Origin of the sequence: Nonomuraea rhodomycinica (assembly GCF_013363995.1) — a bacterium.
Lineage (GTDB): Bacteria > Actinomycetota > Actinomycetes > Streptosporangiales > Streptosporangiaceae > Nonomuraea > Nonomuraea rhodomycinica.
This window is the reverse complement of record NZ_JABWGO010000001.1, coordinates 1,698,792-1,755,562: the sequence shown is the minus strand read 5'-3', so window position 1 is coordinate 1,755,562 and position 56,771 is coordinate 1,698,792. Positions and strand designations below refer to the sequence as shown.

51 protein-coding genes (2 of these 51 cut by a window edge) are annotated in these 56,771 nt (G+C 74.0%); 25 read left to right on the top strand and 26 right to left on the bottom strand.

The window, feature by feature from the left end; all coding sequences use genetic code 11:
- Together HT134_RS08085 and HT134_RS08080 are read right to left on the bottom strand one after the other, a co-directional pair.
- Window positions 1–1,004 carry the 5' portion of a terpene synthase family protein gene (locus HT134_RS08085; protein ID WP_312888035.1) on the bottom strand. The gene continues 4 nt to the left of window position 1, outside the view, so only the first 1,004 of its 1,008 coding nucleotides appear in the window; it begins with the start codon at window positions 1,002–1,004; its stop codon lies beyond the left edge, outside the window.
- 8 nt (window positions 1,005–1,012) lie between these two features.
- Complete coding sequence (locus HT134_RS08080) at window positions 1,013–1,585, bottom strand: EF-hand domain-containing protein (RefSeq protein ID WP_217707238.1); 573 nt, start codon at window positions 1,583–1,585, stop codon at window positions 1,013–1,015.
- A 148-nt stretch (window positions 1,586–1,733) separates the two neighbouring features.
- Here HT134_RS08080 and glnA2 point away from each other — a divergent pair, with 148 nt between their 5' ends.
- Entirely contained in the window at window positions 1,734–3,095 is a 1,362-nt protein-coding gene (glnA2, locus tag HT134_RS08075; protein ID WP_175588925.1) for a gamma-glutamylpolyamine synthetase GlnA2, read from the top strand.
- A gap of 406 nt (window positions 3,096–3,501) precedes the next feature.
- Here the strand turns inward: glnA2 and HT134_RS08070 are convergent, their stop codons facing one another.
- From HT134_RS08070 to HT134_RS08055, 4 genes are all read right to left on the bottom strand, one after another.
- Window positions 3,502–4,395, bottom strand: a complete 894-nt coding sequence (locus tag HT134_RS08070) for a GlxA family transcriptional regulator (protein ID WP_175599522.1) — start codon at window positions 4,393–4,395, stop codon at window positions 3,502–3,504.
- Window positions 4,396–4,406: 11 nt separating this feature from the next.
- A complete protein-coding gene (locus tag HT134_RS08065; RefSeq protein ID WP_175599521.1) occupies window positions 4,407–4,991 on the bottom strand; it encodes a cysteine hydrolase family protein in 585 nt (194 codons plus the stop codon).
- Window positions 4,992–5,095: 104 nt separating this feature from the next.
- The gene (locus HT134_RS08060; RefSeq protein WP_175599520.1) at window positions 5,096–5,413 is read right to left on the bottom strand and encodes a hypothetical protein; all 318 of its coding nucleotides are present in this window, start codon (window positions 5,411–5,413) and stop codon (window positions 5,096–5,098) included.
- A 431-nt stretch (window positions 5,414–5,844) separates the two neighbouring features.
- The gene (locus tag HT134_RS08055; protein WP_175599519.1) at window positions 5,845–8,127 is read right to left on the bottom strand and encodes a WD40 repeat domain-containing protein; all 2,283 of its coding nucleotides are present in this window, start codon (window positions 8,125–8,127) and stop codon (window positions 5,845–5,847) included.
- Between the two features lie 293 nt (window positions 8,128–8,420).
- On the opposite strand from HT134_RS08055, the gene HT134_RS08050 reads away from it, so the two are divergent.
- A complete protein-coding gene (locus tag HT134_RS08050; protein WP_175599518.1) occupies window positions 8,421–8,936 on the top strand; it encodes a GNAT family N-acetyltransferase in 516 nt (171 codons plus the stop codon).
- Between the two features lie 129 nt (window positions 8,937–9,065).
- A complete protein-coding gene (locus HT134_RS08045) occupies window positions 9,066–10,073 on the top strand; it encodes a YncE family protein (protein WP_175599517.1) in 1,008 nt (335 codons plus the stop codon).
- A 251-nt stretch (window positions 10,074–10,324) separates the two neighbouring features.
- Here HT134_RS08045 and HT134_RS08040 read toward each other — a convergent pair whose 3' ends face one another.
- Window positions 10,325–10,963, bottom strand: coding sequence for a hypothetical protein (locus HT134_RS08040; protein WP_175599516.1), 639 nt, complete (start codon window positions 10,961–10,963; stop codon window positions 10,325–10,327).
- A 564-nt stretch (window positions 10,964–11,527) separates the two neighbouring features.
- Between HT134_RS08040 and HT134_RS08035 the strand changes: the two genes are divergently transcribed.
- Window positions 11,528–12,241, top strand: a complete 714-nt coding sequence (locus tag HT134_RS08035) for a PaaI family thioesterase (protein WP_175599515.1) — start codon at window positions 11,528–11,530, stop codon at window positions 12,239–12,241.
- Between the two features lie 176 nt (window positions 12,242–12,417).
- Here HT134_RS08035 and HT134_RS08030 read toward each other — a convergent pair whose 3' ends face one another.
- The gene (locus HT134_RS08030; RefSeq protein ID WP_175599514.1) at window positions 12,418–13,272 is read right to left on the bottom strand and encodes an alpha/beta hydrolase; all 855 of its coding nucleotides are present in this window, start codon (window positions 13,270–13,272) and stop codon (window positions 12,418–12,420) included.
- Between the two features lie 121 nt (window positions 13,273–13,393).
- Between HT134_RS08030 and HT134_RS08025 the strand changes: the two genes are divergently transcribed.
- Window positions 13,394–14,068 (top strand): type 1 glutamine amidotransferase, encoded by a 675-nt coding sequence (locus tag HT134_RS08025; protein WP_175599513.1) that lies wholly within the window; start codon window positions 13,394–13,396, stop codon window positions 14,066–14,068.
- A gap of 127 nt (window positions 14,069–14,195) precedes the next feature.
- On the opposite strand, the gene HT134_RS08020 is transcribed toward HT134_RS08025, so the two are convergent.
- Window positions 14,196–14,804 carry an HXXEE domain-containing protein gene (locus tag HT134_RS08020; RefSeq protein WP_175599512.1) on the bottom strand — a complete coding sequence of 203 codons (609 nt, stop codon included), beginning with the start codon at window positions 14,802–14,804 and terminating at the stop codon, window positions 14,196–14,198.
- Window positions 14,805–14,868: 64 nt separating this feature from the next.
- Here HT134_RS08020 and HT134_RS08015 point away from each other — a divergent pair, with 64 nt between their 5' ends.
- From HT134_RS08015 to HT134_RS08000, 4 genes are all read left to right on the top strand, one after another.
- Window positions 14,869–17,943: a bifunctional [glutamine synthetase] adenylyltransferase/[glutamine synthetase]-adenylyl-L-tyrosine phosphorylase gene (locus tag HT134_RS08015; protein ID WP_312888034.1), complete on the top strand. Its 3,075-nt coding sequence runs from the start codon at window positions 14,869–14,871 to the stop codon at window positions 17,941–17,943.
- Between the two features lie 43 nt (window positions 17,944–17,986).
- Window positions 17,987–19,030, top strand: a complete 1,044-nt coding sequence (locus tag HT134_RS08010; protein WP_312888033.1) for a hypothetical protein — start codon at window positions 17,987–17,989, stop codon at window positions 19,028–19,030.
- A gap of 10 nt (window positions 19,031–19,040) precedes the next feature.
- A complete protein-coding gene (locus HT134_RS08005) occupies window positions 19,041–19,865 on the top strand; it encodes a phosphotransferase family protein (protein ID WP_175599510.1) in 825 nt (274 codons plus the stop codon).
- A gap of 99 nt (window positions 19,866–19,964) precedes the next feature.
- Window positions 19,965–20,837, top strand: coding sequence for an NmrA family NAD(P)-binding protein (locus HT134_RS08000; protein ID WP_175599509.1), 873 nt, complete (start codon window positions 19,965–19,967; stop codon window positions 20,835–20,837).
- Between the two features lie 19 nt (window positions 20,838–20,856).
- Here the strand turns inward: HT134_RS08000 and HT134_RS07995 are convergent, their stop codons facing one another.
- Window positions 20,857–21,750: a hypothetical protein gene (locus HT134_RS07995; protein ID WP_175599508.1), complete on the bottom strand. Its 894-nt coding sequence runs from the start codon at window positions 21,748–21,750 to the stop codon at window positions 20,857–20,859.
- Entirely contained in the window at window positions 21,747–22,112 is a 366-nt protein-coding gene (locus tag HT134_RS07990; RefSeq protein WP_175599507.1) for a hypothetical protein, read from the bottom strand. Before HT134_RS07990 ends, HT134_RS07995 begins: the two co-directional genes overlap by 4 nt.
- Before the next feature lie 136 nt (window positions 22,113–22,248).
- On the opposite strand from HT134_RS07990, the gene HT134_RS07985 reads away from it, so the two are divergent.
- Window positions 22,249–26,106 (top strand): CHAT domain-containing protein, encoded by a 3,858-nt coding sequence (locus HT134_RS07985; RefSeq protein ID WP_175599506.1) that lies wholly within the window; start codon window positions 22,249–22,251, stop codon window positions 26,104–26,106.
- Between the two features lie 14 nt (window positions 26,107–26,120).
- Entirely contained in the window at window positions 26,121–29,021 is a 2,901-nt protein-coding gene (locus tag HT134_RS07980) for an AAA family ATPase (protein ID WP_175599505.1), read from the top strand.
- A 69-nt stretch (window positions 29,022–29,090) separates the two neighbouring features.
- Here the strand turns inward: HT134_RS07980 and glnA are convergent, their stop codons facing one another.
- The gene (gene glnA / locus HT134_RS07975; protein ID WP_175599504.1) at window positions 29,091–30,515 is read right to left on the bottom strand and encodes a type I glutamate--ammonia ligase; all 1,425 of its coding nucleotides are present in this window, start codon (window positions 30,513–30,515) and stop codon (window positions 29,091–29,093) included.
- 162 nt (window positions 30,516–30,677) lie between these two features.
- Between glnA and HT134_RS07970 the strand changes: the two genes are divergently transcribed.
- The 3 genes from HT134_RS07970 to HT134_RS07960 are packed head-to-tail and all read left to right on the top strand — an operon-like array spanning window position 30,678 to window position 32,770.
- Window positions 30,678–31,139 (top strand): RDD family protein, encoded by a 462-nt coding sequence (locus tag HT134_RS07970; protein WP_175599503.1) that lies wholly within the window; start codon window positions 30,678–30,680, stop codon window positions 31,137–31,139.
- Window positions 31,140–31,199: 60 nt separating this feature from the next.
- Window positions 31,200–31,835 (top strand): TetR/AcrR family transcriptional regulator, encoded by a 636-nt coding sequence (locus HT134_RS07965; protein ID WP_175600217.1) that lies wholly within the window; start codon window positions 31,200–31,202, stop codon window positions 31,833–31,835.
- Window positions 31,832–32,770, top strand: a complete 939-nt coding sequence (locus tag HT134_RS07960) for a glycoside hydrolase family 113 protein (RefSeq protein WP_217707237.1) — start codon at window positions 31,832–31,834, stop codon at window positions 32,768–32,770. The genes HT134_RS07965 and HT134_RS07960 overlap by 4 nt, the downstream gene beginning before the upstream one ends.
- Here HT134_RS07960 and HT134_RS07955 read toward each other — a convergent pair.
- The 10 genes from HT134_RS07955 to HT134_RS07910 form a co-directional block, all read right to left on the bottom strand.
- Window positions 32,755–33,546: a class I SAM-dependent methyltransferase gene (locus HT134_RS07955; protein WP_175599502.1), complete on the bottom strand. Its 792-nt coding sequence runs from the start codon at window positions 33,544–33,546 to the stop codon at window positions 32,755–32,757. The genes HT134_RS07960 and HT134_RS07955 overlap by 16 nt on opposite strands.
- The gene (locus HT134_RS07950; protein ID WP_175599501.1) at window positions 33,547–34,227 is read right to left on the bottom strand and encodes a DUF4191 domain-containing protein; all 681 of its coding nucleotides are present in this window, start codon (window positions 34,225–34,227) and stop codon (window positions 33,547–33,549) included.
- Between the two features lie 152 nt (window positions 34,228–34,379).
- Window positions 34,380–35,309 (bottom strand): lipoyl synthase, encoded by a 930-nt coding sequence (gene lipA / locus HT134_RS07945; RefSeq protein ID WP_175599500.1) that lies wholly within the window; start codon window positions 35,307–35,309, stop codon window positions 34,380–34,382.
- A gap of 63 nt (window positions 35,310–35,372) precedes the next feature.
- A complete protein-coding gene (locus HT134_RS07940) occupies window positions 35,373–36,347 on the bottom strand; it encodes a M48 family metalloprotease (protein ID WP_175599499.1) in 975 nt (324 codons plus the stop codon).
- A gap of 59 nt (window positions 36,348–36,406) precedes the next feature.
- Window positions 36,407–37,102: a lipoyl(octanoyl) transferase LipB gene (gene lipB, locus HT134_RS07935; RefSeq protein ID WP_175599498.1), complete on the bottom strand. Its 696-nt coding sequence runs from the start codon at window positions 37,100–37,102 to the stop codon at window positions 36,407–36,409.
- A 38-nt stretch (window positions 37,103–37,140) separates the two neighbouring features.
- Window positions 37,141–37,878: a Type 1 glutamine amidotransferase-like domain-containing protein gene (locus HT134_RS07930; RefSeq protein ID WP_175599497.1), complete on the bottom strand. Its 738-nt coding sequence runs from the start codon at window positions 37,876–37,878 to the stop codon at window positions 37,141–37,143.
- Window positions 37,879–38,004: 126 nt separating this feature from the next.
- Complete coding sequence (locus HT134_RS07925; protein ID WP_175600215.1) at window positions 38,005–38,895, bottom strand: TIGR01777 family oxidoreductase; 891 nt, start codon at window positions 38,893–38,895, stop codon at window positions 38,005–38,007.
- Window positions 38,896–39,248: 353 nt separating this feature from the next.
- Window positions 39,249–40,727, bottom strand: a complete 1,479-nt coding sequence (gene sucB, locus HT134_RS07920) for a 2-oxoglutarate dehydrogenase, E2 component, dihydrolipoamide succinyltransferase (RefSeq protein ID WP_175599496.1) — start codon at window positions 40,725–40,727, stop codon at window positions 39,249–39,251.
- Between the two features lie 34 nt (window positions 40,728–40,761).
- Window positions 40,762–42,126, bottom strand: a complete 1,365-nt coding sequence (gene lpdA, locus HT134_RS07915) for a dihydrolipoyl dehydrogenase (RefSeq protein ID WP_175599495.1) — start codon at window positions 42,124–42,126, stop codon at window positions 40,762–40,764.
- A 51-nt stretch (window positions 42,127–42,177) separates the two neighbouring features.
- The gene (locus HT134_RS07910; protein WP_175599494.1) at window positions 42,178–43,659 is read right to left on the bottom strand and encodes a leucyl aminopeptidase; all 1,482 of its coding nucleotides are present in this window, start codon (window positions 43,657–43,659) and stop codon (window positions 42,178–42,180) included.
- A gap of 96 nt (window positions 43,660–43,755) precedes the next feature.
- Here HT134_RS07910 and HT134_RS07905 point away from each other — a divergent pair, with 96 nt between their 5' ends.
- The 3 genes from HT134_RS07905 to HT134_RS07895 are packed head-to-tail and all read left to right on the top strand — an operon-like array spanning window position 43,756 to window position 46,123.
- On the top strand, window positions 43,756–44,103 hold the full coding sequence (locus tag HT134_RS07905) for a GntR family transcriptional regulator (protein WP_175599493.1): 348 nt from the start codon (window positions 43,756–43,758) through the stop codon (window positions 44,101–44,103).
- Entirely contained in the window at window positions 44,100–45,098 is a 999-nt protein-coding gene (locus HT134_RS07900; protein ID WP_175599492.1) for an SdpI family protein, read from the top strand. Before HT134_RS07905 ends, HT134_RS07900 begins: the two co-directional genes overlap by 4 nt.
- Window positions 45,095–46,123, top strand: coding sequence for a CPBP family intramembrane glutamic endopeptidase (locus HT134_RS07895; RefSeq protein WP_175599491.1), 1,029 nt, complete (start codon window positions 45,095–45,097; stop codon window positions 46,121–46,123). The genes HT134_RS07900 and HT134_RS07895 overlap by 4 nt, the downstream gene beginning before the upstream one ends.
- A 78-nt stretch (window positions 46,124–46,201) precedes the next feature.
- On the opposite strand, the gene HT134_RS07890 is transcribed toward HT134_RS07895, so the two are convergent.
- Window positions 46,202–46,963: an adenosylcobinamide-GDP ribazoletransferase gene (locus tag HT134_RS07890; protein WP_175599490.1), complete on the bottom strand. Its 762-nt coding sequence runs from the start codon at window positions 46,961–46,963 to the stop codon at window positions 46,202–46,204.
- A gap of 33 nt (window positions 46,964–46,996) precedes the next feature.
- Here HT134_RS07890 and HT134_RS07885 point away from each other — a divergent pair, with 33 nt between their 5' ends.
- Window positions 46,997–47,797, top strand: a complete 801-nt coding sequence (locus tag HT134_RS07885; RefSeq protein WP_175599489.1) for an ABC transporter ATP-binding protein — start codon at window positions 46,997–46,999, stop codon at window positions 47,795–47,797.
- A gap of 157 nt (window positions 47,798–47,954) precedes the next feature.
- Here the strand turns inward: HT134_RS07885 and HT134_RS07880 are convergent, their stop codons facing one another.
- Window positions 47,955–48,974: a bifunctional adenosylcobinamide kinase/adenosylcobinamide-phosphate guanylyltransferase gene (locus HT134_RS07880; protein ID WP_312888031.1), complete on the bottom strand. Its 1,020-nt coding sequence runs from the start codon at window positions 48,972–48,974 to the stop codon at window positions 47,955–47,957.
- 301 nt (window positions 48,975–49,275) lie between these two features.
- On the opposite strand from HT134_RS07880, the gene HT134_RS07875 reads away from it, so the two are divergent.
- On the top strand, window positions 49,276–49,482 hold the full coding sequence (locus HT134_RS07875; protein WP_175588881.1) for a hypothetical protein: 207 nt from the start codon (window positions 49,276–49,278) through the stop codon (window positions 49,480–49,482).
- Between the two features lie 262 nt (window positions 49,483–49,744).
- On the opposite strand, the gene HT134_RS07870 is transcribed toward HT134_RS07875, so the two are convergent.
- Window positions 49,745–50,743 (bottom strand): aldo/keto reductase family protein, encoded by a 999-nt coding sequence (locus tag HT134_RS07870; protein WP_175599487.1) that lies wholly within the window; start codon window positions 50,741–50,743, stop codon window positions 49,745–49,747.
- A gap of 56 nt (window positions 50,744–50,799) precedes the next feature.
- Between HT134_RS07870 and HT134_RS07865 the strand changes: the two genes are divergently transcribed.
- Entirely contained in the window at window positions 50,800–51,789 is a 990-nt protein-coding gene (locus tag HT134_RS07865; protein WP_175599486.1) for an SMI1/KNR4 family protein, read from the top strand.
- A gap of 92 nt (window positions 51,790–51,881) precedes the next feature.
- Here the strand turns inward: HT134_RS07865 and HT134_RS07860 are convergent, their stop codons facing one another.
- Window positions 51,882–52,466, bottom strand: a complete 585-nt coding sequence (locus tag HT134_RS07860; protein ID WP_312888030.1) for a DUF3043 domain-containing protein — start codon at window positions 52,464–52,466, stop codon at window positions 51,882–51,884.
- Between the two features lie 153 nt (window positions 52,467–52,619).
- Between HT134_RS07860 and HT134_RS07855 the strand changes: the two genes are divergently transcribed.
- The 5 genes from HT134_RS07855 to HT134_RS07835 form a co-directional block, all read left to right on the top strand.
- Entirely contained in the window at window positions 52,620–53,444 is an 825-nt protein-coding gene (locus HT134_RS07855) for a PspA/IM30 family protein (protein WP_217707236.1), read from the top strand.
- On the top strand, window positions 53,441–53,719 hold the full coding sequence (pspAA, locus tag HT134_RS07850; RefSeq protein WP_175599485.1) for a PspA-associated protein PspAA: 279 nt from the start codon (window positions 53,441–53,443) through the stop codon (window positions 53,717–53,719). Before HT134_RS07855 ends, pspAA begins: the two co-directional genes overlap by 4 nt.
- A gap of 3 nt (window positions 53,720–53,722) precedes the next feature.
- The gene (htpX, locus tag HT134_RS07845; RefSeq protein WP_175599484.1) at window positions 53,723–54,622 is read left to right on the top strand and encodes a zinc metalloprotease HtpX; all 900 of its coding nucleotides are present in this window, start codon (window positions 53,723–53,725) and stop codon (window positions 54,620–54,622) included.
- A gap of 2 nt (window positions 54,623–54,624) precedes the next feature.
- Window positions 54,625–55,182: a PspA-associated protein PspAB gene (gene pspAB / locus HT134_RS07840; protein WP_175599483.1), complete on the top strand. Its 558-nt coding sequence runs from the start codon at window positions 54,625–54,627 to the stop codon at window positions 55,180–55,182.
- A 101-nt stretch (window positions 55,183–55,283) separates the two neighbouring features.
- Window positions 55,284–56,771: the 5' portion of a DUF998 domain-containing protein gene (locus HT134_RS07835; RefSeq protein WP_175599482.1), read on the top strand. It continues 351 nt past the right edge of the window; only the first 1,488 of its 1,839 coding nucleotides appear in the window; its start codon is at window positions 55,284–55,286; the stop codon falls past the right edge of the window.

Genomic DNA, 56,771 nt, shown 5'->3' with positions numbered 1-56,771 from the left:
GGACGCGCGTATCGGGTGGACTCCACCAGCCAGTCGATGTGCGCCCGCGGCGCCGCCAGGTACGCGCACGCGACCTTGCTCACGTCGCGGGCCGCGCGCGGCCCCAGCTCGTCCAGCGGCAGCCGCCGGGCCGCCCGCGTCATGTCCTGGCAGCGCTCGGCGATCCGGTCGAGCACCCAGGCCACCGCCTCCGGCTCCGCCAGCCCCAGCTCGGCCGCCGCCACCACCACCAGGTTGTGCCCGTCGCCGCGCTCCTTCGCCCGCGAGGCGACGTCGTTGCACCACGCCGTCACGTCGTTGCAGGCGTCCACCAGCTCCCGCCACGCCTCGCAGCCCTGCAGCCAGGCCGGCGCCTCCACCCGTAGGCACGGCTCGACCAGGTCGAAGACGTACGGGCCGACGGTCGCCCGGCGCAGCGCCGGATACTGGCGCAGCGTCGGCACACGGCCCGCCGCCCGGTTGGCCGCCTGCGCCCGGCACGCGTCGAGGTGGCGCCGCAGGTTCGCGGCGAACCTGGCCCGCCAGTGGTCGCTCATCCGCGCGCTCGTCACCCGCCACAGATCCGCGAACGCCGCCTCCAGCGGATGCGCCGCACGCCCCTCCAGCAGCCCCTGGAAGATCTCCAGCCGGGCCGGACCCTCGTCCATCTCGTCGTCCAGGTGGAACAGCCACGTCAGCCACTGCGCGAACAGCGCCGCCGCGGCGGCGTCGAACTCGGCCAGCGCCCGCCCGGCGATCCGGTGGAACCCGACGCCCGGGTCCGCCTCCAGGCCGGTGCGCCGCGCCCAGTCGATCACGGCCGCCTCGATCGCGTACACCGACGGGTGCATCCGGCACGGGGCGGCCAGCGCCGGCACCCGCTCCGTCAGCGCCATCAGCGCCGCCGCCCCGACCCGCGCGGGAACGTCCCCGGGACGCGGGTCCGCCTCGCCCGCCCGCGGGGCGGGCGCCAGCGGCTTCCACTGCAGCACGGACCGCAGCGCGGTCCTCACGGTCGCGATCACGGCGGTGCTCACAAGGGCCCGAAGAGCCAGTTGCCCGCCGCGTTCGGGTCCTCGCCCGTGTAGTACTGCCGGGCCGCCACGACCAGCCCGTCCACCGTCAGCCTGCCGCGTCCCGCCGGGTCGAGGCGGTCGAAGGCCGCGTCCACGTCGTCGTACGCGGTGCCGAACGCGCTCAGCATCGTCCGGAACTCCCGCGGCCCGATCAGCCCGTCGCCGTCCGGGTCGCACAGCGCGGCCACGGTGAGCGTCGCCGGCCGGAACACCGGCTCGTACCGGTCGCCCGACACGAACGCCGCCCGCATGCCGTCCCGGAAGTCCTCTCTCGACAGCCGCGCGTCGCGGTCACGGCCGAGCGCGTCGGCCAGGGCCGCCCAGATCCCGTCGAAACCGTCCACCAGCCCGCTGCCGGTGACCGACGTCGGCGACTCGCCGAAACCCACCAGTACGCGCGCCCCGAGCCCCAGCAGGTCCCCGCGCGTCACCGAACCGGCGCCGCCCGCGTCGATGTGGTCGAACGCCCGATCCAGCTTGTGATTGAGCAGGTCGATGGCCACCCATGCCTCCCCCGAGACCGACTGCATGATCACAGTAGGTCGGGCCGGGCGGTTTGTCAGCGAGGCTCGCACCCGCTTGTCGGCGAGGCCCGCCCCCACGGCCCCCCGTAACGTGTGTGAAACACGGACACGGCATGCTGGTAGGGACACGACGACTGTTTCATGAGGGGATGCCTTGGACCGCCAGCAGGAGTTCGTGCTCCGCACGCTCGAGGAACGCGACATCCGGTTCATCCGGCTCTGGTTCACGGACGTCCTCGGTTTCCTCAAGTCCGTGGCCATCGCGCCGGCCGAGCTGGAGGGCGCCTTCGCCGAGGGCATCGGCTTCGACGGCTCGGCCATCGAGGGCTTCGCCCGCGTGTACGAGGCCGACATGCTCGCCAAGCCCGACCCGGCGACGTTCCAGATCCTGCCGTGGCGCAGCGAGACGCCCGGCGCCGGCCGCATCTTCTGCGACATCCTCATGCCCGACGGCTCGCCGTCGCACGCCGACCCGCGCTGGGTGCTCAAGCGCACGCTCGCCAAGTGCGCCGACATGGGGTTCACCTTCTACACCCACCCCGAGATCGAGTTCTTCCTGCTCAAGAACCGCCCCGAGCCCGGCCGGCGGCCCGAGCCGATCGACTCCGGCGGCTACTTCGACCACACCCCGCACAGCTCCGGCCACGACTTCCGCCGCCAGGCGATCATGATGCTGGAGTCCATGGGCATCTCGGTCGAGTTCAGCCACCACGAGGGCGCGCCCGGCCAGCAGGAGATCGACCTGCGCTACGCCGACGCCCTCACCACGGCCGACAACATCATGACCTTCCGCCTGGTCATGAAGGAGGTGGCGCTGGAGCAGGGCATCTGGGCGTCGTTCATGCCCAAGCCGTTCACCGAGCACCCCGGCTCGGGCATGCACACCCACATGTCGCTGTTCGAGGGCGACCGCAACGCCTTCTACGAGGCGGGCGCCGACTACCAGCTGTCCAAGGTCGGCCGCTCGTTCATCGCCGGCCTGCTCAAGCACGCCGCCGAGATCACCGCCATCACCAACCAGTGGGTCAACTCGTACAAGCGGCTCTGGGGCGGCGCCGAGGCCATCGCCGGCCAGGGCGGCGAGGCCCCCTCCTACATCTGCTGGGGCCACAACAACCGCTCGGCCCTGGTCCGGGTGCCCATGTACAAGCCGCACAAGGGCGGCTCGACCCGCATCGAGTTCCGTTCGCTCGACTCCGCCTGCAACCCGTACCTCGCCTTCGCCCTCATCCTCGCCGCCGGGCTCAAGGGCATCGAGCAGGGCTACGAGCTGCCGCCGGCCGCCGAGGACAACGTCTGGACCCTCACCAGCGCCGAACGCCGCGCCCTCGGCATCCGGCCGCTGCCGCAGTCCCTCGACGAGGCCATCGCCGTCATGGAGCAGAGCGAGCTGGTGGCCGAGACGCTGGGCGAGCACGTCTTCGACTTCTTCCTGCGCAACAAGCGGGCGGAGTGGCGCGACTTCCGGCGGCAGGTGACGGAGTTCGAACTGGACCGGTACCTGCCGGTGCTCTGAGGGCCCAAGGGCGAAGGTCTTCACGAGGGGGGCGCGCTTCGCGCGTTCGGGACGTTCAGCCGTGCTCCCCAGGGGGCTCCGCCCCCTTCGACCCCCCCAAGGGCAAGGTCTTCACAAGGAGCCGCGCTTCGCGCGGAAGGGCGTTCAGGCGTGCTTCCCAGGGGGCTTCGCCCCCTTCGACCCCCCGGCGGGGGCCTGCCGGCCCCCGCACCCCCGCGACGCCGGCCGGTGAGGAACAACGGCGTCGTCAGACAGCGACCACCCACCCCCCACCCGATGCCGTTGGCCGGTGCCCGGCTCCTAGACGACTGCCCGCCGTCACCAGACCGTACTTTCCCCCGCACATGGGGAAGTCGCTCCTGCCGGGCCGCCATCGTTCGGGGAAGCCGGAACCCTACCGGACGGCCTACATGCGGGCGCGTAGACGACGGAGCATCCGCGGGTCGCCGAAGCCGGCCTCGCGGGCGGCTGTCTCGGTCGTCGCGCCCTGCCCGAGGAGGTGTTCGGCGCGTTCCAGCCGCAGAGCGGTCTGGTAGGCCAGGGGCGTGAGGCCGGTCGCCTGCCGGAAGAGCCGGGTGACGGTCCGTTCGCTGCACCCAACGGCGTCGGCCAGCGTCGAGAGCGTGAGCCGTTGGGTGAAACGGGCGTCGATCAGGTCCTGAATGCGGTGCACGGTCTCGTCGTGGTGACTGCGGTGCCGGAGCATCGCGCTGATCTGCGGCGAGGCTCCCTGACGGCGGGCGTGCACCACCATGGCGCGGGCCACCTGGCTGGCGGCGTACGGCCCGTGCCTGGTGCTCAGCAGGTGGAGCGCCACGTCGATGCCGCTGGCCACGCCTGCCGAGGTCACCACCCGCTTGTCCTCGACGTAGAGCACGTCGCGCACGACCTCGGCCGTCGGATAGAGGCGGGCGAGCTCGTCCTGGGTCGCATGGTGGGTGGTACAGCGGCGGCCGTCGAGCAAGCCGGCCCGGCCGAGTGCGTCGGCGCCCGCGCAGATGCCCGCCACGGTGCCGCCGGCCGCGTGGTGCTCGCGTAGCCGGCGCAAGGTGTCGGCGCCGGCCATGCGTGTCGGGCCGCGCCAGCCCGGCACGATGACGAGATCGTCCGGTTCCAGATGAGGCCATACGCGCTCGGCCTGCAGGGGCACTCCTTGCACGGTGGCGACGTGCGTGTCTTCGGACACGTACGACAGGGCGTGCTTGTAGCCGAGGTCGGCCGCCGTGGAGAAGACCTGCGCCGGCCCGGCCACGTCGAGCAGGTGCACTCGCGGAATGAGCAGGAAGACAACCCGGGGCATGGCCGTCGAGCCTATGCCCCGGCCAGTTCGTCGACCGTGCGGATGGCGGCGAATCGGCCGGCGAGCGCATATTCGGTGCGCGCGACGACATCGGCGACGCCCAGCGTCCGCGGGTCGCTCACCAGCTGCGAGAACGGCAGGTCCTTCGGCGCGTCGCGGTGCGGGATGGGGGTGGTCGCGGTGGCGTCGGTGGCGAAGACGACGTCGAAGCCGAGGTCGGAGGCGATCCGGGTGGTGGTCTCGCAGCACTGTTCGGTACGGATGCCGCACACGGTCAACCCTCGGACGCCGCGACTGGTGAGGATCTGGTGCAGGTTCGTGGTGGTGAAGGCATTGTGGGCGGTCTTGGTGATGAGCGGCTCGTCCATGTGCGGCTCGAGCCCGTCCATCAGGCGGACGTGCCCTCGCGCCGGGTCGAACACGGTGCCGGACCCCGGCCGGGAGCCAAGCACCCACACCACCAGGTCACCCTGGGCACGGGCTGCGGTGACCAGACGGTTGACCTGACCGACGATGTCCGGCCGCGATACGAACTCCCAGTCCGGCAACTGCCGGAAGGACTCCTGGACGTCGATGACGACGAGTGCGTTGTTCACCCCTCAAGGGTGGAGCGGTGAAGGACGAGGCTGAAGGCGTGAACCGGTCAGGCTGCGGAACGATCCGGTCACCGCCTGACGGCACTCACCGCCACGCCGTCTGATCAGCGTGGGCGGCTGAGCGCGGCCTCGGCCAGATCCGTCCACTTGTCGGCCGAGGAGTGGGGCACGACCACCCAGTCCTTCATCTCCCGGCCCAGCCCCGACGGGTCGAACAGGGACGCCCCGGCGAGCTGGAGCGCGGCTGCGTGCTCGGTGGTGTCCCTGACCAGCCGGAACACCATCGCACCGTCGCGCTCCAGGCTCGCGAACACCTTCCCCGCCTGATCCTTGAGCGCCGGATTCCCCATCATCGTGGAGATCCGTACACCCAGGTCGGCCAGTTCGGCGCCGACCTGCTGGAAATCCTCTTCCGCGCTCATCGTCAGTCGGTCCCCAAGTCCATGGCGGCGTGGTCGAGCAGCTCGTCGTGGTCGGGACTCCTCCCGCGTGACGCGTTCGCCTCGGCCCTGCCTTCCGGCAGATCGGCGATCAGGCTAGTCGTCCTGGCGGCGCCGATCAAGGTCGGATGCGGGTGCGGACCATGGCGGAACCCGCGTCCGGTCCTGCCTGCGCGGGGCCTGTCGGCCCGCAGCGCCCGACGACGCCGTCGCCGGGGCTCCGACGGGCCGGACGGCCGATGACGATCACGATGGGCGGGTCTTCCGTGTCTCGGCGACGACGTCGTCATGGCTCGACCCGCCACCCAGTGACCGAAGCGCCTCCAGCCGCTCTCTGATCGTGTCCGGGGTGGGAGCGGCGGCGGTCGTTGTCCGAGCGTGCTGCTTGTCCGGCAGGTGAGACCTGTGTACAGCTACTCGGCCACCACGGCGTCGTCCACCCGCCAGGCGAGCACGCGCCCGTACAGCGACTGCCCGTACACGTGCAGCCTCCCGCTGACGGCCGTCGCCGCCACCGAGCGGACCGGCCGGGCGAACGCGCCGAGCACGGCGAGCCGGCGCTGCGTGTCGGCGTCCCACAGCGCGACCGTGCCGTCCTCGGTTCCGCTCACCAGCAGCGCCCGGCCGCCGTGCTCGGCCAGGCTCAGGCAGGTGACGGTCGAGGTGTGCGGCACCCACTCCCGGCGCCCGCCGGTGGCGGCGTCCCACAGGAGCACGTGCCTGCCGCTGCCGGCGGCGAGCACGTCGCGGCCGGCGACGCGGCCCATGGCCAGGCCCGCGCCGGCGTGGTCCACGCCGAGCGTCCGGACGCGCCGGCCGGTCAGCGGGTCCCACAGGGCCACCTCGTCGTCGCGGCGCGTGGCCAGCACCGGCCGGTCCCCGGCCCGGCCGAAGGCGTTCTCGCTGATCAGGAAGCCTGACCGGTGCAGCTGGGCCACGCGTTCGTGCGTGACCGGGTCCCAGACCTCGGCGCCCGCCGCGAGCAGCACCCGGCCGCCGGCCTCGCCGAAGGCCAGGGCGGCGGGGGAGTAGCCGCCGTCGGTGAACGTGACCCGGCCGCTTTCAGGGTCGTCCTTCGGTGCGACACCTTGGGTCTCGCCCATCGGCCGCCAGAGCATGGTGCCGTGGGAGGCGCAGCCGCTGCTCGCCAGGTACGGCCGGCCGGCCACGGTGCCGGCGGCCAGCCCGCGGCAGCAGTGCTCGTAGGGGGAGAGATCGCAGTCGTGGCCGCGTCCGCTCCGGCGGCAGCCCACCGAGCCGATCCTCTCTCCGCTCGCCGCGTCCAGCAGCAGCACCGTGTCGCTGTGCGTGCCGGCGGCCAGGACGGGCGCGCCCCGCTCCGTGGTGAACAGCGCCAGCCCCGACCCGCCGTACCCGGTCCGCCGGTGCCGGTGCGGGGTCTGCGCGTCCCAGATCTGCACCGTCCCGTCGAGCCCGGCCGTGGCCAGGCAGAGGTTCCCCGCCAGGCCGCCGAACGCGGCGGCCGTGACCAGGCGGGTGTCGGCGTCCAGGGCGACGTCCGGCTCGTCGCCCCAGCGCCGGACCACCGCCCGTGCGGGCCGCTCCCACGTCCGGCCGGAATCGGACGTGTGGTTGGCCACGAGCATCACGTTCCGCCCGCCGTGGGTCGTCATGGCCACCGGCCCCTGCTCGCGGTCGAGCAGTGGACCGGGGCGGCTCCCGGCGAGGTCCTCCAGTGGCAGGAAGGCGATCTCGCGGCTGGTCGTCGTGTAGTACGGCGGATGCTCGGCCACCACAACCACGCCGACCTCGGGCCGCCGGCCGGAGAGGCTCAGCAGCAGGGGCGGGGTGAACCCCTCCCGTTCCATGTCGTCCGCACAGACGTCGCCCACGTAGGCGCTCCCCAGCCGCTCGCCCGTGGCCACGTCCCACGCGTATACCTCGTAGGGGCTCAGAGCCGCCAGCGCCGTCCGCTCGCCCAGCTTCGCCACCGCGAGGTCGAGCAGCGCGTCCCCATCCTCCGTGCGTAGCTCGCGTACGAGCTCGCCGGTGGCCGGGTCCAGCAGGTCCACGCGGCCGTCGCTGCCGTCGCCCGGGAAACCGTGGCCGGGGAAGCCGATCGCCACGGCGAGCAGCACCCGCCCTTCCCCGGCCGCCACGAACGCCATGGCCGTCGGGTGCCCGCCGGTCACCTCGCGGGTGAACCCGGGCGCTCCGGTGAGCGGGTCCCAGGTGCGCACCATGCCCGCCAGGTCACCGGCGGCCAGCGTCGGGCGGCCGTCCACCGCGCCGAACGCCAGGGCGCGGACGCTCGCCGTCATCCCCTCCAGGTCCGGCCCCGACTGCTCGAAGGCGTCGCGCACCCGTACCACACGGTCGTCGCCGGCGCTGGCCACGAACGTGCGGCCCGCGAACTCGCCCACCGCCACCGCCCACACCGGGCCGTCGTGCCGGACCGGGCACACGTGGAAGGCCGTGGGGCCCTCGCCCGCCTCCCACGCGAGCGTCCACCTGCCCGGCGCCGCCGCGCCCAGGAAGGCCAGCGCCTCCGGCTCCTCGGCAGCGGCCGTCGCATGCAGGAACTCCAGCCGTCCGAGGCCGGGCGGCAGGGCCAGGAGGCGCGGGAGCGCCCGGCGGCAGGCCCGCGCCAGGGCCGGCGGCCACGCTCCACCGAGAGCGTCACGCAGGAGCGCCGGTCCGGCCTTGTCCAGGGCGGCGAGGAGATCGAAGGGCATCGCGCGGTTCCCTCCACTGGAGCGGCAGCTGCCGGCGCCAGCCGGCCCAGGGACGGCCGCACGCAGGGTCTCGTCGGACCCTAGTGATCGTGACGGCAGGGGTACGGGCCGGTTCGCCGAATCGTGATCGTCCACGACCGCCGGAGGCCGGGGTCACCGGGGCACTGGCCAGTACATGCCGTGGCGGCGGCGCCCGTCTGCATGGAGTTGATCTACGATGTAAAGGCGCTGGGCCCCGTGCCCCGATCGGCACTCTTTGACCGGTCGGGCGCCGGTGCGGTACGGCTGGAGCCGTGATACGTGTGCGCGCGCTGGAACCGGCCGACGCCCCCGTGGTGGCGTCGTGGATCGACGGCCCCGAGGCGCTGGTGACCTGGTCGGGCAAGGCCCCCTTCAGCTGGCCCTTCGACGGGCGGCAACTGCTCGGCCTGCGCGCCGCCGATCCCGATCGCCGCCTCATGGTCGCGACCGACCCCGACGGGGCCCCGGTGGGGCACTTCGGGCTGCGCCTCCAGCCCGGGGGACGGTCGGTGCGGCTCGGCATGGTGCTGGTCGCGCCCTCCGCCCGCGGGCACGGGCGCGGAGCGGCCATGGTCCGGGCCGCGGTGGGCGTGGCCTTCGCGGACCCCGAGGTCGAGCAGGTCGAGCTGGGGGTCTACGCCCACAACGAGCGGGCCAGGACGATCTACGAACGGCTCGGCTTCCGCGCGGAGGAGACGCACCCGCGCAGCATCGAGGTCGGTGGCGAGTGGTGGACGTCGATCACGATGATCCTGCCGCGCGCCGCCTGGCGCCCTTCCGAAAGCTGAAGGTCCCGCCGTTCCCGTCGTGGCGCGGACCCGCGCGTGGCATCCCTTTGCTCGCGCAGACCCGTTGTTGACCCGACACGTGGAAGGCGTTCCCCGTCCGGCGATCAGGTGTGCCGGACAATGCGGCTCATGCGCTCGCCGACCAAGAACGCGCAGGCGGGGTGGCGACACGGTGTCCGGCTCGGGACGGCCGTGGCCGTGGCCGTCGCCGCCTGCGGGCTGCTCCCGCCGCCGCCCGCTCCGGCCGCCGCCACGCCCGCCGCCCTGGTCCGGCCGCCCAGGCTCTCCCCTTTCGCGTACGTGGCGGGACCCCGCAGGAACGGCGATCCGGGCGCGGTGGCGGTCGACCACGGCGGGCGCCGCGCGCTCGTGGGGGTCACGCGGGACGCGAAGGGCACCTCCGGCAACCTCACCGTCATCGACACCAGGACCAAGCGGGTCACGAGGGCCGTCCCGCTGCCGTCGCCGCCCGGGGCGATCGCCGTCCATCCCTCCCGTCACCGCGCCTACGTGGCCGGGACCGCCGCGGGGAAGGGGCAGGTGTTCGTGATCGACACGGCGACCGGGAGGCTCCAGGCGTCCATCCCCGTCAGCGACGGCCCGCCTCAGGGGCTGGCGGTCTCCGGCGACGGCACTCGCCTGTACGTGGGCACGCTGAACCGCGCGGGAGGCGCGATCACGGTGATCAACACCGTGACCGACGCCGTCACCGACACCATCCCGATCCCGGACCGCCGCCTTCCCGTCGCCGTGGCGCTCGACCCTGACGGCAGGCACGCGTACGTCACCGCCACGAGCGGCCAGGGGGACGCGGTCGTGGTGATCGACACGGCGGCCAAGGCGGTCACGACCACGATCGACCTCGCCGACGGCCTGAACCCGCACGCCCGGCGGGATCTCGCGGTCGGGCGGTTCGTCGGGCGGCCCCAAGGACGCCACCGGCCCCACAGGCCCGGGAAGGCCGGCAGGCTCGGTGAGCGCGAGCGCGAGCGCGAGCGCGGCAGGGCAGGGCCGGCGTGGGCGGTGGACGTGCTGGGACCGCCCCCACCGCCGCCACCCTCGCCACTGCCGCCACCGCCGGCACCCGCGCCACTGACGCCACCGTCTCCACCGCCGCTACCACCCGCCGTCTCCTGACCCGGGCTTGTACCTCGTCACGGCCGCCCGGTGCCTGGGGTGCTGGTGACGGCGCCGCCCGGTGCCCGGGCTTCTGCGATCGCGGCGTCCGGTGCCTGTGCGTCCATCACGGCGCCGATCCGGAGCGCAGGAGCCCGCCACGACGGCTGTCCGAGGCACGGGCGGCCGTGACGGTGCCTGTCCGAGGCACGGGCGGCCGTAAGGCGGGCCGTCCGGGGCGCGGGGCGACCGTGATGGTGGCCGTCCGGCGCTCAGGATCCCGCCGGTGAGCGGCGTCCTCCGCCCTGAGGCGGTGGCGGGCCGGGCCGCCGGGCGGGCCACATCGCCGTGAGCCGCTCCACGGTCGCCCGGTAGGCGTTCTCCTGCACGGGGGTGAGCACGACGTCCACGCCCGGCCCGGCCGCCGCCAGCCGTTCCCGCAGCACGATGGACTCGCCCGTGTCGGCCAGGTCGAGCAGTCCGCTGAAGCCCGCCGCGGCGACGACGAGGTCGGCGCCCGGCGGGTCGCCGGCGACCTCCTCCAGCGCCCGGCGCACCGGGCCCGCGCCGGTCGCGCCGCGCCCCCGCGCCGCCGCGGCGGCCGACAGGGTGGCCACGTCCAGGGGGTCGACGTCGACCAGGCGCAGCGGGACGAGCTCGGTCCGGCCGCCGTGCGCGTACAGCCTCCCGGCCGGAGGCGGCCCCTGACGTCCCTGGGTGGGCGCCACCGCACGCCAGAGCCGGCGCAGCGCGGTGAGCGCGGCGCCGCCCGCCAGGGGAGCGGGCAGCACGGCACCGTGCTCCTCGGCGGCCCGCAACGCCAGCAGCAGCCGTTCCAGCGCGCCGACCGCGACCGCGAGGTCGTCGCCGAGGTCGGGCACCAGGACCGCGCGGGGGCCGAGGCCGTCCATCCGCTCCCCTTCCGAGACCGTGACGAGGCGCTCGGCTGCGCGACCGCCCCTCCGGCCGCCCGGCCGGCATGGTCACACCCGTGACAGTACGCCGTCGCGACCTCCCGGTCCGGCGGCCTGGCCTTTCCCGCGCCGCGGCGCTCGTGCCGATCGGATCGGCGAGGGGCGAGGTCCTGGGGCCGTGCGGAGGCCGACGCGGCTCAGGCCCGTGCCTGACCCGGGTGAGGGTACGGGCATGGTGCGCATGACGTGAGAGGACTTCGCGGAGTGATCAGCGTCACTTCTTGGGCTGAAGTCACATGCGTGCAATTTAGCGCCCGTATCTTACGGGTACGGCTGATCCGCCACCCTCGGATCCTCTCGCGAGCAGTGCCGCGCAGCCCCGTCGTCCTGCAGGTACGGATGGGGCGGGAAGGTTTCGCTGGGTCTGGAGTGTTGTGTCCTGTTGCGGGCTGACCGGCGGCCGCCCCTCTGGTACGGGCCGTGCGGATCTCCGGTAATATCGGCCTGCTTTATATGCAATTCCGGATTTTTCGCTGTTGAAGCGATATGGGAGGGTGAGGCATGACGACGGCTGCCCTGCAGACCGTGTTGACCGTTCCCGCGCGTTTCCGGGGACCGGCTGGGGCCGCCAACGGCGGCTGGATAGCCGGGACCATGGCGGACGCGTTCAACGACAACCGATCAGCCGTCGAGGTCACGCTGCACGCCCCCACCCCGCTGGAGACCGAGCTCCGGCTGGAGCACGTCGCCAACACCGTCACCCTCTCCGACGGCGACCGGCTGCTCGTCGAGGCCATCCCCGTGGCGCAGGACCTCGACGCCCCCGAGTTCGTCCCGTTCAAGGACGCCGCCCGCGCCGAGGCCGGCTTCGCCGGGTGGAAGGGGCACGCCTTCCCCGAGTGCTTCGCCTGCGGCCTGCGCGAGCCCGGTGACGGCCTGCGCGTCTTCCCCGGCCCGGTCGAGGGCAAGGATGTGGTGGCGGCCGGCTGGCGGGTCCCGCACACGGTGGCCGACGCCGACGGCGTGCCCGGCTCCATCGTGGGCGCCGTCCTCGACTGCATCACCGGCTGGGCGCACTTCCAGCCCGGCGAGTCGGCGCTGCTCGGCCGGCTGACCCTGCAGATCCACCGCCGTGTCTATCCGGGCGGCGCCTACTCCGCCGTGGCCCGCGCCACCGGCCGCGAGGGGCGCAAGCTGTTCGGCGAGAGCGCCATCTACGAGGTGGACGGCACGCTGGTCGCCGCGGCCCGGGCCACCTGGATCGCCCCGCGCTAAGTCCCCTCAGGACGCCGACCGTCCTCAGGACGCCGACCGTCCTCAGGACGCCGACCGTCCTCAGGACGCCGACCGTCCTCAGGACGCCGATCGTCCTCCTCTGAGCGCCGATCTTCCCCAGGACGCCTAGACGTCCGACGGCCCCGGAACCCGAGCGGTTCCGGGGCCGTCCGCGTTCAGGACCCCTGGCCGGTGAGGCGGGCGGCGACCAGCGACGCGCAGCGCTCCTGCAGCAGGATCGTGTAGTGGTTGCAGTCCGGCACCACCTCGTCCTCCAGGTGCGGCAGCCGCGCCGTCCAGGAGGCGGCCAGCTCGTCCGGCAGCATGCCGACCTCCTGGTCGAGCAGCCCGCGCGGGGCCCGCAGCAGGCGCAGCGGCGCCTTGATCGACGCGAGCGCGGCCCCGAGCTCCTCGGCGCCGGTCAGCAGCCAGCGGCCGTCCTCCCGCACCGCGTCCTCGGCGGCGCGAGAGCGCAGCGCTCCCGGCGGCCCGTCCAGGTCGTAGCGGACGTACGCCTCGACGTCGTCGTTCCAGTCGTGCGCGAAGGCCGGGTGGGCGCGGAAGAAGGCGACGTAGTCCTCGGGCGTGGCGAACGTCCGGGACAGGCGGGCCAGCGCGGGCCCGAGCGTGGCCGCCAGCGCCGCGTCCGGGTCGGCTCCCGGCGGGAGCGGCAGCGGCAGGCCGCCGTCCACCAGCACGACCCGGGCGAACGTCCGCCGGGCCGCCGCCAGCGCCGCCACGTAGGCGCTCATCGAATGGCCCGTGAGCACCGCGCCGGCGTCGGCGCCGACGTGGTCGGCCACGCGCAGCACGTCCTCGGCGTGCCGCGGCAGCCCGTACGGTCCGGGCAGCCCGGCGCTGTGCCCCCGGCCGCGCAGGTCCATCGCGACCATGGACCAGCCCTCCGGCAGCCGCCGCCCCACCGCGGCCCACGCCATGAGCGACGCCGTGATGCCGTGGACCGCGATGATCACGCGCGGTCCGTCCCCGAACGTGGCGATGCGCAGCCCGCCGACCTCGTCCACCCTCATGAACCGGATCCTAGAGACATCCCTCGCGTCGGGGACAGCCCCGCGGGCGGGGCGCACCGGCCGGCTCCCGCCGGAGGCTGCGGGGAGACGAAAAGCGAAGATTGCGGATAAATTACCCGGTATGCGGATCACCGTGATCGAGCACGAGGCCGAGGCCGGGCTCGGATACCTGGCCGGCTGGTTCGGTCCGGTCTGTGACGTCGTCCGGCCGTACCGGGGCGAGGAGGTGCCCGAGCGGGCCGCCGACGGGCTCGTCGTGCTCGGCGGCGAGGCCGCCGCGTGGGAGGACGAGCGCTGCCCGTGGCTGCCCGCGACCCGTGAGCTGCTGCGCCGCGCGGTCCTCGACGGGACGCCCACACTCGGGATCTGCCTCGGGGCCCAGCTCATGACGATGGCCTGCGGCGGCGCCGTCGAACGGGGCGGCGACGGGCTGGAGGTGGGGCTGTGCGAGGTGAGCGCGCTGCCCGAGGCCGCCTCCGACCGGCTGCTGTCGGGGATCGGCACGGCGGTGGCCGTGCAGTACCACCAGGACGTGATGGCGCGGCTGCCGGAGGGCGCGGTGCCGCTGCTGACCGGCACCCCCTACCCGAACCAGGCGTACCGCCTCGGAGACAGCGCCTGGGCGGTGCAGTTCCACCCGGAGGCCACGCCCGAGATCTTCGCGTCGTGGGCCGGGTCCTCCACCCTGGCGCGGGCGGAGGAGCTGGTCGAGGCGGTCCGGGCGGCCGAGGACAAGCTGGTGTCCACCTGGCGTCCCGTGGCGGAGGCGTTCGCGTCCGTCGTCCGGGGCGGCTGAGCCGCACGCCCCGCGCGTCCGGTGGCGGCGGCCGGTATCAGCGCTGACGGGCCGGGCGGCGGCCGGTATCAGCGCTGACGGGCCGGGTAGCGGCCGGTATCAGCGGTGACGGGCCGGGTGGCGGCGGTCAGTACCAGCGGTCGCGGGCCGGGCGGCGGCGGGACGAGCCGGGCCGGGGCCCGGTGAGGGCGTGGGCCGCCGCGTGGACGCCCGCCAGCAGCAGCGGCACGGCCGCCACCGCGCCCGCGGTGAGCGCGGCCCGGCGGGGAGCCTCCACCCCGGCCGCGCGCAGCCGCCGCCGCGCCCACACGGTGAACGGGATGACGACGAGCGGCGAGGTCACCACGCCCGGCGTGTAGCCGCCGGTGACCGCGGCCTGCGCGAGGTGCGCGACCCCGTGCAGCCCGAACGCGGCCAGCGCCGCCTGGAACGCCGGGCTCCGCCCGCCCGTGCGCGCCCCCGCGGCCGACAGCGCCGCCACGGCCCCGCCCATGAGCCCGATGGCCACGGTCGCGTGCGCCCGCGACACGTCCAGCCGCTCCCACGGGACGCCGGGCAGGCGCCGCTCCAGGCGGGGGCGGGCCCGCCGCGCCCACCCGGGCATCGTGGCGAGCTCCTCGGCGTCGTGCAGCGCCCAGGCGGCCAGCAGTCCCCACGTCACGGCCGCCGGGACCCCGCCCGTGCCCGTGTGCCGGACCTGCGTCGAGTCCTCCACCGCCGCGCCCCCTTTCCTCATGTATACAACGCAACGTTGCGTTGCACTCTACGCCGCTCGCCGGAGGGCCTGTCAAGATGGAGGGGTGCCGAGGATCGAGTCCACCGCCGCCAGGCTCGCCAAGCTCGGGTTCGCCGACGGGGCGACCGCCGCGCGGCTCGTCGAGCAGTCCGGCGGCGAGCTGGACGACCTGCTCGACGGGCTGGTCGAGGTCGCCGACCCCGACCTGGCGCTGCTGTCGCTGACCCGGCTGGCCGAGCGCGCCCCCGAGGCGATCGGCGCGCTGCGGGCCGACGAACGGCTGCGCGAGCGCGCTTTGGCCGTGCTCGGCGTGAGCGCCGCCCTGGGCGACCACCTCGTCCGCCACCCCGGCCACCTCGGCCTGCTGGTCGCCGACCCGGGCGACCCCCGCGCCGACCTGCTGCGCGCCGTCGCCGCCGACCCCGACGACCCGCTGCCCCGCGCCGGCTCGGCCCGGCCGCCGTCCGAGCCGGGTCCGCCCGCGCGCCCGGACAACCGGGCGCCCCGCGACGGCGCCGACCGGCCCACGGCGGCCCGCGACGGCGCCGACCGGCCCACGGCGGCCCGCGCCGGCTCGGACCCGCCCACGGCGGACCCCGTGGTCGCGCTGCGCGTCGCCTATCGGGGGCGGCTGCTGGGCCTGGCCGCGCGCGACCTCACCGGCCGCGCCTCGCTCAGCGAGGTGACCGCCGAGCTGTCCGACCTCGCCGGCGCCGCCCTGGAGGCGGCCCTGGCCGTCGCCCGCACGCAGGTGGAGGCCGACGACGTACGGCTGGCGGTCATCGGCATGGGCAAGGCAGGCGCCCGCGAGCTCAACTACATCAGCGACGTCGACGTGATCTTCGTGGCCGAGCCGCGCGAGGGCGCCGACGAGACCAAGGCGCTGCGCGCCGCGACCCGGCTGGCGCAGGCCATGATGCGGGTCTGCTCGGCCGCCACGCCCGAGGGCGCGCTGTGGGAGGTGGACGCCGGGCTGCGCCCCGAGGGCCGCAACGGGCCGCTGGTGCGCACCCTGGCCAGCCACCTCGCCTACTACGGCCGATGGGCCAAGACGTGGGAGTTCCAGGCGCTGCTCAAGGCCCGGCCGATCGCCGGCGACATGGAGCTGGGCGCCGCCTACGTCGAGGCCGTCAACGAGCTGGTCTGGTCGGCCGCCACCCGCGACCGCTTCGTCGAGGACGTGCAGGCGATGCGCCGCCGCGTCGAGGAGCACGTGCGCGCCGAGGGGGAGCGGCAGATCAAGCTGGGCCCGGGCGGGCTGCGCGACATCGAGTTCGCGGTGCAGCTCCTCCAGCTCGTCCACGGCCGGCTCGACCCGCTGCTGCGCCGCCGCGCCACGCTCCCGGCGCTCGCCGCGCTGTCGCGGGGCGGATACGTCGGCCGCGACGACTCGCGCGGCCTGGCCGAGGCGTACACGTTCCTGCGCCAGGTCGAGCACCTGCTCCAGCTCCACCGCATGCGGCGCACCCACGTGCTGCCCACCGACCCCGCCGACCTGCGCCGCCTGGGCCGGGCGCTCGGCATGCAGGCCGACCCGGTGGGGGAGTTCACCGCCCGCTGGCGCCGCCACGCGCGCGAGGCCAGGCGGCTGCACGAGAAGCTGTTCTACCGGCCGCTGCTCCAGGCCGTCGCCCGGCTGCCCGACACCGAGACCCGGCTGTCGACCGCGGCGGCGTCCGCGCGGCTGCGCGCCCTCGGCTACGTCGATCCCGACGGCGCGCTGCGCCACATCGCCGCCCTCACCTCCGGCGTGTCACGGCGCGCGGCCATCCAGCGCACCCTGCTGCCGGTCATGCTCGGCTGGTTCGCCGACACGCCCGACCCGGACGCCGGGCTGCTCGGCTTCCGGCAGGTCAGCGACAAGCTCGGGGCCACGCCGTGGTACCTGCGGCTGCTGCGCGACGAGACCGCCGTGGCCGCCCGCATGGCCCGCGTGCTCGGCGCCAGCCGCTACGCCACCGGGCTGCTCATGCACGCCCCCGACGCCGTGGCGCTGCTCGGCTCCGACGCGGACCTCGCGCTGCGCTCCGCCGAGGCGCTGCGGGCCGAGGCGTCGGCCGCGGTGACCCGGCACGGCGCCGACCCGGCCGGCGCCGTGGCCGCCGTGCGGGCGCTGCGGCGCAGGGAGCTGTTCCGCACCGCCGTCGCCGACCTGTTCGGCCTGGCCGGGATCGAGCACGTCGGGGTGGCCCTGTCCACGCTCAACGACGTGACGCTGCAGGCCGCGCTGGACGCCGCGATCGCCAGGCTGAGCGCCGACCGGGGCGCCCCGCCGCCCACCCGCTTCGCCCTCATCGCCATGGGCCGGCTCGGCGGCATGGAGTCGTCGTACGCCAGCGACGCCGACGTCATGTTCGTCCACGACCCGCACCCCGGGGCGGACGAGCGGGAGGCCGGCGACGCCGCGTTCGCCCTCGCCAACGAGCTGCGCCGCCTGCTCAGCCTGCCGGCCCCCGACCCGCCGCTGCTCATCGACCCCGACCTGCGGCCCGAGGGCCGGCAGGGCCCGCTGGTGCGCACCCTCGCCTCCTACCGGGCCTACTACGCGCGCTGGTCGTCGCCGTGGGAGGCGCAGGCGCTGCTGCGGGCCCGCTTCTGCGCCGGCGACGCCGCGCTGGGCGAGGAGTTCCGCGCGATGGCCGACGAGCTGCGCTACCCGGCCGGCGGCCTGCGCGAGGAGTCCGTACGCGAGATCCGGCGCCTGAAGGCCCGGATGGAGGCCGAGCGGCTGCCGCGCGGCGCCGACCCGGCGCTGCACACCAAGCTCGGCCCCGGCGGCCTGGCCGACGTCGAGTGGGTGGCGCAGCTCCTCCAGCTGCGCCACGCCGGGGCGGTCCCGGCCTTGCGCACCACCCGCACGCTGGAGGCGCTGCGCGCGGCCGTCGCCGAGGGGCTGCTGCGGGCCTCCGACGAGGAGGTGCTGGCCGAGGCGTGGCAGTGCGCCTCCCGCATCCGTGACGCGATCATGCTGGTCAAGGGTCGGCCCGGCGACAGCGTGCCCGCCGACGCCCGCGACCGGCTGCGGCTGGCCCGCACGCTCGGCTACCCGCCCGACGGCTCCGAGGACTTCCTCGACGACTACCGCCGCGTCACCCGCCGTGCCCGCCAGGTCGTGGAACGCGTCTTCTACGGCTCCTGAGCCGTTGCGTCCCCGGCCTGCACGGGTGTATGCAAGGCGCGGGGTGATCACTTTGCTGTCGCTTTACGTGGATCTGGCCTTAGGTCTCGTGCTGTCGTTCCTGCTGCTGTCGCTGCTCGTCAGCGGGCTGAACGAGGCATTCGTCCGGTTGCTCGCCATCCGCAGCAAGTTCCTGTGGGCGTACCTGCGCGACACCATGGACGGCAGCGACAAGGAGGGCAGGAGCTGGCTGCCCGCCAGCGTGCGCGAGGTGTTCGCCGTGCTGCCGTTCACCCGGGACCCGCGCCCCCGGCACAGCGACCAGCCCGCGCCGTCCGAGGCCGGCGAGCTGCCCGCCAAGGAGACCAAGGGCGAGGACGCCATGATCAACCTCCTGTACCAGCGGGTACGCGAGATCGACCACCCCAAGCAGGGCCGCACCAGCATCGCCAACCTGCCGCCGGGCCGCTTCGCCACCGCGGTGATGGAGCTCGCGGCGGCCGAGGACGGCGGCGTCGAGGGGCTGCTGGCCAAGCTCAAGGCGATGGGCAGCCCCCTGCACGGCCACCTCCTGGGCGTGTGGGAGAGCGCGCAGCGCGACATGGAGCGCTTCCGTACCGGGGTCGAGACGTGGTTCGACGGCGAGATGCAGCGCCTGTCGATGCTGTACCGGCGCTACGTCAAGTGGGTTGTGGCCGCGCTCGGCCTGGTGGTGACGCTGGTGTTCACCATGGACGGGCTGGAGTACGCCAAGACGCTGCTGCGCGACAACGCCTTCCGGGCCTCCGTGACCGCCGTGGCCGAGTCCGGGCCCGACGCCTACGGCGAGCTCAAGGCCCGCTGCGAGAGCGCCGACCCGATGCCCTGCATCACCGACACCCTCAGCCAGCCCGCCCTGGTCAAGGTCTTCGACCACGCCCTGGTGAGCCTGTCGATCCCCGAGGAGGGCGACCCGGCCGTCCACTGGAACGGCGCCACCTGGTGGGACCGGCTCACCACGCTCAGCCACTGGCCCGGCTATCTCATGACGTACGTGGCGCTGCTGTTCGGCGCGCCGTTCTGGTGGGACGTCCTGCGCCGCCTCACCGGCATCCGCTCGCGCCGCTAGCCTCGGTGGCGTGATCTCGCCCCTGGACCGGTACGCCCGGACGGTCGGCACCCCGGCGCGGGCCCTGCGGCTTCGCGCGGGGGAGTCCGCCGACGTGGTGCTGGACGACGCGGCCGGGCTGGCGTGGCGCTTCCCGCGCCGCCCGGCCGGGCTCGCCGGCCTCACGTCTCTCGCGGAGCGGATGAGGCTGGTGCGCGCGCACGGCGTCCCGGCGCCGGAGGTGGTGGAGGTGCGCGCGGACTGCCTCGTCATGCGGCTGGTCCACGGGGAGCCGCTGGCGCCCGGGCGGGAGCCGGACCCCGCCGCGCTGACCGGGCTGCTGGAGCGCCTCGCCTCCGTCCCGCTCGGCCGCGCCGCCGGGCCCGACCGGCGAGAGGGGTGGCGGGCGCCGGCCGACGACGTGTGGCGGGAGGAGTGGCGCGAACTGGCCGACGACGTGCGGCGGCTCGTGGTCCCGCTCCTGACGCCGGGACAGGCCCGCCGCGCCCTGGCCGACGCCGCCCGGGCGCTCCGGACGGCCGAGTCGGCGCCCGCCGGGTTCGTCCACGGCGACCTCGGCGGCGCCAACGTGCTGGTCGCCGGGGCCCCTGGAGCGGCGAGGGTGACGGGGGTGCTCGACTGGGAGGCCGCCGGCCCCGGCGATCCCGCGGTGGACCTCGCCGCCCTGTCGGTCTCGGTCGGTCCCGCCACCCGCGAGCGGCTGGCCGCGGCGTTCCCCGGCCTGGCCGCCCGCGCGGACGCCTACGCGGCCACGTTCGCCCTCCAGGAGGCGGTGTACGGCCTGCGGGAGGGCGACGCCGCCGCCGCGGCGGCCGGCCTGGCCCCGTACCGGTGAGCGTCGGGTAGTTGACCTCAACCGTGGTTGAGGCTGAAGAATCCCGATTCGGCGCGCACCCGCGCCCCATTCAGGGATTACATGATTACAGGAGAGATCATGGCGAAGGTTCTCGTCATCGGCGCCACCGGCAAGCAGGGCGGCGCCGTCGCCCGCCTGCTCCTGGACCACGGGCACGAGGTGGTGGCCTACGTCCGCTCGGAGGAGTCGCCCGCCGCCCGGGCGCTGTCCGCCGCGGGCGCGCGCCTGGCCCCGGGCGACCTGGCCGACGCCGGGGCGCTCCAGCGGGCGGCGACCGGCGTGGACGCCGTGTTCGGCCTGTCCGTGCCGTTCGGCGAGGGCGGCAAGGACGAGGAGGTCGCCCAGGGCCGGAGCATCGTGGACGCCGCCGAGCGCGCCGGCACCCACCTCGTCTACTCCTCCGTACGCGGCGGCGACCGCGTGGAGGCCACCGACATCGACCACGCCGACAGCAAGCAGTTGGTCGAGGCGTACCTGCGCGAGCGGCAGGTGCCCGCGACGGTCCTCGGCCCCGTCTACTTCATGGAGAACGCCCTCAACCTCGGCTTCAGCGGCCTCGCCGACGGCGTCCTGTCCAGCCCGCTGTCGCCCGGCAAGGAACTGGACCAGGTCACGGTCCTCGACATCGCCGCATTAGCCGTCCACGCCGTCGAGAACCCCGCCGAGATGATCGGCAGGCGCGTGGACGTCGCCTCCGACCGCGTCACGGGCGAGGAGGCCGCCCGCATCCTCGGCGAGGCGATCGGCCGCGAGATCCCGTACCGGAGGCTGCCCCTCGACATGGTCCGGCAGTGGGCGGGCGACGAGGTGGCGGACATGTTCGACGCCTTCGAGCGCAACACCGACTTCGTCGACACGGCCGCCCTGCGCGCCGCCTACCCGGCGGTGCGCTGGCACACCTACGCCGACTGGGCCGCGACCGTCGACTGGGGGAAGGTCCTCCAGGGCTGACGGCGCGCTCCGAGCGGCCTCAGGCGCCCTTGCGGAGGAGTTCGGTGATGGTGAGGCCGGCGGGCGGGGTCACCTGGCCGTCGGCGAGCGGGACGTTGAGGGCCCTGGCCAGCTCCACCCCGTAGAGGTCCACGGTGGCCTCGCACACCTGGGCCAGCGTCCCCGTCGCCGCCCGTCCCCGGCGGTGGCCGACCGCGATCGTCACCGCGCCGATCAGCGCCGCCGGCCACCACAGGGTGATCACCGCCGTGCCCAGGTACAGCACACCCCATGCCGCCGTGGTCGCGGCGCCGGACAGGGTGGCGCGGGCGTCGCCGATCGTGGTCCGTACGTGGTCGGGGACGACGAGCCACAGGCGCGGCCAGGCGGCGTCGAGGTCGATGCCGTAGCGGTTGTGGACGCGGGTGACGACGGCGTCCATCTGGTCGCCCATCCAGGTCGGCCGGAACGGGCGGGCCAGGGCGATGGCGTTGCGCCGCGCGGCCAGCTCGCCTCGGCGGCGCTGGAAGTCCGCGGCGCTCTCCCCCTTGCCCGCCGTGGCCGTCTCGAAGTCCCGGTGCGCGTCGTCCCAGCGGTTCCTGCGCCGCTCGACCAGGGGCCGGGCCAGCCACCGTGGACCGCGCATGAACCAGCAGCGGACGACCGGCCCCGTGAGCGCGCCGGCGCACAGCCCCGCCCCGAACGCGCCCAGCAGGAGGGCGACGAGCAGCAGGGCCTGCGCGACGGGCTTGCCGTCCAGGGCCCTGGTCTGGGCGGTGGCCCGGTCGGCCAGGAACGCGACGTCCCAGGGGCGCCGGTGGCCGAGGACGGCGGCGAGCCACAGCACGCCCTCGAACAGCGCGCCGGGCAGGACGAGCGCGGCCAGCCACCGCTCGGCGAGCTTCTGCCCGAGGTTCGACAGGAACCCGGTCATCCCGGCGAGTATTTCAGCGGAAGCTCGTAGACGTCGCAGGTCGGGATCGCGCCGCCGGGCTCGGGCCGGGTGTCGCGCGGGCAGCGGTCCTTCGGGCAGCGGTAGCCGCCGGGCGGGGGCGGGAGGTGCCCTGCCGACGGAAGGTCGGGGACGACCGGCTTGCCGCGTGCCAGGACGTCCAGGCCGAGCATCCGGCTCAGCTCGTCGACGACCTCCTTGGGGCCTCGCTCCTCCTCGCGCAGCGCGCGCCGGGCCGCGTCGAGCTCCGCCGACCATCCCTCCGACGCGGCCATGCGGACCAGCCGGGGGAGGCTTGCGCACACAGCGGCCAGGGCGCGGCGGTCGTCCGGCAGGTCTGCCATGGCTTGGTGTCTACCACCCGCCGCGAGGGGCGACAAGGCGAACGGGCGGTAACGCGCGCCTGCCCCAGAACGAACCGCAGGAGGGTGCTCTCATGCGAGGAGAACCGTTCGGCCGGCCCCGTGGGGGAGGATGCGGATGCTTCGACGAAGCCGAGCCGTGCGCGCCGCTCGACGAGCGGCGTGGGTCATCCGTGAGTACCCGTCGACACATGATCTCGAGCAGCTGGACGAGGCGCTGGAGACGCTCAGGAACGCGCTGGAGCACGTGCCCGAGCGCCATCCCGAGCGGGCGGAATGGCTGTCGGCGCTCGGCGACGGTCTCTCGATGCGGTTCGACCACATCGGGAAGATGGAGGACATCGCGGAGTCGCTCACCGTCCACCGCACCGCCGTACGGCTGGCCGAGGGCACCGACGCCGGCATGACGGCCGAACTGAGCCGGGCCACGGCGCTGCTGAACACCTACGAGCTGCACCGGCCGGACCGCAGCATGGCGGCGGAGAACCGCCGCGTGCTGGACGAGGTCGTCGCCATCCTCCGGGAGGTGTCCGGCAGCCCGGGGCTGGATCCCGAGCTGCGCGACTCGGCGACGGTCAACCTGGTCCTGGCACTGGAGGAGCAGGCCGAACTGCACCCGGAGCGGCTCCGGGAGTTCCAGGACGAGACCCACGCGATCCTGACCCGGCTGGTGCGGGCGACCAGCCCCGACCACACCTACTACCTGTCGCGGGTGGTCAAGCTGGCCATGCTGCTCGTGCAGCGATGGGACCTGCCCGAGCGCGACCGGCACCTGCGCGAGCTGCTGGAGGTCGTGCGGCGGCGCTTCCCCACCGCGACCGAGATCGACCGGCGCAGCATCAGGGCGGGGCTGGGCTGGGTGCTCGACCACGGCATCGACGTCTCGGAGCGGGTCGTCACCGTGGACCGGCTGGTCGCCCATTTCCGCGAGCAGATGACGCTCCTGCCGGAGGAGCACGCGCTCCGCACCGAGCACCTGGTCCGGATCGCCTACTACGCCTCGATCGTCGCGATGACGTCGGGCCGGCTCACGCTCCTCGACGAGGTCATCGCGGCCATGCGCGCGACCCTGGCGGGCCTGCCCGGCGGGCATCCCGCGTACGCCGAGCTGCTGTCGGCGCTGGGCACCGCGATGGGGCGCAGGATGCAGGCGACCAGCACCACCACCGACCTGAAGGCCACCCAGGACCTGCTCGAGGCGGGCATCGCGCGGCTGCCCGAGGGCGACCCCGAGCGCGGCCTGTTCCTGGCCAACCTCGCCAACACCTACGCGATCGCCTACCAGATCACCGGGCGCGAGGAGCACCTGACCGAGTGCCTGCGGCTGTGCCGGGAGGGGGTGGCGCTGACGCCGCCCGACCACCCCAACCGCGGCATGGCCCTCACCGGCCTCGGCATCGCCCTGCACCACGCCTACGAGCGGTGGCGCCGCAGGCAGGACATCGACGGCGCGATCGAGGCGCATCGCGAGGCGGTGCGGGCCACCCCCGACCACCACTACGACGCCGCCCTCTACCGGGCCAACCTCGGCGGCTCCCTGATCGCGCGGTTCGAGGACCTCGGGCTGGAGCAGGACCTGGACGACGCGATCGAGGCGCTGCGCGCGTGCATCCGGCTGACCCCGCGCGAGCACTCCCTGCGCGGCACCTACCTGTCCAACCTCGGCAGCGCCCTGTTCCAGCGCTACGTCCAGTACGACGACACGGCCGCGCTGGAGGAGGCGCGGCTGGTCCTGCGCGAGTCCGTCGCCTCCGTGCCCCAGGAGACGCCGGACGGCGGCCTGGCCACGAGGAACCTGGCCAACGCGCTCATGGTCCACGACCGGGCGGCGGCGTCCGGCGACGCGGTCGAGCTGCTGCGCGCCGGCCTGGCCCGGCTCGGCGACACGCACGTGAGCCGGGCGGGCATGATGGCCAGCCTGGGGCTGGCGTTGATCGCGCAGACCGAGGCCGTGCTGGTGACCGAGCGGCAGCGGAAGATCACCCACCTGATCCAGGGCCTCGCACGTGGGGAGATCCCCCTGCCGGTCGACGCCGACGCGCTGGCGGCGCTCGTCCACGAGGTGCGGGACGGCCCCAGGCCCGCCCATGTGATCGACGATCTCGACGAGGCCGTCGACATGCTGCGGGGCGCGGTCGCGGCCGGGCCGGTCACGCACGCCGAGTACCCCATGTGGCTTTCCGCGCTGGGCGTCGGCCTGTCGCTGCGTGCCAAGGCCACCGGCGAGCCCGCTCCGTACGCCGAGGCGGTGCGCCTTCTGCGCGAGACCCTGGAGCTGACGCTCCCCGGGCAGCCGCGCAGGGCCAGCGTGCTCAACGAGCTGGCCCTGCTGCTCGACCGCTGGGCCGACGACGAGCCGGGCGAGGCGGAGCGGCTGCGGGGGCAGGCGATCGAGGCGCTGCGCGAGAGCGCGGCCGTCGAGGCGGCCCCGGCGGGCTCGCGCGCGGGCGCCGCCAGGTTCTGGGGACGCCTGGCCGCGGACCAGGGTGACTTCGCGCTGGCCGTACAGGGGTTCGGGGTCATGGTGGGGCTGCTGGAGGCCATGGCCTGGCGCGGCCTGAGCCGCGGTGACCAGGAGCGGCTGCTCGCCGACTTCCAGGGGACGGCGGGCGACGCGGCCGCCTGCGCGCTCGAGACCGGCGACGCCCGCCTGGCGGTCGAGCTGCTGGAGCAGGGCCGGGGAGTCCTGCTGGCGCAGGCGCTCGACGCCAGGGCCGCCCGGGACCGGCTGGCCCGGGAGCTGCCCGACCTGGCCGCCCGCCTCACGGAGGTCTACGCCGATCTCGACGACCAGTCCGCCGACATGGACCGCAGGCACGCCGCGGCCCGGCGGCACGCCGCGTTGGTGGCGGAGATCCGCCGGCAGCCGGGGTTCGAGGACTTCGAGCGGTCGATGGACTTCACCCGGCTGGCCGGGGCCGCCGCCGACGGCCCCGTGGTCGTCCTCAACGTCAGCCGCTACCGCTGCGACGCCCTGGTCGTCGCCGGCGGGGACGTCACGGTCGTGCCGCTGCCGGACGTGTCCGCGGACGCGGTCGAGGGCCGGGTCGCGGGCTTCACCGAGGCGATCGAGGCGCTCGGCGGGGGCGCGCGTGAGTTCGACGACCTGCTGACGGCCAGACAGACCGTCCAGGAGACCCTCAGCTGGGTCTGGGACACCATCACGGAGCCGGTGCTCGACCGGCTGCCCGGCGCGCGGCGGGTCTGGTGGTGCCCGACCGGGCCGGCGGTCTTCCTCCCGCTGCACGCCTCCGGGGACCACCGCACGCGGCATGACGCGCGACCGCGTACGGTGATGGACCGGGTGGTGTCCTCCTACACCCCCACGGTGCGGGCGCTGGCGCACGTCCGCTCGCTTCCGCCGCCCGTCTCCCGGCCCGACGGCCAGCCGCTGGTGGTGTCCATGCCCACGACGCCGGGCGCGGCCGACCTGCCGGGGGCGGCCCGTGAGGAGGAGATCTTCCGCGAGTGCTTCCCCGGGGCCCGGACGCTGCGCGGGGCGAGCGCCACCCGCGAGGCCGTGGTCACCGTGCTGCGGGCCAGCCCCTGGGTGCACTTCGCCTGCCACGGGGCGCAGGACACGGCCAGCCCGTTCCACGCCTGGCTGGCCCTCCAGGACGGGCCGCTGACGGTTCGCGATCTGGCGGCGCTCGACTTGTCCGACCACGCGCTGCTGGCGTTCCTGTCCGGCTGCGACACCTCGCGCGGCGACGAACGGCTCTCCGACGAGGCCATCACCCTGTCGTCCGCCGTGCACCTGGCGGGATACCGGCACGTGATCGGCGCGCAATGGCAGCTGGAGGACAGCACGGCTCCCCACGTCGCGGCGCGGGTCTACCGGCGGCTGGGCGACGGCCGGGGCGGCCTGGACGCGGCCGGCACCGCCGCGGCGCTCCACGAGGCCGTGCTGGAGCTGCGGGAACGCATGCCCTACGCCCCGCTCGTCTGGGCGTTGTTCACTCATACCGGACCCTGAGCGGGGGAGACGCCGTGAGATTCCTGAGACCGTTGGGGGTGCCCGCCCTCGCGATCGTGTTCTACCTGGTGTTCAGCGGCGAATGGCGCAACCTGGGACCTTGGGTCAAGACGGCGGCCACCTGGCTGGCCGGTGTGCCGTGGGCGCTGGTCCTGGCCGTGAGCCTCCCGCTCATCTTCGTCGGGCTGGCGATCAGGATGCTGGCTGGGGGCCTGCGGCAGTTGGCCGCCAACCAGCCCCAGCAGGTGCAGAGCCTCGGCCGGCCGGCGGAGCAGCCGGACGAACGCCTCGACCGGCTCGGCGGGCTCGACGAGGTGAAGAAGGAGCTCGAACCGGTCGTCGCCTGGCTGCGCAAGCCGTACGGCAGGCTGGGCCGCGACGTGCCGCGAGCGGTTCTGATCGCCGGGCCGTCCGGGTGCGGCAAGACCGTTCTCGCCCGGGCGATCGCCGGTGAGGCGAACGCCTCCCTGTACACCTACTCGGGCGCCGAGTTCCACGAGATCCTCGTCGGCATGGGCTCCAGCCGGATGCGGCAGGCGTTCGCCGAGGCGAGCAGGAGCGCCCGCAGCAAGCCGGTCGTCGTCTTCATCGACCAGATCGACCTGATCGCCGCGGAGCGCAGCAGCGGGCCCGCCACCGGTGCCAGCGGTGACGCCGAGGCCCACCGTACGATGGCGCAGCTGATGACCGCCATGGACGATCTCGACGCCAACGGCAAGGTCTACGTCGTCGCGGCCACCAGCAGGCCCCGGGTGATCGACCGGGCGCTGTTCGCGCCGACCCGCTTCGGCCTGCGCGTCGACCTGGAGCTGCCGGACGAGGCGCAGCGCGCCGACATCCTGCGGCTGCTGCTGAAGGAGCACGATGTCGTCGCGGAGGTGGACGTCGCGGCGATCGCCGCGGGGGTCGCCGGGTTCACCGGCGCCGAGCTGCGGCAGCTCGTCCACTGGGCGGCCGCCGCCGCGGGCGCCCGGTCGGCCACGCGGCTGACGCTGGACGACTTCATCGACGCCAAGACGCGCATCCTGCCCCGCGTGGACCTGCGCGACCCGCCCGACATCGTGCGGCACCTGGACAGCCGGATCGAGGGCCAGCGCACCGCCAAGGAGCGGCTGGCCGTCGCGGTCAGCAACCACTACCTGCGGCTGACGATGGCCAACAGGTTCGAGGCGCCGCCCGTGGCCATCCGCAAGGCGAACGTGATGATGCTCGGCCCCACCGGCACCGGCAAGACGATGCTGGTCGAGACGATCGCCCGCTTCCTCGACGTGCCGTTCGTCATCGCCAACGCCACCGTGCTGAGCAGCACCGGCTACGGCGGGATGACGGTGGAGAAGCTGCTCTACCGGTTGCTGATCGCCAGCTCCTTCAACCTGCGCAGGGCGGAGTACGGCATCGTCTGCGTCGACGAGTTCGACAAGCTCGCCCTCGGACACGGCGAGCGCAGCCGGGCTTCCAGCGGGGCCGTGCAGCAGGAGCTGCTCAAGCTGGTCGAGGGGTCGGTCGTGGACGTCCCCAAGGGCGACTCGGAACGGTTGGGCAATCTCGACTTCTACCAGTTCGACACCAAGAACGTGCTGTTCGTGTGCCTCGGCGCCTTCAACGGCCTCGCCGAGCACGTGGCGCGCAGGCTCAGCCTGCCCGAGGGCGCCCTGGGCGACCGGGCCGCGCTCATGGACCACATCCTGCCCGAGGACGTCATCGAGTACGGTTTCCTGCCCGAGCTGGTGGGCCGCTTCCCGGTGATAACGGCGACGCTCCCGCTCGACCACGCCGAACTGGTCAGGATCCTGCAGAACGAGCACAACGGCCTGACCCACGAGTACGCCGAACTGCTGGCCCTCCAGGGCAGGAAGGGCACGGTCTTCACCCAGGACGGCGTCGAGCGGATCGCCGGCGAGGCGCTCCTGCGCGGCGTCGGGGCGCGCGGGCTGCGCGGCGTCATGGAGAACGCGCTGGCGGCCACGATGTTCGAGCGCGCGAAGCCCGGCGAGCCGGCGTTGATCATCGACGCCGAGCTGGTGGGCAGGGGGCTGAACTCCGCGGCCCTGGTCTCCCCGGCGACCGGCGGCCGGGCGCTGACCCCGCACCAGGTCTCGCGCAAGCTCGCCGACCTCCTGCCGGGGGCCGTCCGTGCCAGGGAGACCCTGGCGGTGGCCAGCAGCAGGCACTACGGCTCGCCCGGTGGCGGCGCGGACCGCCAGTGCGTCGTCCTGGTGGACCCGCGCACGGGCCAGCGCACCGCCCTGGTCAAGGCGCTGGCCGAGGTCTGGGACGTGCCGTGGGCGGTGCTGGACGCCGCCGCGCTGACCGGGCAGGACGCGGAGGCGGCCAAGGACGCCGGCGGGCAGCCGTGGTGGGTGACGGAGCTCGTCGAGGAGCTGGTCTCCCGCTCATCGGGCCGGCCGGCGACGATCCACCGGGGCGTGATCCTGGTCGACGCCCTCGACGTCCTGCTCGCCCAGCGCTCGGGGCGCGCGCTGACAAGTGTCGTCAGGCCCCTGGTCGAGGGCCGCCCGCTGCCGGGCGGCTTCCCCACCGACCGGCTGATGCTCGTGCTGGCCGGCAGCTTCCCGCCACCCCAGCAGGACGGGGACCGCACCGACCCGGCGCGGCTGGTCGAGGAGGCCGGGACGCACTACCCCATGCCCGCCTGGCTCAGGGACCGCGCGGTGCTGGCGGTCACCGACCTGGCGCATGACCACGAGGGGCTGCTCGAGTTCATCCGCCGCCACGACCACGAGATCCGCCGCAAGTACCAGCCCATCCTCGACTCGCGCGGCCAGGTCATCCCGGTGAGCGCCGAGCTGCACGAGGACCTGGCCCGCCGCGCCGCGCGGGAGGGCTGGCGACTGGCCGACATCACCGTGCACCTGGAGAACGCCCTCCTGCGCAACCTCGGCCAGTCGCCGTGACGCGGCCCGCGCAGCGGAACGGCCCGGCATCGTGGTCGATGCCGGGCCGTTCTGGCGCGAGACGCGCCGTCACACGTCGTAGTACAGCTCGAACTCGTGCGGGTGCGGCCGCAGGCGGATCGGGTCGACCTCGTTCTCCCGCTTGTACGTCACCCAGGTCTCGATGAGGTCGGGCGTGAACACGCCGCCCTCCAGCAGGTAGTCGTGGTCGGCCTCCAGGGCGGCGAGCACCTCGGGCAGGGAGCCCGGCACCTGGGGCACCTGGCGGGCCTCCTCCGGCGGGAGCTCGTAGAGGTCCTTGTCGACCGGCTCCGGCGGCTCGATCTTGTTGCGGATGCCGTCGAGGCCGGCCATCAGCATGGCCGAGAACGCGAAGTACGGGTTGCACGACGGGTCGGGCACCCGGAACTCGATGCGCTTGGCCTTCGGGTTGGAGCCGGTGATCGGGATGCGGACGCAGGCCGAGCGGTTGCGCTGGCTGTAGACCAGGTTGACCGGGGCCTCGTAGCCGGGCACCAGCCGGTGGTAGGAGTTGACCGTCGGGTTGGTGAAGGCCAGCAGCGACGGCGCGTGCCTGAGCAGGCCGCCGATGTAGTAGCGGGCCGTGTCGGACAGCCCCGCGTAGCCGACCTCGTCGTAGAACAGCGGCGAGCCGTCCTTCCACAGCGACTGGTGGCAGTGCATGCCGGAGCCGTTGTCGCCGAAGATCGGCTTGGGCATGAACGTGACCGTGTGGCCGAACTCCAGGGCCGTGCTCTTGATCACGTACTTGTAGAGCATGAGGTTGTCGGCCGTCTTCAGCAGCGTGCCGAACTTGAAGTCGATCTCGGCCTGGCCGGCGGTGCCCACCTCGTGGTGCTGCATCTCGACGTCGATGCCGCACTCGATGAGGTTGCGGACCATCTCGGAGCGCAGGTCGGTGAAGTGGTCCATCGGCGGGACCGGGAAGTAGCCGCCCTTGTAGCGCGGCTTGTAGCCGAGGTTGCCGCCCTCGGTGGCCTTGCCGGTGTTCCAGGCGCCCTCGATGGAGTCGATGTAGTAGTAGCCGGCGTTCTGCCTGGTCTCGAAGCGGACGTCGTCGAAGATGTAGAACTCCGCCTCGGGGCCGAAGTAGACCGTGTCGGCGATGCCGGTGCCCTTGAGGTACTCCTCCGCCTTGCGGGCGACGTTGCGCGGGTCGCGGCTGTAGGCCTCGCCCGTCAGCGGGTCGTGCACGAAGAAGTTGAGGTTGAGCGTCTTGTGCTGGCGGAACGGGTCGAGCACGGCGCTGGACGGGTCCGGCAGCAGCAGCATGTCCGACTCGTGGATGGCCTGGAAGCCGCGGATGGACGAACCGTCGAACATGAGTCCGTCGGTGAAGACTTTGGCGTCGAAGTTCTCGACCGGGAAGGTGAAGTGGTGCGTCGTCCCCGGCAGGTCGGTGAACCTGACATCGACGAACTGCACCCCTTCGTCGCTGATGAACTTCAGGACGTCGTCGGCGGAGTTGAACACTCTCGAACCTCCCTGGGGACTGACTATCAGCCGACGCTAGGTCGCGGCCGTTTCCGAACGGTGTCCCGATTGTTTCGCATGTGTTAAGCAGCGAGGCCGGCAGGGGGGTCCGGCGGCGCTCCGGGTGAGCGACCGGGCCCCTGGCCGGATACCGTTGAGGGCATGAGCGGCAACGAGCCCCGCTGGACGCAGACCTGGCTGGGCGGTGTAAGGGCGGCGGGCGTCGATCTCGGCTATCCGGGCGAGCGGCTGGGCCTGCCCGAGGAGGGCGCCGGGTCGGTCGCCGGGTGGGGCCGGCGCATCGCGGCGCTGGTCATCGACTGGATGATCTGCACCTGGGCGATCACGCAGCTGCTGCTCCGGATCAACCCCGCCGAGTCGCCGTGGGTGCCGGCGGTGGTGTTCGCGGTGCAGTACCTCGTGCTGGTGGCCCTCATGGGGCAGACGTTCGGTCACCGGCTGGCCGGCATCAGGGTGGCCGCCATGGACGGCGGCGACCCGCGGCTGCTGCCCGTGGTGGTGCGCACCGCGCTGCTGGCGCTGGCCGTGCCGGCGCTGATCTTCGACCGTGACCATCGGGGGGTGCACGACCGGGTGTCGAACACCGTGGTCGTCCGCATGTAGCCATCGTTACGAGAAAAACATACCCGGTTCGGAATCGAACCGGGTATGTTTTTTGCTGTGATGGCAGGACTGAGGGAGCGCAAGAAGGAGCAGACGCGGCGGCGGATCGCCGAGGTCGCGCTGCGCCTGTTCGCCGAGCGCGGCTACGACGCGGTCACCGTGAACGAGATCGCCGAGGCGGCCGGGGTCGCCAAGGTGACGCTGTTCAGCTACTTCCCGTCCAAGGACTGCCTGGTCCTGGACGGCGTCAAGGACGACATGGCGCGGATCGTGGCCGAGCGGGGAGCGGGCGTGACGCCGCTCGCCGCGTTGCGCGCCCACTACCGGGCGCTGGCCGCCGCCGACACGCAGGAGCTGGACGTCGAGGCGCTCATGGCGCGGGTACGGGTCATCTCCGCCAGCCCGGCGCTGCTGACGGCCGTCCAGCAGGCGTACACGGAGGAGCGCGAGGACCTGGCCGCCGCCCTGGCCGCCGCCCGGGATCCCGGCACGACCGCGTCGCCGGCTCCTGACCTGGCGGCCAGGGTCATGGCCGCGCAGATCACCGCCACGGTCACCACGCTCCAGGAGACGTTCTTCGCCCGGCTGGCCGCCGGCGCGCCGCTCGCGGAGGCGGGGCGGGCCCTGGCCGAGGACGTCGAGCTGGCCTTCGACCTGCTGGAACACGGCCACGACACCGAGAGAGGCACATCATGAAGAAGGGCATCAACTACGACACCGGGTTCCTGAACGGCCCCGAGCGGTCGCGTCAGGAGTTCGACCGTGAGACCGTCCGCCGCGAGCTGCGCGTCATCGCCGGCGAGCTGAACTGCCGGGCCGTGCGCGTCTCCGGCGGCGACCCCGAGCGCCTCGGCGTCGCCGCCGAGGAGGCCGCCGCGGCCGGCCTGGAGGTGTGGTTCGCGCCGTTCCCGGTGGACGTGCCGCGCGAGGAGACGCTCGCCCTGTACGCCGACTGCGCCGCCCGGGCCGAGACGTTACGGCGCGGCGGCGCCGAGGTGGTCCTCGTCACCGGCTGCGAGACCAGCGCCTTCGGCCCCGGCTTCATCCCCGGCGACACCTACCGCGACCGGCTCAAGGCCATGACGGAGGGCGACCTCGACTGGTGGCGGTCGCTGGGCGAGGTCATGCCCCGCTACAACGCCTTCCTGGCCGAGGCGGCCGCCACCGTCAGGCCCCTGTTCGGCGGCCGGGTCACCTACGCGGCCGGGCCGTGGGAGTTCGTCGACTGGAGCCCGTTCGACCTGGTGGGGGTGGACGCCTACCGGGCCGCGCACAACGCGGCGACCTTCCGCGAGGAGCTGCGCGAGCACTTCCGCCACGGCAAGCCGGTCGCGGTGACCGAGTTCGGCACGTGCGCCTACCGGGGCGCGGGGGAGCGCGGCGGCATGGCGTGGGTCGTGCCCGACGGGGCGGTGCCCGACGAGGAGGAGCAGGTGCGCTACCTCGACGAGCTGCTCGACGTCTTCGAGGAGGCCGGCGTGGACACGGCCCTGTGGTTCACCTTCGCCGGCTACGGCCGCGCCGGCGCCGGCGACATCGGCTCGTACGGGGTGGTCCGGATGCTCGACGGGACCCGCTGGGAGCCCAAGAAGGTCTTCCACGCCATGGCCGCCCGCTACGCCCGCGGCTGAGCCTCCGCCTGGAGGGGCCGTTCGACGGTGAAGATCGCGGTGCCCGGGAGGTGCCGGCCGCGCAGCGGGCTCCAGCCGCCCCACACCCGCTCGTGGCCCTCGGGCCACTCCGGCTCCAGCAGCCCGGCCACGCGCAGCCCGGCCGCCACGACCAGGCCCACCCAGTCGCCCATCGTGCGATGGTGCTCCACGTACGTGAGCGTGCCGTCCTCGTCGCGCTCCTCGTACGGCGTGCGATCGAAGTACGACCGGTCGGAGGTCAGCCCGCGCGGCCCGGGATCGTCCGGGAACGCCCACCGGATCGGGTGGCTCACCGAGAACACGAACCGCCCGCCGGGCCGCAGCACCCTGCCCACCTCGCGCAACACCGCCAGCGGGTCGGCCACGAACGGCAGCGCCCCGAACGCCGAGCACGCCAGGTCGAACGACCGGTCGGCGAACGGCAGCGCCTCGGCGTCGGCCTGGACCACCGGCACCCGCACGCCGGTCTCCAGGTCGAGGCGCTGGGCGTGGCGGAGCTGCCGGTGGGAGATGTCGAAGGCCGCGACCTCGGCCCCGCGCGTCACCAGCCAGCGCGCGCACTGGGCGGCGCCGCAGCCGATCTCCAGCACCCGCCGCCCGCGCACCTCGCCCAGCAGCCCGGCCTCGGCCTCGTCGAGCCCCTCGGGGCACCACACGAACCCGGCGTCGCGCAGGAAGTCACCGTGCTCGACCTGGTAGTCGTCGGCGTTGCCGTCCCACCAGCCGCGGTTGGCCCGCGAGGAGGAGGACGGCATCTAGCGCATCTTGGGGCCGCGCGGCATCCGCACGCCCTTGGGCATCGGGCCCTTGGGCATGGGGACGTTCTTCGGCAGCGACCGCAGGCGGTCCTTGACCTCGTTGACCGAGGGCTTCTTGAGGTTGCGCGGTAGCTTCATGATGTGGCGCTGCAGCTTGGCCAGCGGCACCTGGCCCTCGCCGTCACCGCACTGGATGTCGTAGATCTCGATGCCGAGCACCACCCGCGAGACCCGCTTCTTCTCGGCGGCCAGCATCCGCGCCACCCGGTTGCCCGGGCCCTCCGACACCAGCACCACGCCGGGGAAGCCGACCACCATGTGCACGAGGTCCTGGTCGCGGTTGACCGCGATGGCCGGGGTGACCTGCCAGTTGCCGCGCATGCCCTGGAGCACCGCCGCCGCCGCGCCGGTCTGGCCGTGCAGGATCGAGAACTGGGCGCGCTGGGCGAGCTGGCCGAAGACGACCAGGCCCACGGTGAGGCCCAGCAGCACGCCGAGGAACACCGAATACCACAGGAAGCCCGTGACCAGGCCGATCACGACGACCACAGCGAGCGTGCCGACCGCCGACAGGAAGACGATCGGCAACCCCTTGGGGTTGGCCTGCTGAATGATCTGCGCGATCATGCGGAGCTGCTTGATGCGCCCCGGCTTCTCTGGATCCACGGACTTCGCCATGCTCGCAAGGATACAAACCAACCGGTCGTGAAAGGAAAACGTGACCTAACCGGCCGGGTGGCGGCGCCCCCCGGAGGGGACGCCGCGAGGACACCGGGCGCCCCCGGGAGGGGCGACCGCGTCAGGCGTCCCCCGGGAGGGACGACCGCGGGTCAGGCGCTCTGCCGGGCGGCGATCGCCTGCTGGTAGAGCCGGCCCGCGCGGTACGACGAGCGCACCAGCGGCCCGGACAGCACGCCGGCGAAGCCGATCGCCTCGGCCTCGGCCTGCAGCTCCACGAACTCCTCCGGCTTGACCCACCGCTCCACCGGGTGGTGGCGGGGCGTCGGGCGGAGGTACTGCGTGATGGTGAGCAGGTCGGTGCCGGCCGCGTGCAGGTCGCGCATGGCCTCGACGACCTCCTCGCGCGTCTCGCCCATGCCCAGGATCAGGTTGGACTTGGTCACCAGGCCCGCCTCGCGCGCCATGGTGATCACCGCCAGGGAGCGCTCGTAGCGGAACGCCGGCCGGATGCGCTTGAAGATGCGCGGCACCGTCTCGACGTTGTGCGCGAACACCTCGGGCTTGCTGGAGAAGACCTCCTCCAGCTGCTCACGGTTGCCGTTGAAGTCGGGCACGAGCAGCTCGACGCCGCAGCCGGGCAGCAGGGAGTGGATCTGCCGCGCGGTCTCGGCGTACAGCCAGGCGCCGCCGTCGGGCAGGTCGTCACGGGCCACGCCGGTCACGGTGGCGTAGCGCAGGCCCATCTGCTGGACCGACTCGGCCACGCGGCGCGGCTCGTCCCGGTCGTACTCCTTGGGCTTGCCCGTGTCGATCTGGCAGAAGTCGCAGCGGCGCGTGCACTGGTCGCCGCCGATGAGGAACGTCGCCTCGCGGTCCTCCCAGCACTCGTAGATGTTGGGGCAGCCCGCCTCTTCGCAGACCGTGTGCAGGCCCTCCCGGCGCACGAGCGATTTCAGCTCGGTGTATTCGGGGCCCGTCCTCAGCTTGGTCTTGATCCACGGGGGCTTGCGCTCGATAGGGGTCTCGGCGTTGCGCACCTCCAGGCGGAGGAGCTTTCGGCCTTCAGGAGCAACGGTCACCAGCCCAGCTTACGTCTCGTCCGGACCTGGCTCATGCGAGGGTGGCGACGGGGCGGGGCCGCCCTAGCTGATCAGGCCGAACCCGCGGATCGCGCGCGTGTAGTGCCGCAGCAGCTCGTCGTCGATCCGGTGCGACTCGGCCGCGCCCAGCAGCTCCGAACCGGAGTCCGAGGACGGCGACGACGCCCGCCCCAGCGCCTCCTGCCGGATGGCCGGCACGCTCTCCCCGCGCAGCGCCGCGGCCTGCATCGGCGCGAGGTAGCGCCCGCCGGCCAGCATCGCCCGCACCTCCGCCAGCTCGGCCGCCGGCACGACCCGCCGGGCCAGCTCCTCCTTGCGCCGCGCGACCCGCTCGGCGTCCGAGCGGGCCAGCCGGGCCAGCCCGTGCTCGGCCAGCAGCACCGGCGCGCCCACCACCCGGCCGATGACCCGGCCGATCAGCCCGGCCGCCTCGTACCCGGTGCCCGGGTGGTCCATGCCGCCGAGCGAGGAGGCGAACACCTTCGTCTGCGCCTCCTCCCGCGTCTTCGACGGGGCGGCGCCCAGGAGCGCCCCGCGCCACTCGGCCAGCGTCGCCAGCGCGCCGTCCACGACCAGCTCCTCGACCGTGGGGGCCTCCGCGTACGCCAGGGCCAGCGCCGCCGCCCGCTGCCGGGGCGACAGGGCCAGCCACAGCGGCAGCCCCACCACGAGCACGGGCCTGCGCAGCGGGCCGACCCGCAGGTAGCGGGAGAGCGGGTCGAGGTCGCGCACCGCCACGGCCCGCGGACGCGGCACGCCGGCCCGGTCGGCCACGCGCTCGGCGGCGGCGTACAGCTCCCCGGCGGCCTCGCGGTCCAGGATCTCGGCGTCGGACGGCAGCCGCCCGCCCAGCCGGGGCCGCAGCATGACGCCGATCGCCACCAGCAGCCCACCCACCAGCCAGCCGAGGATCATGTCGGCGTCGTTGACGGCGGCCATCCACACGCCGCCCGCGACGAAGGCGAGCGTGAGCAGATGGACGAGGAGCGCGAGGACGAGAGTGATCGACCGCTTCACGGCCCGAGCGTAGACGCCCGTCCCGTCCCCGGCGACCCCCTTTTCCCGCTCGCCGGGGGCTATCTCCGCAGAAGGTCCTCTTCGTGCAGGTCGAACGGCTGCATGCCCAGGGACTCCGCCAGCCGCTTCTCGGCGATCGGCAGGACCTCGTCCACCACGATCCGCCGCCCCGTCTCCGCCGACAGCGACGTGACCCCCACGCCGGGGACGCCGCACGGCACGATCCGGTCGAACCAGCGGGGGTCGTTGGCGCAGTTGAGCGCGAACCCGTGCATCGTGACGCCGCGCGTGACCCGGATGCCGACCGCGCCGATCTGCCGGTCCGGCAGTCCGAGCCCGGGATCGCCCGGCACCCACACGCCGGCCCGCCCGCTCGCGCGGCGGGCGATCACCCCGAAGTCGGCGCAGATCTGGATCATCGCCTCCTCGAGCCGGCAGATGTACGTCGTCACGTCGCTGACGGCCACGATCGGGTACGCGACGAGCTGGCCCGGGCCGTGCCAGGTGACGCGCCCGCCCCGGTCGACGTCCACGACGGGTGTGCCGTCGGCCGGGCGTTCGTGCGGCGCGGCGCGGCGGCCGGCGGTGTAGACGGGCGCGTGCTCCAGCAGGAGCACCGTGTCGGTCAGCTCGCCGGCGACCCGTTTGCCGTGCACCCGGCGCTGGAGCGCCCAAGCCTGCTCGAAGGGGACGTCGACACCGAGGCGGACGATGGCGAGTGCGAGGGGATCATCGACCCCGTGCCTGGGGCGCATGGGTCCATTGTGCCGTTCCGTCACCCTTGAAGGGTAATTCAGGAGGTCAGCAGGCGCGGCTCGATCCTGAACTCCTTCACGCCGCCGTCGCCGTCGTGCTCCACCCGGTAGGCGTAGCCGTCCGGCCGCGTGCTGACCGCCTGGATGAACTCGGTGCCCACGTAGTGCAGCCCCACGCCCTCGTCGGCGGCGTAGCCCGCGGGCAGCTCGCCGTCGGCCACCGAGCGCTGCAGCAGCGTGCGCCGCTGCGGGTCGGAGTCGTAGTGGACCCCGCACGAGTAGGGGAGCAGGCCCAGGCCGTCGGCCCACACCCGCAGCTCGGGACCGAAGGAGTCGGTGTTGCCGCCGACGTGCCAGCACAGCGCGCCCGCGCTCTGCCCGGACAGCACCACCCCGGCCCGCCACGCCTCCGCGAACGCCTCGTCCAGGCTGTGCAGGCGCCACAGCGCCATCAGGTTGGCCACGCTGCCGCCGCTGACGTAGATCACGTCCTGCTCCAGGATCCACGCGCGCGGGTCGGCGACGTTGGGCATCGGGAAGACGGTCAGGTGGCTGACCTCGACGTCCCACCCCGCGAACGCGCCGTACATCTTCAGCAGCCAGTCGGAGTCGTCGCCCGTCGCGGTGGCCAGCAGCCCGAGGCGTGGCCGGTCCTGGCCGGTCAGGTCCAGGGCGTAGCGCAGCAGGGGGCTCGCCTGCAGGAAGCCGTGACGCTCGGTGGGCACGAACGACCCACCGCCGATGGCAAGGATGTGCGACTGCCCTGACCTGCTCATGCCGGTGCCTCCCCGATCCGGTTCACGCGTTCGACGGCCCCTCGCCCGGCGGCTCCGGGCCCGGCCGCGCCGATCCTCCGGCGCCGGCCGCCCGCGCCGATCCGCTGGTGAGGGACGAACAGCACCTTAGAGTACGGCGCGCAGCGCCTCGTCGAGACGGGTATGGGCGAAGCGGTACCCGGTGTCCTCCAGCTTGCGGGGCACCAGCCGATGGCTGGGCAGCAGCGCCTCCTTCGCGAACTCGCCGAGCCCCAGGCTCAGCGCGAACGCCGGCACCGGCATCGGCACCGTGCCCTTGCGCAGCGCCTTGCCCAGCGTGCGGGTGAACTCCTCGTTGGTGACCGGCTCGGGCGAGCCCAGGTTGACCGGGCCCGACACCTCCGGACGGTCCAGCACGTGCAGCACCGCGCCCACCCAGTCCGGCTCGGAGATCCACGACCAGTACTGCCGGCCCGAGCCGAGCGGCGCCCCCAGCCCCGCCTTGAAGATCGGCAGCATCCGGCCGAGCGCGCCGCCGCGCCGGCTCAGCGCGATGCTGGTACGCAACTGCGCCGTCCGCATCCCGAGCGCCTCGGCCTGCCGGGCCTCCTTCTCCCACCGGCCGCACAGCTCCGCCAGGAACCCCTCGCCCTGGCCCGCGCTCTCGTCGATCGGCCGGTCGCCCGTGTCGCCGTAGAAGTCCACCCCGGACGCCGACAGCAGGGCCTCAGGAGGCCCTGACAGCTCTCCCAGGGCGCGTACGAGGGTCCGGGTGCCGAGGACGCGGCTGCGGATCAGCTCGCGCTTGTAGGCGGGGCTCCAGCGCCGGTCGCCGACGGGCGCCCCGGCCAGGTGGACCACCGCGGTGGCGTCCTGCAGGGCGGTGGGCTCCAGCACGCCTTCCACGGGGTCCCAGAACCTCTCGTCGGGCCCCCGGGGCGGGCGGCGCACCAGCGCGACCACCCGGTCCCCACGCCCGCGCAGCGCCTCCGCCAGCGCACTCCCCAGCAGCCCGGACGCCCCGGTCACGATGATCATCACCGGCCCAGCCTACGCCGCACCATCGCGAATCGCCCCCGGGCACGCCGACACCACACCGCCCCTTGCCGGCCCATGCCGGGCTTCCGAGCGCGGCCGTGTACCGGTCCGTGAGGGCGGTCGTCTTCCGGGGGTGTGGGAGGGCGGGTCGGCGGCGGGGGCCCTGTGGTCGCCCGGGATCGCGGGGGCGGCCGCCTTCTGGGGTGGGCGCTCCGCCATCATCCGGTCAGAGGCCGTCTCCCTGGAGGCCCTCGGCCCCGTGCGGCGGGTGGCGGCCGGCTCGGCTGTGCCGTGACCCCAGAAACAAGAAGCGGCCCGGACGGAGAGAATCCGTCCGGGCCACTGTCGGAAAATCAGGCGAGACCCAGCTGCGCCTCGAAACGCCCCTCCTCGAGACGGCGCTTGACCGTGGTGAGGAAGCGCGCCGCGTCGGCGCCGTCGACCAGGCGGTGGTCGTACGTCAGCGCCAGGTACACCATCGAGCGGACCGCGATGACCTCGCCCTCCGGCGTGTCGACGACCACGGGACGCTTGACGACGGCGCCGGTGCCCAGCATGCCGACCTGCGGCTGGTTGAGGATCGGCGTGTCGAACAGGGCGCCGCGGCTGCCGGTGTTGGTCAGCGTGAACGTGCCGCCGGTGATCTCGTCGGGCGTCACCTTGTTGGCGCGGGTGCGCTCGGCCAGGTCGGCCGTCTTGCGGGCCAGCCCGGCGAGGTTGAGGTCACCGGCGTTCTTGATGACCGCGGCGATCAGGCCGCGCTCGGTGTCGACCGCGATGCCCAGGTGCTCGACGTCGAAGTACGTGACCTCCATGGTCTCGTTGTTGATCGTCGCGTTGAGCTTCGGGTGCTGCTTGAGCGCCTCGATCGCGGCCATCTCGAAGAACGGCATGAACGACAGCTTGACGCCCTCGCGGCGCAGGAACTCCGCCTTGGCCTGGTCGCGCAGCCGCGCGATCTTCGTGACGTCGACCTCGACGACCGTGGTGAGCTGGGCCGCCGTCTGCAGCGACTCGACCAGCCGCTTGGACATGGTCTGCCGCAGGCGCGACATCTTCTCGGTGCGGCCGCGCAGCGTGGTGTCGACCTCGACCGGCTCGGGAGCCGCGCTGATCGGCGCCGCCGCCGGGGCCTGCGCCGCGGGCGCCGGAGCGGCGGCGGCCGGCTGGGCCGCGGCCGGGGCGGCCTGCTCGCGCTGCGCCTTGGCGGCCTCCAGCACGTCCTGCTTGCGGATGCGGCCGCCGACACCGGTGCCGGTGACCGACTCCAGGTCGACGCCGTGCTCGTTGGCGAGCTTGCGCACCAGCGGCGTCACGTAGGGGCTCTCGCCCCCGGACGGCGCGGCGGCCGGCTCGGCCGGGGCCTGCGCCTGCGGAGCCGGGGCCGGGGCGGGCGCCGGGGCCGGGGCCGGGGCCGGAGCCGGAGCCGGCGGAGCCTGCTGGGCCTGCGGAGCCGGAGCCGGGGCCGGCTGCGGCGGGGCCTGCTGGGCCGGCGCGGGCTGCGGGATCGACGAGGCCGGGGCGGGCTCCGGCTCCGGCTGCGCGGCGGGGGCCGGGGCCTCCTCCTGCGCGGGCGCGGCGCCGCCCGCCTGGCCGTTCTCGTCGATGATGGCCAGCTCGGCGCCGACCTCGACGGTCTCGTCCTCCGCAACGACGATCTTGGTGATGACACCCGCGGACGGCGACGGGATCTCGGTGTCGACCTTGTCGGTCGACACCTCGAGGAGCGGCTCGTCGGCCTCGACGCGCTCGCCCTCCTTCTTCAGCCAACGGGTGACCGTGCCCTCGGTGACGCTCTCGCCGAGCTGGGGCATCTGTACGGAGACCGGCATCGTTATCTTCTCTCGCGTTCTGATGAGGGCTGGACTAGTTGTGAACGTGCAGCGGCTTGCCGGCCAGTGCCAGCATCGCCTCACCCATGGCCTCGGACTGGGTCGGGTGTGCGTGGATGAGCTGGGCGACCTCTGCGGGCAGCGCCTCCCAGTTGTAGATCAGCTGACCCTCGGTCACGAGCTCGCCGATGCGGCGGCCCACCATGTGGACGCCGACGACGGGCCCGTCCTTCTGGGCGATGACCTTGACCGCTCCCGCGGTGCCGAGAATCTGGCTCTTCGGGTTGCCCGCGAGGTCGTAGACCTGCTCCACGATCTCCATGCCGCGCTCGGCGGCCTGCGCGGACGTGATGCCGACCGAGGCGACCTCGGGGTCGGAGTAGGTGATGCGGGGGACACCGGCGTAGTCGATGGGCGGCGGGTTGAGCCCGGCGATGTGCTCGGCGACCATGATGCCCTCGGCGAAGCCGGCGTGCGCCAGCTGCAGGGTGGGGATGAGGTCGCCGATCGCGTAGACGCCGGGGACCGAGGTGCGGCAGTGCTCGTCGACCACGACGGCCCCGCGCTCGATCGCGATGCCGGCCTCCTCGAAGCCCATGCCGGACGACACCGCGCCCCGGCCGACCGCGACGAGCAGCACCTCGGCGTCGAGCGTCTTGCCGTTGGCCAGGGTGACCACGACGCCCGTGTCGGTGGTCTTGGCGCTGTCGAAGAAGACGCCGAGCTCGTACTTGATGCCGCGGCGGCGGAAGGCCCGCTCCAGCAGCTTGGAGCTGGACTCCTCCTCGGTGGGCAGCAGGTGGGGCAGCGCCTCGACGATCGTCACCTCGGCGCCGAACGAGCGGTAGACGCTGGCCAGCTCGACGCCGATCACGCCGCCGCCCAGCACCACCACGGACGCGGGGACGTGGTCCATGGTCAGCACGTGCTCGCTGGTGATGATCCGCTCGCCGTCGATCTCCAGACCGGGCAGTGACTTGGGGGCGGAGCCGGTGGCGAGCACGACGCTGGCCCCCTCGTACACCTCGGAACCGACCTGGATCGCCCGCTCCCCGACGAGGCGGCCCTCGCCCTCGACGATCGTCACGCCCGCGGCCTTGAGCAGGCCCTGCACGCCCTTCCAGGCGCGGTTGACGATCTTGTCCTTGAACGCGTGGACGCCGGGGACGTCGATGCCGTCGAAGCGCGCCTTGACGCCGAACGTCTCGCTCTCGCGGGTCTCGTCGGCGACCTCGGCGGAGTGCAGCAGAGCCTTGGTGGGGATGCATCCCCGGTGGAGGCAGGTGCCGCCGATCTTGTCCTTCTCGATCAGGGCGACGGACTTGCCCAGCTCGGCAGCCCTCAGCGCGCAGGCATAGCCGCCGCTGCCGCCACCTAGGACGACGATGTCGTAGGCCACAGGAAGGCTCCTTGTCGGGGTGTTCGTGATGCCGTCATCTTTTCATTTGTTTCAGATGCTCGCGTGCCGCTCGGCGAGTCCGATCAGGGTGCGGGTGATGGCGCCCGTGCCGCCCTTGGGGACGTAGCCGTACGGCTCGCCCTTGTTGAAGGCGGGGCCGGCCATGTCGATGTGCGCCCAGCGCACGCCGTCGGGCACGAACTCCTTGAGGAAGATGGCCGCGGTCAGCATGCCGCCCCAGCGCTCGGGGTGGAGGTTGGCGAGGTCGGCGATCGGCGAGTCGAGGCCCTTGCGCAGCTCCTCGGGCAGCGGCATGCCCCACGCGCCCTCGCCGGCGGCCGTCGCGGCCTCGACGACGAGCTCCCTGACGGCGTCGTCGTTGGCCATGACGCCGGCGGTGCGCCAGCCCAGCGCGACGATCTGCGCGCCGGTGAGGGTGGCCACGTCGACGATCAGGTCGGGGGAGTCCTCGGCGGCGCGGGCGATGCCGTCCATGAGCACCAGGCGGCCCTCGGCGTCGGTGTCGAGCACCTCGACGGTCTTGCCGCTGTAGCTGTGGATGACGTCGGAGGGGCGCTGCGCGGTGCCGCTCGGGAGGTTCTCGGCCAGGCAGAGGTAGCCGACGGCGTTGACGGGGACGCCCAGGCGGGCGATGCCGAGCAGGGCGCCGAAGACGGCGGCCGCGCCTCCCATGTCGGACTTCATCCAGTCCATCGACGCGGACGGCTTGAGCGACAGGCCGCCGGAGTCGAAGGTGATGCCCTTGCCGACGAAGGCCAGCGTCTTGGCGGCCTCGGGGTGGGTGTAGGACAGGCGGACGAGCCGGGGCGGGTTGGCCGAGCCCTGGCCGACGCCGATGAGGCCGCCGTAGCCGCCGTCCTTGAGCTGCTTCTCGTCGAGCACCTCGACCGACAGGCCGGCCTCGGCGGCGGCCTGCTCGGCGATCTCGGCGAACTTGGCCGGCCACAGGTCGGAGGGCGGGGTGTTGACCAGGTCGCGTACCAGCGACACCGACTCGGCGAGCGCGGTGGCCCGCCCGGCGATCCCGGCGGCCTCCTCGCCGCCGAGCGGGGACAGCACCTCCAGCTCGGCCACGGGCTCCTTGGCGTCGCCGCCGGTGCGGTAGCGGCTGAAGCCGTACGCGCCGAGCAGGGCGCCCAGGGCGACGGCCTCGGCGTCGGCGGCGGACTCGGCGGGCAGCGCGATCGCGGCGCGGGCGGTGCCAGCGAGGGAGCGGGCGGCGGCGCCGGCGGCGCGGCGCAGGGTCTCTGCGTCGCTCTTGTCGCCCAGACCCACCGCGACCAGCAGCGGGGCGGTGATGGCGCCGAAGGTGGGCACCTTGGCGACCTCGCCCGGCTTGCCGGCGAACCCGGCGGCGGTGAGGGAGGCGGCGAGCTTGCCCCCGAAGGCGGCGTCGAGCGCCTCTGCGCCCGTGACGGGGAGGGGGGCCTCGGGGCCGGACCGGAACCCGACGATCAGCGCGTCGGTGTCGAAAGAGACTGGATCTGCTGAGTTCAGCCGCACAGTGGTCACGTAAACCGACTCTATCGAGGGTTCCGAGGTAGTCACAAACAGGGGTTCATCCTACCAATGACCGGTTGAAGGAATGGTGCTAGTGTTATTGGCACCATGTTGCTCACGCTCGATCTCAACGACACACGTCCCCTGCACGAACAGGTGGCGGCGGCCGTCCGCCGGGCCATCGGCGAGGGCTCGTACGCGGCCGGCGACCGGCTGCCGCCGGCCCGCGAGCTGGCACAGGCGCTCGGCATCAACACCAACACGGTGCTGCGCGCCCTGCGCGACCTGCGCGACGAGGGGCTGCTGGAGTTCCGGCGGGGGCGGGGCGTCAGCGTCGCCGGCGCCGCGGAAGGCCGCGCCCTGCTCGTGCAGCGGGCCCGCGAGCTGCTGGAGGACGCCCAGAGGCACGGCTACCGCCGAGAGGACCTCATCACCATCCTGAAGGAGCTGCCATGAACCCCGGCACGAACACCCCGGCCCTCACACCCCCCTCGCGCCGGACCGCCGCGCTGTGGGGCCTCACGGTCTCGGTCGCCCTCGCCGCGGGACCGCTCCTCCTGCGCCACCGGCTGCCCGACCCGATCGCCGTCCACTGGGACCTCGGCCTGGGCCCTGACCGGTCGATGCCGCTGGCGGCGTCCGCGACGATGGACGTGGCGCTCTGGGCCGCCGTCTGGGTGACGCTCCTCGTGATGGTCCCGGCCGTGTCGGGGCGCCGCGGCGCCCGCGCCGGGTGGTGGGGCGCCCTGGTGGGCTCCTCGGCGCTGTTCCTCGGCATGGGCGCCACCACCCTGCTGGCGAACCTGGACGCCCCCTCCTGGACCGAGGCGCGTCTGCCCGCCTGGCAGGCGGCCGCGGTGCTCGCCGCGGCCGTGGCGGCGGCGGTGTCGGCCGCCCGCCTGCGCCGCGGCGGTCCGGACGGGCCCGGCGACGCGGCCTGCGCGCCTCCGGAGCTGCTGCTGCGGCCGGGGCAGCGCGCCGTGTGGGTCGGCCGCGCCGGCAACCGGTGGCTGTCCGCGGTGACCGCCGCGGCGGGGACGGGGCTGGGCCTGCTCGGCCTGCTGTGGGCGCTCGGGCTGGTCGGGGACGGCACCGCGGCCGAGGTGCTGCCGGGGCTGGTGATCGTGCTGGCCGCCGGCCTGTTCACCTCGTCGCTCACGGCCCGGGTCACCGAGGAGGGGCTCGCGATCGGGTTCGGGCCGTTCGGCTGGCCGGTGCGCAGGATCCGCCTGGACCGCGTCCAGCGGGCGTGGGCCGAGACGCGCAGCCCCGTCGAGGTCGGCGGGTGGGGCTTCCGCGGCCTGCCGGGCGACGCCACCATCATGCTGCGGGGCGGGGAGTGCCTCGTGGTCGGCTACCGCTCGGGCGGGCGCCTCGCGATCAGCGTCGACGACGCCGAGCGCGCCGCGTCCCTGATCAACGCCCTGCTCGCGGAGCGGGTGGGCGCATGAGGCCCCTGCCGGTGTTCCTGGTCGTGGCGTTCGGGCTGGCCTGGGTGGCGGCGCTGCCCCTGTGGCTGGCGGGCGGCCTCACCTCGCCCATGACGCAGGTGTGGGGGATGGTGATGATGTTCACGCCCAGCGTGGGCGTGCTGGCGGTGTGGCTGCTGACGGGCCGCGCCGCGGGCTCCGGCACGGACGCGGGTGCGCGGGTCGGTACGGGCTCGGCCGCGGGCTCCGGTGCGGACGCGGGCGCGGGGGCGGCGCCGGGACGGCCGCCGTTCCGCCGGTTCGCCCGGGAGACCGGGCTGACGCTGGGGGAGCGGCCCGGCCGCACCCTCCTGCTGGTGCTGCTCGTCTGGTTCGGCGTGCCCCTGCTGGTCGCGGCGTCGATCGCGCTGAGCGCCGCCTTCGGGCTGGTCTCGCTGGACCTGACCCGGTTCAGCCTGTTCCAGCAGGGGCTGCGGGCGCAGGGCGCGCAGGTGCCGGGCGGGCTGTCCACGGTCGTGGTCGTCCAGATCCTGATCGCGACGCTGGCCGGCCCGCTGCTCAACGCGGTCCCGTCGCTGGGCGAGGAGTGGGGCTGGCGCGGCTGGCTGGCGCCCCGGCTCGTGGCCGCGCACGGCACGGTCGCCGGGCTGGCGCTGTCCGGTGTCGTCTGGGGGCTCTGGCACGCCCCGCTCACGCTGCTCGGCTACAACTACGCCCGCCTCGGCCCCTGGGCAGCCCTGTACTTCGTGGGGTTCTGCGTGCTGGCCGGGGTGGTGTTCGGGTGGCTGCGGCTGCGCTCGGGCAGCGTGTGGCCCGCCGTGGCGGCCCACGGCTCGGTGAACGCGGTGACGGGCGTCGTCCTGCTACTCGGCGACGCGGACGCGCCGCCCGACCCGGTCGTGGCCGGGTTCACGGGGCTGGCCGGGTGGGCGGTGCTGGCCGTGACGGCGGTGGTGCTGCTCCGCTTCTTCCCGGTACGGGCGCCGCGGCCCCCGTACTTCCCCGTGCCTCAGCCGGATCCCGCCGGGACCCCCTCCGCGGGCTGACACCGGCGCTCCTCGCAGCCCGCCATGACGCGTGCCTCCCTCGGCCGCCATGGCGCACGGCACCGGGCCCGGCGCGGCTCAGCCGCTCACGGCCCAGACCACCAGGGCGGCGGTGGTCGCCGTCTCCACCAGCGCGCCGAGGACGTCCCCGGTGACGCCGCCGAGCCGCCGCCTGGCCCGGCGCAGGAGCAGCAGCGCCGCCCCGAGCCCCGCCGCCATGGCCACGGGCGCGACGACGAGCGCGGGCGTGGCGACGACCAGCGCCGCCGCGGTCACCAGCCAGGCGGTCGCCGGCCGTACCGTGCCGGCGACCGTCGCCCCGAGCCCGCCGGGCCGCGCGGCGGGCACCCCGGACCGGCAGGCCCACACGAGCGCGAGCCGCCCCGTCACGCAGGCGGTCACCAGCGCGTACGGCCCGGCCGCGGCCAGCGCGGCGATCTGGACGAGCAACGTGATGACCAACGTCATCACCCCGAACGGCCCGATGTCCGACTTTTTCATGATGTCGAGCGCCTGATCGGCGGGCTTGCCGCTGCCGAGCCCGTCGGCCAGGTCCGCCAGCCCGTCCAGGTGCAGCCCGCGCGTCAGCACGGCCAGCGCCCCCACGGCCAGCGCGGCCCCCAGCAGCGGCGGCCCCGGCAGCAGGAGCGGCAGGCACGCCACCAGCCCCAGCACCAGCCCGACCACCGGCGCCAGGCCCATGGCCGCGCCCGCGGTACGCCGATCCACCCGGCCGACGCGTACCGGGAAGATCGTCAGCAGGCCCACGGCCAGCCGCAGCCCGTCCGTCCGGCCCGCACCGGCCGGGGACGAGCCGGGAGATCCCCCGCGAAGCCGCATAACGGTCGATGGTACGGCCGTTAGGGTGAGCGGATGCACGTGGTTCAACTCGAAGGCGTAGCGGTCCGGGTCGTCGGCAAGACGCTGCTGAGCGGCGTCGACTGGCGGGTGGAGTACGGCGAGCACTGGGCGATCCTCGGCCCCAACGGGGCGGGGAAGACGACACTGCTGTCGCTGGCCGCCGCCGTGCGGCATCCGACCGAGGGCGTGGTGAGCGTGCTCGGCCACCGCCTCGGCCGGGTCGATCTGCGCTCCCTGCGCCGCCACATCGGCCTGGTCGCGGCCAGCCAGCGCCTCGTCGACGAGGATCTCCTGGAGGAGGAGGGGGCGACCGCGCTCACCGTGGTGCTCACCGGCCACACCGGGACGAGCGCCCCGCTGTGGGACAAGTACGGCGACGCCGAGCGCGACCGCGCGCTGCGCCTGCTGGCCGACCTCGGCTGCAAGGACCTGGCCGACCGGCCGTTCCGGGTGTGCTCCCAGGGCGAGCGGGCCCGCGTCCGGGTGGCCAGGTCGCTCATGTCCGACCCGGCGGTGCTGCTGCTGGACGAGCCGTTCGCCGGACTCGACCTGCCCGCCCGCGAGGACCTGATCACGGCCGTCGAGGACCTGGCGGCCACGCGGCCGGTGCTCACCACGATCACGGTGACGCACCACCTGGAGGAGATCCCCGCGACCACCACGCACGCCATGCTCATGCGCGACGCCCGCCTCCTGGCGGCGGGACCGGTCTCCGAGGTGCTCACGCCCGGTCATCTGTCCGAGTGCTTCGGCCGCGCCCTCCACGTCGACCGCCTCGACGGCCGCTGGTACGCCCGCGCCATCCGCCCCTGACCATCACCGGTACCTGACCCCACCCGCTGAACCCGGCCGCCCGCCCTGTCGCCCCGCAGGGGTCAGCCCTCGTCTGACCGCGTGCGCCCTCCGAGGCGCGCCCGGCACCGCTCGCTCCGCTGCGAGTGAGAACCGTCTGCGGGAGGCAGCGGGAACGTCAGGGCAGTGCCAGGACGCGGCCGGCCACCACGAGGGCGACGTCCTCCGACTCGGCCGCCAGGCGCTCGTTGAGGCGGCCCAGGGCGTCCCTGAAGGCCCGCCCGCTCGGCGTGGCCGGCACCACGCCCATGCCCACCTCGTCCGACACCGCCACGATCCGCCGCCCCGCGCCGCGCCAGGCGGCCACGAGCTCGTCGCACCGCCGCCACACCGCAGCCCGGTCGCCCTCCCAGGCGCCGTGTTCGTCGAACACCGCCGCCAGCCACGTGCCGAGCCCGTCCACCAGCAGCGACGTGGCGGCGTCCCGGACGACCCGGGCGAGGTCGGTCGTCTCCAGCGTCGCCCAGTGCGCGGGCCTGCGCTCCCGGTGCGCGCGGATCCGGGCCGCCCACTCGGCGTCCCCCTCGCCGCCGGGTCCCGTGGCGACATAGGTGACGTACGGCTCGCCGGCCAGCCGGGTCTCCGCCTCGGCCGACTTCCCCGAACGCGACCCGCCCAGCACCAGCTCCCTCCAGGGCCCTTCCCCGGGCGGCCGCCCGGCGAGGAGGAGCGCCTCGGCGGAGGTCGTGTCGAGGGTCGTGCCGTCCGGTACGGCGTGCGCACCCCACAGGGACAGCCGCCGGGCCAGCTCCTCCTCCGACCGCGCCCGATGGTCGAGACCGACCGCCACCACGAGGGTGTCCCGGTCGGCGACCCCGTCACGCCGCAGCAGGCCGAGCCGTTCTGGCCGGTCGAGCAGGTCGATGAGGAGCAGGTCGCAGCGCCCTTCCACGCCGTCCGGGTACGGGCCGGGCGGGACGTACAGGACGCGCGTGCCGTCGGGGCCCTCCAGCCCGTGGCCGCCCGCGAAGGCGCGGTACCCGGGCGGCGGGGCGAGGAACGGCAGCCGCGCGACGCCGTCCACCACCATCTCGAACGGCCGGCGCCGTCCGGCGGGCAGGCGGCGGCAGGAGGCGCACCGGCAGCCCGGCTCCGGCCAGCCCGAGCCTCCCGCCGTACCAGGGAGAAAGACCTTCACCGCGCCGAGCGTACGCGCCCGGCACCCTTCACCGCGCCGAGCGAGCGCGCTCGGCACATCGAGGACGCCCCCGCCTGCGCCCCGCCGGCGTGACCTGGTCCCTGGGGCGCGTGCCATGCCGCCTCCTCGGCCGCCGTCTCACGGGACGGCGTTCGCGTGTCGGCGCCTGGAACGCCCGAGCCGCGAGCGCGGGGGTGTGAGGGTGGTGTGTGCGGCGTGAGGCCCCGTGACGGGGCGCGGGAGTAGGGTGCCAGTGCCGCCGGAGGGTGCGCCGGCGAACCCGCGGAAAAGGAGCGTATGCATGACATGGCGGTGGCGTTACGAGAACGCGCATGGCGGTGAGGTGACAGACCGCCCGTTGCCGCGAGAGGTTTTCCCCAGCCAGGCCGACGCGGAGTCCTGGCTCGGCGAGAACTGGCGTGACCTGCTTGAATCCGGTGTCGAGCAGGTCGCCCTGCTCGACGAGGACCGTGTCGAGTACCAGGGCCTGTCGTTGCGCGCCGAGTGACGGCCGGCATCTCCGTGACGGAACGACGGAACGACGGAACGACGCGATGACGAAGTGACGCGATGACGGATGACGGACGGCGGACGACCGGTCGGTCCCGGGCCTCCTGACCGGCCACGGAAGCCCTGCTGACGAGCGAGACCCCTTGAGCCGCGGCCACGGGCTCAAGGGGTCTCCTCCTGCGAGGACCGCGAGCACAGCGCTGGCCTCGGGGCAGCGGGGACCGGGCCCTCTCCTGCGCGAGAGGACCCCGGCCCGCCGGTCAGGGGCGCTTGGCGGGGCTGACGGTCTTGCCCGGGTCGCGCTCCACCACGGAGCCGAGGACGTCGTCGATCCGCTTGAGCACCTCGGCGTCGAGCTTGACGCCCGCCGCCTTGACGTTGTCGCGCACCTGCTCGGGCCGGGAGGCGCCGATGATCGCGCTGGACACGTTCGGGTTCTGCAGCACCCACGCGACGGCGAGCTGCGCCATGCTGAGCCCGAGGTCGGCGGCGATCGGCTTGAGCTCCTGGACGCGGGAGAGCACGTCGTCGTTCATGAACCGGGCGATCATGCCGCTGCCGCTCGGGTCGGTGGCGCGGGAGCCCTCCGGCGGCTGCTGCCCGGGCAGGTACTTGCCGGTGAGCACGCCCTGCGCGATCGGCGACCAGACGATCTGGCCGATGCCCTCGCGCTCGCACAGCGGCACGACCTCGCCCTCGATGACCCGCCACAGCATGGAGTACTGCGGCTGGTTGGACACGATCCGGTCGAAGCCCATCTCGTCGGCGATCTTCAGCGCCTGGGCGATCTGCTCGGCGTTCCACTCGCTGACGCCGACGTAGAGGACCTTGCCCTGCCGTACGAGGTCGTCGAACGTCTTCAGGGTCTCCTCGAGCGGCGTCTCGTGGTCGAAGCGGTGCGCCTGGTAGAGGTCGACGTAGTCGGTCTGCAGGCGGCGCAGGGACCCGTGGATCGACTCGGTGATGTGCTTGCGGGACAGGCCCCGGTCGTTCTGGCCCGGTCCGGTGGGCCAGTACACCTTGGTGAAGATCTCCAGCGACTCGCGGCGCACGCCCTTCAGCGCCCGGCCGAGGACCTCCTCGGCCTTGGTGCCGGCGTACACGTCGGCGGTGTCGAACGTGGTGACCCCCTCGTCGAGGGCGGCCTGCACGCACTGCTTGGCGGCCTCTTCCTCGACCTGGGAGCCATGGGTGAGCCAGTTGCCGTAGCTGATCTCGCTGACCTTGAGACCGCTGCGGCCGAGGTGACGGAATTCCATGCCTCCGACCCTAGGCGGTCACGTGATGTGACCTGATTCGGGATAGGGTGCGCGACGTGCTGAAGCTCGTACGGACGGCGCTGACCGCGGCGATCCTGACCGCGATCGCCGTCCGGCTGCGCCGCCGGTCGCGCCAGGAACACCCTGGTCAGGCGCCTGGCCACACCGGGGCGGCGCCGGCCGGGAGCGGGCGGCCCCGGCGTTCCGGGGGGATCACGCCGCTCCTGCTCACCAGCGGGGCGGTCGTGGCGGTCGTGCTGCTGGTGGCCGCCGCGTTCCTGACGCCCGCCGCCCCACCGGCGCCCACGCCGTCGCCGATGCCCACGCCCTCGATGCTGGCCGCCTCCTCACCGGCGGACACGCCGTCACCGGCCGGCACGTCACCCCTGGCCACCGCGCCGCCCACGACACCGGTCGGCGCGTCCCCGAGCCCGAGCCCCGAGCTCCTGGCGCCCTCGGACCTGGTCTGCCGTCCTGCCGCGCGTCCGGCGCTGGTACGGCCGGTCGATCCCCGCGTACGGCGGGCCGTCACCCACCAGTGGCGGCGCATCGAACGGTGGCTCAAGCGGAACGCGCCGCGGACGTACGCCACGCTCGGCGCCCCGGCCGGGCCCAGGCGGATCGCGCTCGCCGAGGCGCGCATGGGCGTGGAGTTCCCCGACGCCCTGCGCGCCTCCCTGCTGCGCCACGACGGGGCGGCACACTTCGGGCTGCTCGGCGAGCGGCTGTTCGGCGTCCGGGAGATCCGCGCCCTGTGGCGGGAGTACTGCCGCGACGGCGGCGGGATCGTGCCGGGAGAGGACTGGGACGACCGGCTCATCCCGGTCGGGGGCCAGGTGGAGGGTGTGCTGCTCGTCTCCGGCGAGGACGCCGGATCCGTCGTCGAGGTCGGCGACGAGTACCGCTCGACCCGGCCCGGCGGCCTGCGGGTCAGGTCGTATTACGGGCTGCTGAGGGCCACGGCCGACGGCCTGGAGCGGGGCCGGGTGGGGCAGTGGCGGCCACGCGTCGCCGACGGGGTGCTCACCTGGAGCATCCGCGCCTGAGGCCGCCGTTCGCGGCCTGCTACCTGGCGCGACCGGCTCACTGCCTCCTGGGCGCGACCGGCTCCGCTACTTCCTGGGGGCGACCGGCTCCGCTACTTCCTGGGGGCGACCGGCTTGCCGCCCGGCGCCACCGTGGGCGGCGGGAAGCGCAGCTTGCGGATCTGCAGGGCGCGCATCGCCGCGTAGAAGCCGACGCCGCGCATGCTCTCGTTCGGCAGCTTCTCCGCGCCCAGCTTCTTGACCTTCCAGGCCACGTAGAGCGAGGTGGCCACGACGCCGATCATCATGATCGGCCAGCCGATCGTGATGACGTAGCCGAGGATCAGGCCGCGCACCTGGATCGGCCACGGGATCCACGTCGCCAGCAGGATCAGCAGCGAGAACGGCAGGAAGTACTGGCTGGGCAGCCGTCGCGAGTCGACCCAGTCGCGGGCGAACTTGCGGGCCGGGCCCTTGTCGCGCGCCGGGAGGTAGCGTTCGTCTCCCGCGAGCATGCCCTTGCGGGCCCGATCGCGCTCCGCGGCCTGCTTGGCCCGCATCTGCCGGTAGGCCTCCTTGCGGTCCTTCGGAGCGCTGACCGGCTGGCGCCGCCTGCCTTCGGCGTCTCGGCGCTTGGGTGTGGGACGACCCTTGCCCTGAGGCTTAGGATCGTCAGCGGGGACGGGAGTGTCGTCCACGGAGGTTTGGGAACGGCGTCGCAACACGACGTCAACCCTACCTGGACTGCAACTTAGTGACGCCCTCGTGCGTTATGCGTAGGGTAATCCCAGGGCGGCTGCGCTGCACTGGGTGACCACCAGCACGACCTAAGAAGGGGACGGCCGACGCGCATGAGCGTGATGAAGAGACTTTCGATGATCTTCAAGTCCAAGGCCAACAAGGCCCTGGACAAGATGGAGGATCCACGCGAGACCCTCGACTACTCCTACCAGCGGCAGCTGGAGCTGCTGCAGAAGGTGCGCAGGGGCGTGGCCGACGTCGCCACCTCCCGCAAGCGGGTCGAGCTGCAGATCAACGGCCTGGAGCAGCAGGCCAGGCGTTATGAGGAGCAGGGCCGCAAGGCGCTGTCCGTCGGCCGCGAGGACCTCGCCCGCACCGCGCTGGAGCGCCGGGCCGGCCTGCAGACCCAGATGGCCGACCTGAAGGTGCAGCACGACAACCTGCAGGCCGAGGAGGAGAAGCTCACGCTGGCCTCCCAGCGGCTGCAGGCCAAGGTCGACTCCTTCCGCACGAAGAAGGAGACCATCAAGGCGACCTACACCGCCGCCGAGGCGCAGACGCGCATCAACGAGGCGTTCTCCGGCATCTCCGAGGAGATGGGCGACGTCGGCCTGGCGATCCAGCGGGCCGAGGACAAGACGGCCCAGATGCAGGCCCGCGCCGGCGCCATCGACGAGCTGCTGGCCAGCGGCGCGCTCGACGACTTCAGCGGCACCCGCGGCGACGACATCCAGGCCGAGCTCGACCGCATGGGCGGCGGCATGGACGTCGAGCTGGAGCTCGCCCGCATGAAGGCCGAGCTCGGCCAGGGCCCCGCGCCGCAGAGCGCGATCGAGCAGGGCGGCCCGCAGCAGCAGGCGCAGCCCCACCCGCAGCAGCAGGCCCAGCCCCAGCAGCACACGCAGCAGTTCCGTCAGCCGGGGGAGGGCGCATGATCGTCAGGATCATGGGCGAGGGCCAGGTCGAGATCTCGTCCGACGACATCGCCGTGCTGAACGAGCTGGACGGCGAGCTGGAGTCGGCGATCGAGTCCGGCGACGAGGCCGCCTTCCGCGTCAAGCTCCACGCGCTCCTCGACAAGGTGCGCCACGTGGGCAAGGCGCTGCCCGACGACAGCCTTGAGCCGTCAGAGCTGATCCTTCCCCCCGCGGACGCCTCGATCGAGGAGGTCCGGGAGATGCTGGGCGACCAGGGCCTCATCCCGGGCTGAGCCGTGCGCACGCGGTTCGCGCCCGACCGCGGCCTGACCAGTCGCATGGTCATGACGATGTTCCTGCTCGGGCTGCTGTACGTCGTGTTCGTCGGCGCCCTCGTCGCCCTGGGGGTCCGGGCGCTGACGGTGCTGCTGATCGCCGGGGGCCTGCTGCTGGCGCAGTACTTCCTGTCCGACCGCATCGCCTTGTACGGGATGGGCGGGCGCGAGGTGTCGCCGCGGGAGGCTCCCGAACTGCACGGGCTGATCGACCGGTTGTGCGCCATGGCCGACATGCCCAAGCCGCGGGTGGCCATCGCCGACTCCGACGTCCCCAACGCGTTCGCCACCGGCCGCGACCAGAAACACGCCGTCGTCTGCGTGACGACGGGCATCCTGCGCCGCCTGGACGCGCGGGAGCTCGAGGGAGTGCTGGCCCACGAGCTCTCGCACGTCGCCCACCGCGACGTGGCCGTCATGACGATCGCCTCGTTCCTCGGCCTCGTCGCGGGTCTCATGACCCGCTTCGCCCTCTACAGCGGGCTGGGCTCGCGCCGCTCCGACGGGCAGGGCGGCCTGCCGATCGGGCTGATCGTCATGCTGGTGTCGATCATCGTGTACGCGGTGAGCTTCCTGCTCACCCGGGCCCTGTCGCGCTACCGCGAGCTGTCCGCGGACCGGGCCGGAGCCCTGCTCACGCAGCGGCCGTCGGAGCTGGCCAGCGCACTCGTCAAGATCAGCGGCGACATGGCCCGGATCCCGACCCGCGACCTGCGCGAGGCCGCGCCGTTCAACGCCTTCTACTTCGCCCCGGCCGCGGCGCCCGGCGCGACGCTGGCGAACCTGTTCTCCACGCACCCGCCGCTCGAACGCCGCCTCCGGCAGCTCTCGGAGATCTCCGCCCAGCTCGGGAGGGGATGAGCGTGGGCTGGCTGGACGCGCTGCTCGGCCGTTCGAAACCGGTGAGGCCGAACCTCGACGCGCTGTTCGCGCTGCCGTCCGCCCTGGTGACCCTGGAGGCGGCCACCGGCCTCAAGGCGACCGGGACGGGCTCGGTCGCCTTCCGCGCGGCCGAGGGCGGCGCCTTCGCGGAGGCCGAACGCGACGCCAAGGCGCTGCTCGGCGACCGCGTCGAGGAGTCCGACGACGGCTACGGCTACACGTGGCTGCTGGTGCGGCGCCCGCCGGAGGCGGTGGGCGACCTGGTGACGGAGCTGCACGCGGTCAACTCGACGCTGGAGGGCGCCGGGTTCGGCCCGTCGCTGCTGTGCTCCATCGTGTCGCTCGCCGGGGAGGACGGGCGGCGGCTGTCGATCGTGTACCTGTACAAGCGGGGCGCGTTCTACCCGTTCGCGCCCCTGCCGGATCAGCGGCGCGACAACGCGCTCGAACTCCAGGCGCGCGGCGTGCTCGCGGCCGAGCTCCCGCTGGAGCCGGACCTCAGCCGCTGGTTCCCGGTCTGGGGCGCCCCCGGCCTCTGAGCCGCCGCGCCCGGTCTCTGAGCCGCGCCCGGCCCTGCGGACCCGTGCTCGCGCCGGGGGCGGTTCATGGCGGTCGATACGCTTAGTGATGTAATCGTCACGTGGAGCGACAATTGTCGGTGTTCGCGGCTTTTGCGTTCATCGTGGCCGCCGTACTCGCCAGCGCCTGGGTGACCGGGCAGTTCACCACCCCGGCCCTGAGCGGCGCCGGCGGCTACGTGAGCGAGCTGGCCGCCCGCGACCAGCCGTGGACGCGCCTGTTCCGGGCCACCGACGCGCTCGCCGGCCTGGCGTGCCTGGCGGGAGTGGCGCTCGTGCCCCGTACCGCCCGGGAGGGGGCCGGCTGGCTGGCGCTGGCCGCGTTCGCCGTGCTGGCGCTGGTGGGAGGGGTGTTCCCGCTGGACTGCGCGGTGCTCAGCGACCCGTCGTGCGCGCACCGGGCGCGCTCGCTGGCCCACCACGTCCACGCCGTGGCGCAGCTGCCGTCGGAGGCGTGCGGCGTGGCCGCCATGGTGCTGCTGAGCCTGCGCTGGCACACCTGGCCCGCCGCCCTCCTCGCGGGCGCCTCCCTGGGCGCCGCCGCCCTCGTCGGCGCCGTCTCCACCGGCGCCGTCACGCTCATGGCCGTGCTCCTCCCCGGCGGCCCCGCCCTCATCCCGTCGGCCGCCCTCATCCCGTCGGCCGTCCTCGCGCCGTCCGCCGTCCTCGCCTCGCCGTTCGCGCTCCCTTCCGGAACTCCGGCGGTCCCGCCACTCGCCCAGGCCGTCCTCGGGCACGGCCACGGCCTCCTGGGGCTTCCCGCGGGCGCGGGGGCCGTGCAGCGTCTCCAGGCCGCGCTCCTGGCCGGCTGGCTCGTGTACGCGGCGCTCAGGCTGCTCGTACGCCCCGGGCCGGAGCCCTCCGGTGCGCCGTCCCGCGTGGCGCGGTACGGGACCGGGCCCGCCGTGATCCTCACCGGCGGCCCCGGAGGGGCCTGGCTGCCCTGGGACCGGCTGACACGGGCATTGGCGCGCGGGCGCCGGGTGACCCGCTTCGACCGCCCCGGTCTCGGCGCGGACGCGTGCGCTCCGGGCGGGCCGGGCCCGTGTGCTCAGGGAGCGGCGCCCTCCGTGCCGCCCACCCTGTACGGCGAGGCGGCCCGGCTGGCCGCCCTCGCCCCCGCGCACCCCGAGCGCGTCACCGTCGTCGCCCACGGGCGGGCCGCCTGGCATGCGGAGGCGTTCGCCCGGCTGCACCCCCTGCGGGTGGCCGCGCTCGTGCTCGTGGACCCGGATCCCGGTGTGCGGGGCGCGCGCGGCACCTCGGCGGCGGGACGGGAGGTGGTCCGGTGGCTGCCCGCCCTGGGCGGCACGTGGGGCGCCGCGGCCCTGGCCCGCCTGGCCGCCCCGGCCCTGGACCGGCTCCACACCCCCGTCCCGCCAGTCCCGCCCGCCCGGCCACGACCCGGCGGCCCCGGGCGCGAGGGGAGTGGGGACGGCGGGCGTAGGAACGACGGGCGTGGGTTCGAGGGGAGTGGGGACGGCGGGCGTAGGAACGACGGGCATGGGTCCGAGGGGAGTGGGGACGGCGGGCATGGGTTCGAGGGGAGT

Coding starts and splice junctions, on each gene's coding strand:
- HT134_RS08045 (WP_175599517.1), top strand. CDS start 9,066: ATGCGCTCGCCGACCAAGAACGCGCAGGCGGGGTGGCGACACGGTGTC.
- HT134_RS07930 (WP_175599497.1), bottom strand. CDS start 37,878: ATGAGCAGGTCAGGGCAGTCGCACATCCTTGCCATCGGCGGTGGGTCG.
- HT134_RS08060 (WP_175599520.1), bottom strand. CDS start 5,413: ATGAGCGCGGAAGAGGATTTCCAGCAGGTCGGCGCCGAACTGGCCGAC.
- HT134_RS08025 (WP_175599513.1), top strand. CDS start 13,394: ATGCGGATCACCGTGATCGAGCACGAGGCCGAGGCCGGGCTCGGATAC.
- HT134_RS07985 (WP_175599506.1), top strand. CDS start 22,249: ATGCTTCGACGAAGCCGAGCCGTGCGCGCCGCTCGACGAGCGGCGTGG.
- HT134_RS07885 (WP_175599489.1), top strand. CDS start 46,997: ATGCACGTGGTTCAACTCGAAGGCGTAGCGGTCCGGGTCGTCGGCAAG.
- HT134_RS07890 (WP_175599490.1), bottom strand. CDS start 46,963: ATGCGGCTTCGCGGGGGATCTCCCGGCTCGTCCCCGGCCGGTGCGGGC.
- HT134_RS08035 (WP_175599515.1), top strand. CDS start 11,528: ATGACGACGGCTGCCCTGCAGACCGTGTTGACCGTTCCCGCGCGTTTC.
- HT134_RS07855 (WP_217707236.1), top strand. CDS start 52,620: ATGAGCGTGATGAAGAGACTTTCGATGATCTTCAAGTCCAAGGCCAAC.
- lipB (WP_175599498.1), bottom strand. CDS start 37,102: ATGCGCCCCAGGCACGGGGTCGATGATCCCCTCGCACTCGCCATCGTC.
- HT134_RS07960 (WP_217707237.1), top strand. CDS start 31,832: ATGAAGAAGGGCATCAACTACGACACCGGGTTCCTGAACGGCCCCGAG.
- HT134_RS07905 (WP_175599493.1), top strand. CDS start 43,756: ATGTTGCTCACGCTCGATCTCAACGACACACGTCCCCTGCACGAACAG.
- HT134_RS07950 (WP_175599501.1), bottom strand. CDS start 34,227: ATGGCGAAGTCCGTGGATCCAGAGAAGCCGGGGCGCATCAAGCAGCTC.
- HT134_RS08080 (WP_217707238.1), bottom strand. CDS start 1,585: ATGCAGTCGGTCTCGGGGGAGGCATGGGTGGCCATCGACCTGCTCAAT.
- HT134_RS08020 (WP_175599512.1), bottom strand. CDS start 14,804: ATGAGGAAAGGGGGCGCGGCGGTGGAGGACTCGACGCAGGTCCGGCAC.
- HT134_RS07895 (WP_175599491.1), top strand. CDS start 45,095: ATGAGGCCCCTGCCGGTGTTCCTGGTCGTGGCGTTCGGGCTGGCCTGG.
- pspAA (WP_175599485.1), top strand. CDS start 53,441: ATGATCGTCAGGATCATGGGCGAGGGCCAGGTCGAGATCTCGTCCGAC.
- HT134_RS07875 (WP_175588881.1), top strand. CDS start 49,276: ATGACATGGCGGTGGCGTTACGAGAACGCGCATGGCGGTGAGGTGACA.
- HT134_RS07900 (WP_175599492.1), top strand. CDS start 44,100: ATGAACCCCGGCACGAACACCCCGGCCCTCACACCCCCCTCGCGCCGG.
- HT134_RS07925 (WP_175600215.1), bottom strand. CDS start 38,895: ATGATCATCGTGACCGGGGCGTCCGGGCTGCTGGGGAGTGCGCTGGCG.
- HT134_RS07990 (WP_175599507.1), bottom strand. CDS start 22,112: ATGGCAGACCTGCCGGACGACCGCCGCGCCCTGGCCGCTGTGTGCGCA.
- HT134_RS08000 (WP_175599509.1), top strand. CDS start 19,965: ATGGCGAAGGTTCTCGTCATCGGCGCCACCGGCAAGCAGGGCGGCGCC.
- HT134_RS07955 (WP_175599502.1), bottom strand. CDS start 33,546: ATGCCGTCCTCCTCCTCGCGGGCCAACCGCGGCTGGTGGGACGGCAAC.
- sucB (WP_175599496.1), bottom strand. CDS start 40,727: ATGCCGGTCTCCGTACAGATGCCCCAGCTCGGCGAGAGCGTCACCGAG.
- HT134_RS07965 (WP_175600217.1), top strand. CDS start 31,200: ATGGCAGGACTGAGGGAGCGCAAGAAGGAGCAGACGCGGCGGCGGATC.
- HT134_RS07870 (WP_175599487.1), bottom strand. CDS start 50,743: ATGGAATTCCGTCACCTCGGCCGCAGCGGTCTCAAGGTCAGCGAGATC.
- HT134_RS07970 (WP_175599503.1), top strand. CDS start 30,678: ATGAGCGGCAACGAGCCCCGCTGGACGCAGACCTGGCTGGGCGGTGTA.
- HT134_RS08070 (WP_175599522.1), bottom strand. CDS start 4,395: ATGCCCCGGGTTGTCTTCCTGCTCATTCCGCGAGTGCACCTGCTCGAC.
- HT134_RS08055 (WP_175599519.1), bottom strand. CDS start 8,127: ATGCCCTTCGATCTCCTCGCCGCCCTGGACAAGGCCGGACCGGCGCTC.
- HT134_RS08030 (WP_175599514.1), bottom strand. CDS start 13,272: ATGAGGGTGGACGAGGTCGGCGGGCTGCGCATCGCCACGTTCGGGGAC.
- HT134_RS08040 (WP_175599516.1), bottom strand. CDS start 10,963: ATGGACGGCCTCGGCCCCCGCGCGGTCCTGGTGCCCGACCTCGGCGAC.
- HT134_RS07995 (WP_175599508.1), bottom strand. CDS start 21,750: ATGACCGGGTTCCTGTCGAACCTCGGGCAGAAGCTCGCCGAGCGGTGG.